This window comes from Cytobacillus firmus DS1 (genome assembly GCF_000565285.1).
Taxonomy (GTDB): domain Bacteria; phylum Bacillota; class Bacilli; order Bacillales; family Cytobacillaceae; genus Cytobacillus; species Cytobacillus firmus_A.
Map to the genome: position 1 here is coordinate 56,516 of NZ_APVL01000001.1, position 57,671 is coordinate 114,186.

General features: G+C 40.6%; 61 protein-coding genes, 4 pseudogenes, 2 riboswitches and 1 other annotated feature (1 of these 68 cut by a window edge). Of the genes and pseudogenes, 48 read left to right on the forward strand and 17 right to left on the reverse strand.

The genetic code is table 11. The annotated features are described in order from the left end of the window. Window positions 1–178: a binding site (T-box leader), on the forward strand; it begins 38 nt to the left of the window's first position. A gap of 55 nt (window positions 179–233) precedes the next feature. From proS to PBF_RS00355, 10 genes and pseudogenes are all read left to right on the forward strand, one after another. Continuing rightward, the gene (proS, locus tag PBF_RS00310) at window positions 234–1,670 is read left to right on the forward strand and encodes a proline--tRNA ligase (RefSeq protein WP_035325562.1); all 1,437 of its coding nucleotides are present in this window, start codon (window positions 234–236) and stop codon (window positions 1,668–1,670) included. A gap of 160 nt (window positions 1,671–1,830) precedes the next feature. Then, window positions 1,831–2,394, forward strand: coding sequence for a DUF6434 domain-containing protein (locus PBF_RS00315; RefSeq protein ID WP_035325564.1), 564 nt, complete (start codon window positions 1,831–1,833; stop codon window positions 2,392–2,394). 57 nt (window positions 2,395–2,451) lie between these two features. Further along, window positions 2,452–2,982 carry a GrpB family protein gene (locus PBF_RS00320; protein WP_035325566.1) on the forward strand — a complete coding sequence of 177 codons (531 nt, stop codon included), beginning with the start codon at window positions 2,452–2,454 and terminating at the stop codon, window positions 2,980–2,982. Between the two features lie 392 nt (window positions 2,983–3,374). Further along, window positions 3,375–3,823, forward strand: a pseudogene (locus PBF_RS00330) (NUDIX hydrolase). A 72-nt stretch (window positions 3,824–3,895) separates the two neighbouring features. Then, window positions 3,896–4,096, forward strand: coding sequence for a hypothetical protein (locus PBF_RS00335; protein WP_035325569.1), 201 nt, complete (start codon window positions 3,896–3,898; stop codon window positions 4,094–4,096). Between the two features lie 273 nt (window positions 4,097–4,369). Next, window positions 4,370–4,627, forward strand: coding sequence for a hypothetical protein (locus PBF_RS00340; RefSeq protein ID WP_035325571.1), 258 nt, complete (start codon window positions 4,370–4,372; stop codon window positions 4,625–4,627). Window positions 4,628–4,992: 365 nt separating this feature from the next. Then, window positions 4,993–5,166 carry a hypothetical protein gene (locus PBF_RS26340; RefSeq protein ID WP_200869987.1) on the forward strand — a complete coding sequence of 58 codons (174 nt, stop codon included), beginning with the start codon at window positions 4,993–4,995 and terminating at the stop codon, window positions 5,164–5,166. An 86-nt stretch (window positions 5,167–5,252) separates the two neighbouring features. Further along, window positions 5,253–5,486 (forward strand): hypothetical protein, encoded by a 234-nt coding sequence (locus tag PBF_RS00345; RefSeq protein ID WP_035325572.1) that lies wholly within the window; start codon window positions 5,253–5,255, stop codon window positions 5,484–5,486. Window positions 5,487–5,674: 188 nt separating this feature from the next. After that, a complete protein-coding gene (locus PBF_RS00350; RefSeq protein ID WP_035325574.1) occupies window positions 5,675–6,229 on the forward strand; it encodes a sigma-70 family RNA polymerase sigma factor in 555 nt (184 codons plus the stop codon). Continuing rightward, entirely contained in the window at window positions 6,213–7,235 is a 1,023-nt protein-coding gene (locus PBF_RS00355) for a hypothetical protein (RefSeq protein WP_035325577.1), read from the forward strand. The genes PBF_RS00350 and PBF_RS00355 overlap by 17 nt, the downstream gene beginning before the upstream one ends. 65 nt (window positions 7,236–7,300) lie before the next feature. On the opposite strand, the gene PBF_RS00360 is transcribed toward PBF_RS00355, so the two are convergent. Beyond that, window positions 7,301–7,834: a GNAT family N-acetyltransferase gene (locus PBF_RS00360; RefSeq protein ID WP_035325579.1), complete on the reverse strand. Its 534-nt coding sequence runs from the start codon at window positions 7,832–7,834 to the stop codon at window positions 7,301–7,303. Window positions 7,835–8,315: 481 nt separating this feature from the next. Between PBF_RS00360 and PBF_RS00365 the strand changes: the two genes are divergently transcribed. From PBF_RS00365 to modB, 6 genes are all read left to right on the forward strand, one after another. Beyond that, the gene (locus tag PBF_RS00365) at window positions 8,316–9,269 is read left to right on the forward strand and encodes an NAD(P)H-dependent flavin oxidoreductase (RefSeq protein WP_035325580.1); all 954 of its coding nucleotides are present in this window, start codon (window positions 8,316–8,318) and stop codon (window positions 9,267–9,269) included. 305 nt (window positions 9,270–9,574) lie between these two features. Beyond that, a riboswitch (cyclic di-AMP (ydaO/yuaA leader) is annotated at window positions 9,575–9,725 on the forward strand. A 125-nt stretch (window positions 9,726–9,850) separates the two neighbouring features. Continuing rightward, a complete protein-coding gene (locus PBF_RS00370) occupies window positions 9,851–11,113 on the forward strand; it encodes a cation:dicarboxylate symporter family transporter (RefSeq protein WP_035326571.1) in 1,263 nt (420 codons plus the stop codon). A gap of 258 nt (window positions 11,114–11,371) precedes the next feature. Continuing rightward, complete coding sequence (locus tag PBF_RS00375; RefSeq protein ID WP_035325582.1) at window positions 11,372–11,938, forward strand: DUF4256 domain-containing protein; 567 nt, start codon at window positions 11,372–11,374, stop codon at window positions 11,936–11,938. Between the two features lie 274 nt (window positions 11,939–12,212). Then, window positions 12,213–13,217, forward strand: a complete 1,005-nt coding sequence (locus PBF_RS00380; RefSeq protein ID WP_035325585.1) for a DUF3231 family protein — start codon at window positions 12,213–12,215, stop codon at window positions 13,215–13,217. Between the two features lie 430 nt (window positions 13,218–13,647). Further along, window positions 13,648–14,457 (forward strand): molybdate ABC transporter substrate-binding protein, encoded by an 810-nt coding sequence (gene modA / locus PBF_RS00385; RefSeq protein ID WP_035325587.1) that lies wholly within the window; start codon window positions 13,648–13,650, stop codon window positions 14,455–14,457. A 4-nt stretch (window positions 14,458–14,461) separates the two neighbouring features. Beyond that, on the forward strand, window positions 14,462–15,118 hold the full coding sequence (gene modB / locus PBF_RS00390; RefSeq protein WP_035325588.1) for a molybdate ABC transporter permease subunit: 657 nt from the start codon (window positions 14,462–14,464) through the stop codon (window positions 15,116–15,118). A 160-nt stretch (window positions 15,119–15,278) separates the two neighbouring features. On the opposite strand, the gene PBF_RS00395 is transcribed toward modB, so the two are convergent. The 3 genes from PBF_RS00395 to PBF_RS00405 form a co-directional block, all read right to left on the reverse strand. Further along, entirely contained in the window at window positions 15,279–16,925 is a 1,647-nt protein-coding gene (locus PBF_RS00395) for a hypothetical protein (RefSeq protein ID WP_035325590.1), read from the reverse strand. Window positions 16,926–16,927: 2 nt separating this feature from the next. Then, window positions 16,928–17,707, reverse strand: a complete 780-nt coding sequence (locus tag PBF_RS00400) for an ABC transporter ATP-binding protein (protein ID WP_035325592.1) — start codon at window positions 17,705–17,707, stop codon at window positions 16,928–16,930. 530 nt (window positions 17,708–18,237) lie between these two features. Beyond that, a complete protein-coding gene (locus PBF_RS00405; protein WP_035325595.1) occupies window positions 18,238–18,648 on the reverse strand; it encodes a VOC family protein in 411 nt (136 codons plus the stop codon). Window positions 18,649–18,740: 92 nt separating this feature from the next. On the opposite strand from PBF_RS00405, the gene PBF_RS00410 reads away from it, so the two are divergent. The 3 genes from PBF_RS00410 to PBF_RS00420 all read left to right on the forward strand — a co-directional run bounded on the left by PBF_RS00410 (window position 18,741) and on the right by PBF_RS00420 (window position 21,763). Further along, window positions 18,741–19,400: an RNA polymerase sigma factor gene (locus PBF_RS00410; protein ID WP_035325597.1), complete on the forward strand. Its 660-nt coding sequence runs from the start codon at window positions 18,741–18,743 to the stop codon at window positions 19,398–19,400. Between the two features lie 110 nt (window positions 19,401–19,510). Next, window positions 19,511–19,990, forward strand: a complete 480-nt coding sequence (locus PBF_RS00415) for a GNAT family N-acetyltransferase (protein ID WP_035326572.1) — start codon at window positions 19,511–19,513, stop codon at window positions 19,988–19,990. A 153-nt stretch (window positions 19,991–20,143) separates the two neighbouring features. Next, a complete protein-coding gene (locus tag PBF_RS00420; protein WP_035325599.1) occupies window positions 20,144–21,763 on the forward strand; it encodes a metal ABC transporter solute-binding protein, Zn/Mn family in 1,620 nt (539 codons plus the stop codon). A 376-nt stretch (window positions 21,764–22,139) separates the two neighbouring features. Here PBF_RS00420 and PBF_RS00425 read toward each other — a convergent pair whose 3' ends face one another. Continuing rightward, complete coding sequence (locus tag PBF_RS00425) at window positions 22,140–23,144, reverse strand: DUF3231 family protein (protein WP_035325601.1); 1,005 nt, start codon at window positions 23,142–23,144, stop codon at window positions 22,140–22,142. 170 nt (window positions 23,145–23,314) lie between these two features. On the opposite strand from PBF_RS00425, the gene PBF_RS00430 reads away from it, so the two are divergent. The 5 genes from PBF_RS00430 to PBF_RS00450 all read left to right on the forward strand — a co-directional run bounded on the left by PBF_RS00430 (window position 23,315) and on the right by PBF_RS00450 (window position 26,992). Then, window positions 23,315–23,593: an ArsR/SmtB family transcription factor gene (locus tag PBF_RS00430; protein WP_035326573.1), complete on the forward strand. Its 279-nt coding sequence runs from the start codon at window positions 23,315–23,317 to the stop codon at window positions 23,591–23,593. 89 nt (window positions 23,594–23,682) lie between these two features. Next, window positions 23,683–24,066, forward strand: coding sequence for a VOC family protein (locus PBF_RS00435; RefSeq protein ID WP_035326574.1), 384 nt, complete (start codon window positions 23,683–23,685; stop codon window positions 24,064–24,066). 36 nt (window positions 24,067–24,102) lie between these two features. After that, window positions 24,103–24,648: a hypothetical protein gene (locus tag PBF_RS00440; protein ID WP_035325603.1), complete on the forward strand. Its 546-nt coding sequence runs from the start codon at window positions 24,103–24,105 to the stop codon at window positions 24,646–24,648. Window positions 24,649–24,844: 196 nt separating this feature from the next. Continuing rightward, on the forward strand, window positions 24,845–25,645 hold the full coding sequence (locus PBF_RS00445) for a peptidoglycan-binding protein (protein ID WP_035325605.1): 801 nt from the start codon (window positions 24,845–24,847) through the stop codon (window positions 25,643–25,645). 240 nt (window positions 25,646–25,885) lie between these two features. Continuing rightward, window positions 25,886–26,992: a beta-propeller fold lactonase family protein gene (locus PBF_RS00450; RefSeq protein WP_035325607.1), complete on the forward strand. Its 1,107-nt coding sequence runs from the start codon at window positions 25,886–25,888 to the stop codon at window positions 26,990–26,992. Between the two features lie 237 nt (window positions 26,993–27,229). Here the strand turns inward: PBF_RS00450 and PBF_RS00455 are convergent, their stop codons facing one another. From PBF_RS00455 to PBF_RS00480, 6 genes are all read right to left on the reverse strand, one after another. Continuing rightward, the gene (locus PBF_RS00455) at window positions 27,230–27,823 is read right to left on the reverse strand and encodes a TlpA disulfide reductase family protein (protein ID WP_051488770.1); all 594 of its coding nucleotides are present in this window, start codon (window positions 27,821–27,823) and stop codon (window positions 27,230–27,232) included. A 14-nt stretch (window positions 27,824–27,837) separates the two neighbouring features. After that, window positions 27,838–28,461, reverse strand: coding sequence for a hypothetical protein (locus tag PBF_RS00460; protein WP_051488771.1), 624 nt, complete (start codon window positions 28,459–28,461; stop codon window positions 27,838–27,840). Next, window positions 28,458–28,853, reverse strand: coding sequence for an OsmC family protein (locus PBF_RS00465; RefSeq protein WP_035325609.1), 396 nt, complete (start codon window positions 28,851–28,853; stop codon window positions 28,458–28,460). Before PBF_RS00465 ends, PBF_RS00460 begins: the two co-directional genes overlap by 4 nt. A gap of 64 nt (window positions 28,854–28,917) precedes the next feature. After that, window positions 28,918–29,991, reverse strand: coding sequence for a HAMP domain-containing sensor histidine kinase (locus PBF_RS00470; RefSeq protein WP_035325611.1), 1,074 nt, complete (start codon window positions 29,989–29,991; stop codon window positions 28,918–28,920). Further along, on the reverse strand, window positions 29,978–30,676 hold the full coding sequence (locus PBF_RS00475; protein WP_152539654.1) for a response regulator transcription factor: 699 nt from the start codon (window positions 30,674–30,676) through the stop codon (window positions 29,978–29,980). Before PBF_RS00475 ends, PBF_RS00470 begins: the two co-directional genes overlap by 14 nt. 27 nt (window positions 30,677–30,703) lie before the next feature. Further along, window positions 30,704–31,417: a cytochrome c biogenesis CcdA family protein gene (locus PBF_RS00480; protein ID WP_035325616.1), complete on the reverse strand. Its 714-nt coding sequence runs from the start codon at window positions 31,415–31,417 to the stop codon at window positions 30,704–30,706. A gap of 206 nt (window positions 31,418–31,623) precedes the next feature. On the opposite strand from PBF_RS00480, the gene PBF_RS00485 reads away from it, so the two are divergent. From PBF_RS00485 to PBF_RS00525, 8 genes are all read left to right on the forward strand, one after another. Continuing rightward, on the forward strand, window positions 31,624–32,196 hold the full coding sequence (locus PBF_RS00485; RefSeq protein WP_035326579.1) for a sulfurtransferase TusA family protein: 573 nt from the start codon (window positions 31,624–31,626) through the stop codon (window positions 32,194–32,196). Between the two features lie 12 nt (window positions 32,197–32,208). Then, window positions 32,209–32,598, forward strand: coding sequence for a DsrE/DsrF/DrsH-like family protein (locus tag PBF_RS00490; RefSeq protein WP_035325620.1), 390 nt, complete (start codon window positions 32,209–32,211; stop codon window positions 32,596–32,598). Between the two features lie 21 nt (window positions 32,599–32,619). Next, entirely contained in the window at window positions 32,620–33,753 is a 1,134-nt protein-coding gene (locus PBF_RS00495; protein WP_035325624.1) for an MBL fold metallo-hydrolase, read from the forward strand. 227 nt (window positions 33,754–33,980) lie between these two features. Then, the gene (locus PBF_RS00500; protein WP_035325628.1) at window positions 33,981–35,060 is read left to right on the forward strand and encodes a Fe(3+) ABC transporter substrate-binding protein; all 1,080 of its coding nucleotides are present in this window, start codon (window positions 33,981–33,983) and stop codon (window positions 35,058–35,060) included. Window positions 35,061–35,062: 2 nt separating this feature from the next. Next, a complete protein-coding gene (locus PBF_RS00505; protein WP_035325630.1) occupies window positions 35,063–36,709 on the forward strand; it encodes an ABC transporter permease in 1,647 nt (548 codons plus the stop codon). Continuing rightward, the gene (locus PBF_RS00510) at window positions 36,706–37,404 is read left to right on the forward strand and encodes an ABC transporter ATP-binding protein (protein WP_035325634.1); all 699 of its coding nucleotides are present in this window, start codon (window positions 36,706–36,708) and stop codon (window positions 37,402–37,404) included. Before PBF_RS00505 ends, PBF_RS00510 begins: the two co-directional genes overlap by 4 nt. Window positions 37,405–37,548: 144 nt before the next feature. Beyond that, window positions 37,549–38,076 carry a CueP family metal-binding protein gene (locus PBF_RS26345; RefSeq protein ID WP_200869994.1) on the forward strand — a complete coding sequence of 176 codons (528 nt, stop codon included), beginning with the start codon at window positions 37,549–37,551 and terminating at the stop codon, window positions 38,074–38,076. 139 nt (window positions 38,077–38,215) lie between these two features. Beyond that, the gene (locus PBF_RS00525) at window positions 38,216–39,280 is read left to right on the forward strand and encodes a flavin-containing monooxygenase (RefSeq protein WP_035325644.1); all 1,065 of its coding nucleotides are present in this window, start codon (window positions 38,216–38,218) and stop codon (window positions 39,278–39,280) included. 60 nt (window positions 39,281–39,340) lie between these two features. Here PBF_RS00525 and PBF_RS00530 read toward each other — a convergent pair whose 3' ends face one another. Beyond that, window positions 39,341–39,790 carry a DUF305 domain-containing protein gene (locus tag PBF_RS00530; RefSeq protein WP_200869988.1) on the reverse strand — a complete coding sequence of 150 codons (450 nt, stop codon included), beginning with the start codon at window positions 39,788–39,790 and terminating at the stop codon, window positions 39,341–39,343. Window positions 39,791–40,171: 381 nt separating this feature from the next. On the opposite strand from PBF_RS00530, the gene PBF_RS00535 reads away from it, so the two are divergent. Beyond that, entirely contained in the window at window positions 40,172–40,591 is a 420-nt protein-coding gene (locus PBF_RS00535) for an NUDIX domain-containing protein (RefSeq protein ID WP_051488786.1), read from the forward strand. 216 nt (window positions 40,592–40,807) lie between these two features. Here PBF_RS00535 and PBF_RS00540 read toward each other — a convergent pair whose 3' ends face one another. Continuing rightward, on the reverse strand, window positions 40,808–41,380 hold the full coding sequence (locus tag PBF_RS00540) for a hypothetical protein (protein ID WP_035325647.1): 573 nt from the start codon (window positions 41,378–41,380) through the stop codon (window positions 40,808–40,810). Window positions 41,381–41,724: 344 nt separating this feature from the next. After that, window positions 41,725–41,828, forward strand: a riboswitch (SAM riboswitch). Between the two features lie 109 nt (window positions 41,829–41,937). On the opposite strand from PBF_RS00540, the gene PBF_RS00545 reads away from it, so the two are divergent. The 7 genes from PBF_RS00545 to PBF_RS00575 all read left to right on the forward strand — a co-directional run bounded on the left by PBF_RS00545 (window position 41,938) and on the right by PBF_RS00575 (window position 47,634). Continuing rightward, the gene (locus tag PBF_RS00545) at window positions 41,938–42,987 is read left to right on the forward strand and encodes an LLM class flavin-dependent oxidoreductase (protein WP_035325650.1); all 1,050 of its coding nucleotides are present in this window, start codon (window positions 41,938–41,940) and stop codon (window positions 42,985–42,987) included. Window positions 42,988–43,002: 15 nt separating this feature from the next. Continuing rightward, a complete protein-coding gene (locus tag PBF_RS00550) occupies window positions 43,003–43,962 on the forward strand; it encodes an ATP-grasp domain-containing protein (protein ID WP_035325653.1) in 960 nt (319 codons plus the stop codon). Window positions 43,963–44,176: 214 nt separating this feature from the next. Continuing rightward, on the forward strand, window positions 44,177–44,467 hold the full coding sequence (locus tag PBF_RS00555) for an RNA polymerase alpha subunit C-terminal domain-containing protein (RefSeq protein ID WP_035325657.1): 291 nt from the start codon (window positions 44,177–44,179) through the stop codon (window positions 44,465–44,467). A gap of 238 nt (window positions 44,468–44,705) precedes the next feature. After that, the gene (locus PBF_RS00560; protein WP_035325660.1) at window positions 44,706–45,428 is read left to right on the forward strand and encodes an alpha/beta fold hydrolase; all 723 of its coding nucleotides are present in this window, start codon (window positions 44,706–44,708) and stop codon (window positions 45,426–45,428) included. Between the two features lie 53 nt (window positions 45,429–45,481). After that, window positions 45,482–46,471, forward strand: coding sequence for a hypothetical protein (locus PBF_RS00565; protein ID WP_235192170.1), 990 nt, complete (start codon window positions 45,482–45,484; stop codon window positions 46,469–46,471). Window positions 46,472–46,521: 50 nt separating this feature from the next. Continuing rightward, window positions 46,522–47,091 carry a nucleotidyltransferase domain-containing protein gene (locus PBF_RS00570; RefSeq protein WP_035325663.1) on the forward strand — a complete coding sequence of 190 codons (570 nt, stop codon included), beginning with the start codon at window positions 46,522–46,524 and terminating at the stop codon, window positions 47,089–47,091. A 114-nt stretch (window positions 47,092–47,205) separates the two neighbouring features. After that, complete coding sequence (locus PBF_RS00575) at window positions 47,206–47,634, forward strand: NUDIX hydrolase (protein ID WP_035325666.1); 429 nt, start codon at window positions 47,206–47,208, stop codon at window positions 47,632–47,634. A gap of 2 nt (window positions 47,635–47,636) precedes the next feature. On the opposite strand, the pseudogene PBF_RS25720 reads toward PBF_RS00575, so the two are convergent. Next, window positions 47,637–47,768, reverse strand: a pseudogene (locus PBF_RS25720) (alpha/beta hydrolase); the annotation flags it as partial. A 450-nt stretch (window positions 47,769–48,218) separates the two neighbouring features. On the opposite strand from PBF_RS25720, the gene helD reads away from it, so the two are divergent. Both helD and PBF_RS00585 read left to right on the forward strand, forming a co-directional pair. After that, window positions 48,219–50,555, forward strand: a complete 2,337-nt coding sequence (helD, locus tag PBF_RS00580) for an RNA polymerase recycling motor HelD (protein ID WP_035325669.1) — start codon at window positions 48,219–48,221, stop codon at window positions 50,553–50,555. 60 nt (window positions 50,556–50,615) lie between these two features. Then, window positions 50,616–52,136, forward strand: a complete 1,521-nt coding sequence (locus tag PBF_RS00585) for a DHA2 family efflux MFS transporter permease subunit (protein WP_035325672.1) — start codon at window positions 50,616–50,618, stop codon at window positions 52,134–52,136. A gap of 61 nt (window positions 52,137–52,197) precedes the next feature. Here PBF_RS00585 and PBF_RS00590 read toward each other — a convergent pair whose 3' ends face one another. Then, window positions 52,198–53,973, reverse strand: coding sequence for a dihydroorotate dehydrogenase (locus PBF_RS00590; RefSeq protein WP_035325674.1), 1,776 nt, complete (start codon window positions 53,971–53,973; stop codon window positions 52,198–52,200). Between the two features lie 251 nt (window positions 53,974–54,224). Here PBF_RS00590 and PBF_RS00595 point away from each other — a divergent pair, with 251 nt between their 5' ends. The 5 genes and pseudogenes from PBF_RS00595 (at window position 54,225) to PBF_RS00610 (ending at window position 56,146) form a co-directional block, all read left to right on the forward strand. Then, window positions 54,225–54,650 carry a MarR family winged helix-turn-helix transcriptional regulator gene (locus PBF_RS00595; RefSeq protein WP_035325676.1) on the forward strand — a complete coding sequence of 142 codons (426 nt, stop codon included), beginning with the start codon at window positions 54,225–54,227 and terminating at the stop codon, window positions 54,648–54,650. Window positions 54,651–54,662: 12 nt separating this feature from the next. Next, entirely contained in the window at window positions 54,663–55,181 is a 519-nt protein-coding gene (locus PBF_RS00600) for a GNAT family N-acetyltransferase (protein ID WP_035325678.1), read from the forward strand. A gap of 20 nt (window positions 55,182–55,201) precedes the next feature. After that, window positions 55,202–55,474, forward strand: a pseudogene (locus PBF_RS26635) (hypothetical protein); the annotation flags it as partial. Window positions 55,475–55,559: 85 nt separating this feature from the next. After that, window positions 55,560–55,850: a hypothetical protein gene (locus PBF_RS00605; protein WP_035325680.1), complete on the forward strand. Its 291-nt coding sequence runs from the start codon at window positions 55,560–55,562 to the stop codon at window positions 55,848–55,850. Between the two features lie 167 nt (window positions 55,851–56,017). After that, the gene (locus PBF_RS00610; RefSeq protein WP_235192171.1) at window positions 56,018–56,146 is read left to right on the forward strand and encodes a serine kinase; all 129 of its coding nucleotides are present in this window, start codon (window positions 56,018–56,020) and stop codon (window positions 56,144–56,146) included. A 78-nt stretch (window positions 56,147–56,224) separates the two neighbouring features. Here PBF_RS00610 and PBF_RS00615 read toward each other — a convergent pair whose 3' ends face one another. Continuing rightward, complete coding sequence (locus tag PBF_RS00615) at window positions 56,225–56,695, reverse strand: tRNA (cytidine(34)-2'-O)-methyltransferase (RefSeq protein ID WP_035325686.1); 471 nt, start codon at window positions 56,693–56,695, stop codon at window positions 56,225–56,227. 185 nt (window positions 56,696–56,880) lie between these two features. Then, window positions 56,881–57,077, reverse strand: a pseudogene (locus PBF_RS26640) (citrate transporter); the annotation flags it as partial. A 304-nt stretch (window positions 57,078–57,381) separates the two neighbouring features. On the opposite strand from PBF_RS26640, the gene PBF_RS00620 reads away from it, so the two are divergent. After that, the gene (locus PBF_RS00620) at window positions 57,382–57,669 is read left to right on the forward strand and encodes a hypothetical protein (protein WP_343299384.1); all 288 of its coding nucleotides are present in this window, start codon (window positions 57,382–57,384) and stop codon (window positions 57,667–57,669) included. Window positions 57,670–57,671: the final 2 nt, after the last annotated feature.

Here is a 57,671-nt window from a genome sequence, read left to right on the forward strand (position 1 = left end):
AAACAGAAAATATAGCCTGGGCTGAGAGCTATATCACCCCTCCTTATTGAAACCTGCCACGGAGATGTTAGGAAAAAGCTAACCGGGTCGTTTCGTTATTAACGATTAGAGGGCTTTAGATTTTGTAAAAGCCGAACTAAGGTGGTACCGCGTCTATTAGCATAAAGACGTCCTTTTCAAGGACTCTTTATGCTTTTTTTATTCTTAAAAAGTATTTTCAGGAGGAAAAGAAGATGTCTCAAAACACAAACAACTTTTCAAAATGGTATCTGGATACGATACAAAAAGCAGATTTATTTGATTACACCCCTGTTCGCGGGTGTATTGCCTTTAAGCCTGATGGCTATGAAATTTGGGAGCATATTCAGGCAGAGATGGATAAGCGTTTTAAGGAAACGGGCCACCGCAATGCCTATTTTCCGATGCTGATTCCGGAGAATTTTTTTCAAAAGGAAAAGGATCACATTGAAGGATTTTCGCCGGAGCTTCCGTGGATCACCGAAGCGGCAGGAGAGAAGCTTGAGGAGCGTCTGGCACTGCGCCCAACTTCTGAAACGATGATTGGACATTTGTATTCCGATTGGATTAAAAGCTACCGGGATCTGCCGGTCTTAATCAATCAATGGGCGAATGTGTTCCGCTGGGAGAAGAAAACACTTCCTTTCATCCGCACATCAGAATTTTTATGGCAGGAAGGCCATACGGCTCATGTGGACGAAGAAGAAGCGCGCCAGGAAACGATGCAGATGCTCGAGATTTATAAAGAAGTGGTAGAAGGCTTGCTTGCCATTCCTGTGTATGATGGGCAAAAAACACCATCCGAGCGCTTTGCAGGTGCGGTTGATACGTTCTCCATTGAAGCGATGATGAAGGATGGAAAAGCGGTACAGGCAGGTACTTCCCATTACTTGGGCACGAAGTTTGCGGAAGCCTTTGATATCAAATATTTGAACAAAGAAAATAAACATACTTTTGTCCATACAACATCATGGGGTACATCCACACGGTTAATCGGCTCTGTCATCATGGTTCATGGTGATGAACAAGGCCTTGTGCTCCCTCCAAGAGTAGCACCGACTCAAGTCGTGCTGATTCCAGTCGGACCATGGAAAAAGAACCCTGCGATTATGGAGAAATTAGATGAAGTGTTTGCTGCATTAAAGGCAGAAGGAATCCGCGTACGCCTTGATGATTCCGATCAATCACCAGGCTATAAATTTAATGAGTGGGAGCTAAAAGGCGTACCTGTCCGCATAGAGCTTGGCCCTCGTGATTTAGACCAAAATCAATGCTTAATGAAGGCGCGTGATCTTGGGGATAAAGTGGCCGTACCGCTTGATTCGATTATTGAAAGCATCAAAAAAGAGCTTGAAACGATGCAGACTCGTTTATTAGAAAAAGCTAAAGCATTCCGTGAGGAGCATTCGCACACACATATCGATACAATCGAGCAATTAGAACAGCACATTGCACAATCTGAACAAAATGATGCCATCCCAGGCTGGATCTTAGCCGGATGGTGCGGTGATGACGCCTGTGAAGAAAGTGTAAAAGAAAAAACGAAATTCACCACACGGAACATTCCGTTCAACCCGCCCGCAACGAAAGATACTTGCATTCATTGTGGAAAAGAAGCGAAGCATACGGTTTGGTTTGCCCGGGCTTACTAAACTGGGAATGTGAAATATTGCGTGATCTTAGGCCGCCTCACTTAGGCGGCCTATTTCTTATGGTTTTAAAATTGGAAGGATAGGGGAGTTTTTTTGGAAAATTTCACAATTGCAAACATGCGTTTTATAATATCTTTATCAGAACGGGGAGGTAGAATACTTGAGGCCTGAACTAAAAAGGGATTTGGATGTGCAAGCTTTCCACAGCTATTATTGGTTGAAAAAAGAGCTGCAAATTTTTTGCAGAGAGAACGGAATGAGTGCTGCTGGATCTAAAAAGGAAATTACGGATCGAATAGCAGCATTTCTTCAAACAGGAGAAATAAAAAAACCGGTAAAGAAAAAAAAGTCTCCTGCTAAAGAAGTAATATTATCAGAATTAACTTTAGATACCGTGATCACAGAAAACCACCGTTGCAGTCAGAATGTTAGAGCTTTCTTCAAATCGGTTATCCCTAAATTTCATTTCTCGACTTATATTCAAAATTATTTTAAAGAAAATACCGGAAAAACATATCGTGATGTTGTTCATGCATGGCACGAAGAGGAAGAAAGAAAAAAAGATCCTTCGTATACGAAACAAATAGGTTCTCAATTTGAATATAATCAGTTCATCAGAGATTACTTTGCAGATCCAAAAAACAAAGGCAATGATCGAGAAAAAGCCATTAAAGCCTGGAATGAATTAAAAAAACTGCCGGGCAGCAATAGATACAGAGGGTAGCTAGATTAGGCAACACTAATTGTGAAAGAATGTAAGTTTCATAACGGAGGTCTCCAAATGAAGATTCGGCTTACGGAATTTAGCGACAATTGGGCTCTCATGTATCAAAATGAGGTTCAGTTTTTAAATTCCATCTTTGAAGATGAAATCATTAAATGCGAACATTTTGGGAGTACCGCAGTCCAGGGGATGAAGGCAAAGCCTGTAATCGATATGATGTGTATTGTGAGAAACATCGAGAAGATAGCTGAATTTAATGAACAGATGAAGAAGCTTGGATATGACTCTGCCGGGGAATGGGGCATTACAGGAAGAAGGTTATTTCGTAAAGGCGGGGAAAATCGAACTCATCATATACATGTTTATCAATTTGATAACCCCCAAATAGAACGGCATCTTATTTTTAGAGATTATCTGCGGACCCATCCTGCTGAAGCAGAAAGGTATACGAAGTTTAAGGAAGAATTGGCTCAAAGGTTTGATGACACGGCTGATTATAGCCAGGCGAAAAAGGTGTTTGTGAAAGAGATGGAGCAGAAGGCGCTTGGCTGGTATGCAGGTGTAAGAGACTTCAATCCCAAGGAATAGCGGTTTGCTTTCATTCCTATACCATTAAGGCATGGATTAAAAGGAATCTTTAATTATAGCCTGTGTGTTTTAGAAACTTTTGATATGCTTTTGCAGTAATCAGAGATATCAAATAAATGCTTATAAACGAAGCAACAGACACGAAGAGTAAATAAATTGCTGTATAAGAGGTATCCACATTAAAAAAGGCAAATATAGTTATTAACAAAGAAAGCCCAATTGATTTTGTGATGTGTTTATTATTGGGGATCATAAAAATCCTCCTTTCGTTTAATGCAATAACTGCCTGTTAGTTATTTATATTTTAACATAAAATTCCATATTGTTTAAAGGAATTCCTTTCTACGTAGCGAATAAAGTTAGGAAAGTCTTATATATTATAGGAGATTATTATGGGTTATGTAATGGATTTAAGAAAAATAGTTGGAAGCCGTCCTCTTGTTATTCCCTGGCAAGTGTTATCGTTTTGGATAAGAATAACAGGCTGTTGCTGCAGTTAAGAATGGATAATAACTGTTGGGCATTGGCGGGAGGTTCTCTGGAGCCTGGAGAGACATTGGAAGAGGTGGCTAAGAGAGAGCTGTTTGAAGAAACAGGGTTAACAGCAAATGATCTGCAGTTGTTTAATATTTATTCAGGAGAAGAATTTTACTATAAATACCCTCACGGTGATGAAGTATATAATGTCATCACCGCTTATATCTGCACCAAGTATGATGGAGAAATTACAATGGATAGCGAAGAGGTTAAAGATTTACGTTTTTTTCATGTCCATGCGATTCCCTCGAATATAAGTCCTCCAGATCGCAGAGTGATTAAGGATTTTATTAATTCCATTTAGAAAGGAGTTCCGGAGTGGAGCTCCTTTTTTTTCTGGAACTAAAGGAATGTCTGTAATTGGGATAATTTTCTATTGGGAAATAGTAAGATTAACTTGGAAGAAGTGAACACAGAAATTTTAGAAGACACAGATCATCTTAAAATGCTCGATGATACTGAAGGCTCTGTTCAAAAAATGAAATCTAATAAGAAGGTTTTGGCGGTACTGCTAACAGTAACATTTTCGGGTATAATGGCTGCTTGTGCAGACGCTGAATATATTTTAAAAGAGTAAAGGATTTGCAGATCATGCAGGGATGGCAGATCTTTTTTTCTTCTGCAGATGTGGCAGATTTGTATACATGGAAAAAATAATAAATATGTTTAATAGATAATTACACAAGCAAAAAAAATAAGGTTGAATAAATTTATAGTAATCTATCAGGAAAGGAGGGGATTATGTTGAGTTCATCTTGGTATTCTGAAGGAAGAACAATTTACAATAGTGATTATAGATATAATCAGAATGACTACTATCATCAAGATGGTTATATGCAGGAACAGTACAATGATCATGCTAACCAGTATGATCAATATAGACAGGATAAGTGCAACCCACATGATTTCCAGTATGATTGCAGAAATAAACAGAACAGATGCCATCATCATGTTTGCCAACATAATTGTAGATGCAGGCATGACAAGTGTAAACATCACACTTGCCATCATCATTGCGTCTGTAAAAAGAAAGAATGTTTTGAGAAGCAATGCAAACTCATTTGCCAGTATAAGCATAATGAACACTGCAAAGATGGCTACCGAATAGTTTTGCGTAAGGAAGAAAAATGCTGTAACGATGGACGCAAGGTTGTTTGGCATAAGGAGAAAATACCATGTAAAGATGACTGTCGAGTAGTATGCTGGCATAAGCCAATAAAATGTTGAACCATCATACCTAGGTGTGTGTTGACAATAACTTGATCATTTGCAGGATCAAGTTTTTTTTCAGAGTGCACTGAATCTGACCTGTTACATAGATTTTATCATTTTGCAAAATGTATATGAAGTCCTTGATGTAAAAGATGGTGTAAGAGTAAAAATTGAAACATTTTTAATTTTCAACCGTATTGTTAATAAACAAATAAGAGTTTATCCGTAAAAACAGCCTTTTACTAATGAGGGGTGGATTCTATGTGGTGGTTATTGATTTTTATTGCTGGAATTATACTATTTTCTTTGCTTATTGATTGGAGACGCAAGAAAAACAATAATAACTCTCATATCTCAATAAATCCTAACGGAAAACCAGGAGAAAGTTCAAATTATTTGATGGGAGATAATAAGGACACAGGAGGATTTCAATAATTTCATGAAATAGTTATTTGTTGGAACCATGTAACTGTAATTTTAATAAATATTTATGTAAAGGAAACAAATTTGGGGGGAATGTAATGGAGAAAATTATAGTGAAAACAGGGATATATTCATTTATTGTCTCCTTTTTCTTATTAGTGGCATTTATGAAGCGGATAGAATGCACAACTGATTTTGAAGGAATGACTTCAAGTGTTTTAACACCTTTCCCTGAGTTCTTTTTTACTATTTTCCGATATTCTGTAATCACTTCTATCATTGCAGTTCTCATTGCAATTGCTTATTTGTTTTCAATGAAGAAAAATGAATAACATAGGAATGAAAGAAGTGTATAGATGAAGACTGAATATATTCGGGCAATTGTTTTCATAGAAAGGGACGGAACAGGCACTTATCCGCAAAAGGGTAAGTGCCTTTATTCTAAAAAAATATATGAAAAATGAAACCTATATCCAGCTCATTCGTCTTAGCATTAAAGTGAAAATGGGGTGGGGAGTGTGTGAGAAAAATCAGGGATGATGATTCAATAGAAGATCGTGAAGTTTGGCTTGAGATGATTATGGATGAGTACGGTGAACGGCTCACGAAGCTTGCTTATAACTATGTGAAGGATTGGAAGCTGGCGGAGGATATTGTTCAAGATGTATTCATAACAAGTTACCAAAATCATGAAAAAATCGATGAAGTGATCTTCTTTAAATCATGGATTTACCGATTGGCAATTAATAGATCAAAGGATGTCTTGAAGAGTCATGCGTTTCGGAAAGTGGTGCTGAATTCGAGCCTGTTTTCTTTATTTTCATCGAAGGAATTGCCGCCGGAAAAGGAGCTGCTGAAGCGCAGCGAGGAGGAATTTCTTTCCTTGTGTGTATTGTCTTTGCCTGTGAAGTATCGGGAAGTTGTTACTCTCTATTATTATGAAGAATGTTCGATTGAAGAGATCCAGGAACTAATAGGAGTAAACCAAAATACGATCAAAACGAGATTGAGCAGAGGCAGGATGAAGCTGAAAAAAATGATGGAGAGGCGGGGGTATAATGGAGAGCAAGCTTAGGGAGCTGCGGCGGGCAATGGATTCGACGACTCACAAGGGTGAGCACTTTACGGAATTTCAAAAAATGAATATTAGAAAAGCTCTCCATTCCGATAGAAGAGAGAAGCCAAAAAGGCCTCATAAATTCGTTATGTTCGCCATATCCACTTTTGCCATCTGCCTCTTAGCTTTCTTTGTTTCAACTGAGTTTTTGGTCAGGCAGGATCAAGGGCAGATACATGGCGGTACGGCTGGTGAATGGAACATCCGGCATGAATATAAGGTGAATCAAGAGATAAAATTCACCATATTACCTGATCCTTATCTGAAAGCAGGAAAGCCTTATGGATATATCTTTAGTTTCCAGGAGCCTTTTAACACGTATAAAGGAAAAGAGCTTTCCATTTCTGCCTTTCATAAAGAAACTGGCGAAAGAATACAAGTCTTACCTCAGCAAAAAATAATAGATCCTTCTCCCGGATACTCAAGTTTGCAGCGGTTTACGGCGACATTCCCCCTTCCTTACGAAGGCCTGTGGAAGTTTGGCGTGTACCTGGATGGCAAATCCTATGGGGATGTAGTGGTCAGTGTGGCAGAAAAAGCAAAAGATGACCCTATTACGCTACCTGAGGATATACCGGATTTTGTTCAAGAGAGCGATTTTGACACTATTGACTGGGAGAGAAAAGCTGTGGAGTTCGGCGACAGGGGCATAATCGGAAATGAAAACAAGTCCGGTGTGATTGGCGCTGGCATGCCCAGTTTAAACGGCCAAAAGTGGATGTGGCATTTATGGGGCGTTGAAGATGTTGACTTGACAATCGTTGGCTTTCATAAAGAATCGCAAACAGTTCATCCCATTTTAACAAATGGCATGGGCTGGACCATTCGCGCTTATGGTCCAAACAACGGGGCGGATGCTCATACACCATCATCTGTTAAAATTCCTAAAAAAGGAGAATGGGCCATTTTGCTTTATGTGGATGGGGAATTTTTTGATGTATTGATTTTTGATATAAAGGAATGAAGAAGCAAATACGAAAGCTATCTCTATATAATGGTAGAGATAGCTTTTGTTTGAATTCCGGCCTCTTACTCTGAAAAAGCTTTTGAATACTGGACTTCACCAGCTGTATTTTCAAGAGCATTCTCCGTCAATTCCAGAGCCATGAATACTTCGTCAGGCACTTCAAACGGGGCATGAATATTCCAAAGACTGGCTGGCTTAAAGCCGAACTTTGGATAGTAATCTTTATGGCCCAGAACGATTACGGAATGATTACCGGCTTCTTTTGCCTTGTTAAGTGCAGTGCGAATTAATTGGCTCCCTATGCCCTTCCCTTGATAACCGGGACGAACTGAAACGGGGGCAAGTGCAAGAGAATCTGCCGCTTTTTCACCATCCAAAATTTTTATTTTAGATAAAAGAATATGACCCACAACCTCTTTAGCCGGATTCAGCGCGACCAAAGATAGCTCCGGAATGAAAGCATCTGAATTTCTGAGCCTCTTGACAAGAAAATGTTCTTTTTTGTTGCTGTATTCTTCATTTGAAAAAGCTGCTTTTACCATTTCTTCAGTCGAATCATAGTCTGCAGGGAGTTCTTGCCGAATTAAGATATCCATTTATAGTCTCCTGTTCTTTATGTGATGATAAAGTTTCAATATAAAGTGAAACTTCTAATCAGTGGGGGTTTTCCTGCCCGTTAGACTGCGATAAATGGCACTTTCTCATGCAGGAAGTCATGAAGAAAGTGTTACTCCTCCAGCTCTAAACATAAGTTCAACAAACAAAAACTTCCAATTTGGGATGTTTTCATTTTATTAAGTAATGCTGCAGCGGTCAACTGTATCAGGACCTTGTGAATAGTCAGGAATATTGTTTAAGTATCAGTTCTATTACTGCTCATGAAAAGAATCAGTGGTGATGATTCCTGGTGTATCAGATATAAAAAGTCTCTACTTTGAAAATTCTTGAACATTCTGTGAATATTACGAAAATACCACCTGATTTTAGTACCAGGTATTATACTTGTCACTATTCAATTAACCCCATTCGCACAATAATGAAGAAGAAAAAAATTGGCGATGAAATGGGGTAGTTCTTTTGAAATTTCCACAATTAAAAATCGGTCATATGACGCCTGAGTTTCCCATTATGCAAGGTGGAATGGGGGTAGGGATTTCATTAAGCGGCCTGGCATCAGCTGTTGCGAATGCCGGGGGGATTGGAATTATTTCAGGAACAGGGATTAGCATAGAAGAGTTAAGGCAGCATATACGAAAGGCCAGGGCATCCATCAAGGGTGAGGGCTATATTGGGGTGAATGTTTTATTTGCCATGAATGATTTTGCTGAAAAAATGAAGACTGCCATTGAGGAAAAGGTGGATTTCATTATTTCAGGTGCAGGAATATCAAGGGATATGTACAATTGGGGCAAAGAATCCGGCACACCGGTCATTTCGATTGTGTCATCTGCAAGGCTGGCTAAAATGTCCGAACGGCTGGGTGCTTCTGCCGTTGTCGTTGAGGGCAATGAGGCAGGAGGACATTTAGGGACCGAAAGACCATTATTCGATATTTTACCGGAAGTTGTGGAAGCTGTTAAGATTCCTGTCATAGCTGCCGGGGGAATCCTGACAGGAGGAGATATCGCGCATGCCATTCGCGTCGGTGCTTCCGGTGTTCAGATGGGAACCAGATTTGTCGCAAGTCATGAATGTGATGCACCCCTATCCTTCAAAGAAAAGTATGTACATGCCACACAGGAAGATATCGTTATGGTGAAAACCACCGTAGGTTTGGAAGGCCGTGCCATTAAGAATAACTTTACTGAACAAATATCTGACAATAAAAAGGTGAAAATCAAGAAATGCATCGATTGCCTGAAAAACTGCTCCTACCGCTTTTGCACATTGGATTCCCTGGTCACATCCATGGAGGGGGACTGTGAGAATGGTCTCGTATTTGCGGGGGCAAGAGTCCATGAAATTAACGAGATTCTGCCTGTTCAGACGATCATTCATAACATTAAAAGGGAATTCAAAGCTTGTGTTTAATACTAAAAGGCAGATGATTACACGGGATTCATGATTCAGGAGCTGCAACCAAACGGTTTTTAAATATTTGCATGATTACAGTTGGTCAACGAGGCAGTGTTAACTTTTAAAAAAAGTTTACAAGCCCCTTCGATATTCTTAATACAAAGATGCTAATTTAGATTTAGCGGGGATAGCATGTGTGGCTATCATGGCATTTGGCGCAGGTGGAGCCAAGTGCTTTTTTTGTTTAGAAAGTAATAAACTTAGTCCAACCGGGAAAACTTAACTATTTACAAAAATTATTTTGAAATAATATAATGTTTTAGTGATCTATGCTAAATCTTATTTTAAGAACGGGGGACCCAATATTTACAGCGGAGTTTCCGCTTGGGGTGAATCCTGCCTATGGAAGGGCTTACTGTTTCCGCAGTCCTAACCCGAAAGCTAACCTCGTCAGCGTTTAAGGAAACATAAGAGAATATGAAATTGTGTGAATTGACAAAATCCGCATTTTGTCGATTTTCTTTTTTTATCAGGATCATCTTTGTTTCCCTTGCCTGCGCATCACATATAAACTAAACAAGAAGGTAGGGTAATTGATGAAAAAATTTAAATTAAGTTTAGCCACTCAAATATTCATCGGTCTTATTTTAGGGATCGCTGTTGGCGGTATTTTCTATGGAAGTGAAACGGCCCAAAGTGTCCTGCAGCCGTTTGGCGATCTTTTTATCCGCTTAATTAAAATGATTGTTGTTCCCATTGTACTATCGACCATTATTGTTGCCATCGCGGGTGTTGGAGATATAAAGTCCGTTGGTAAGCTTGGCGGGAAATCATTGGCTTATTTTATCGGAATGACCATGGTTGCCATTGTGGTTGGTCTGATTGCAGGTAATGTGATTCAGCCTGGTGCAGGCCTGAATATGGATAGCCTGCAGCAAAGTGACATTTCAAGTTATGTTGAAACCAATGAAGAGCAGGAAGGCAAGTCGATAGCGGATACATTTTTGCATATTGTGCCTACTAATCCAGTACAAGCCATGGTTGAAGGCGATATGCTGGCAATTATCTTCTTTGCCGTAGTCTTTGGCCTTGGAATTGCAGCAATTGGGGATAAGGGAAAGCCAGTCCTTAGATTTTTCGAAGGTACGGCCAAGGCGATGTTCTATGTGACAAACCTATTTATGAAGTATGCACCAATCGGGGTATTTGCCTTAATTGGTGTAACGATCTCCAAGTACGGCTTTGCCTCACTGATTCCATTGGGCAAGCTGGCGCTTACTGTATATGGATCCATGATTTTCTTTGTTCTTGTTGTTCTGGGAGTGATGGCTAAAGTTGTCGGGTTCGGCATCTTTAAATTACTGAAGATGATTAAAGAAGAATTAATTTTGGCCTTTTCAACTGCAAGTTCTGAAACAGTGCTTCCAAGAATTATGGACAAAATGGAGAAAGCGGGAAGCCCGAAACATATTTCTTCATTCGTTATCCCGACAGGCTACTCTTTTAATCTGGACGGATCTGTTTTATATCAGGCGATTGCCTCTTTATTTATTGCCCAGATGTTTGGGATCGAATTGAGCATAGGACAGCAAATTACGCTAATGCTAGTGCTGATGGTTACATCGAAAGGAATGGCGGGTGTACCGGGCGTATCCTTTGTTGTGCTGCTGGCGACATTCAGCACCATTGGGTTGCCTGCAGAAGGGCTTGCCTTTATTGCAGGCATCGACCGTATCCTTGATATGGGCCGAACAGCTGTTAACGTGGTGGGGAACTCACTGGCAGCGATTGTTATTGCGAAGTGGGAAGGTCAATTTAACCCTCCAGCTGAAGAAAGATTTGAGCAGCAAGCTTCATAATAGATTGGAAAACACTAACAAATGGTATCCGTTTGTTAGTGTTTTTTTGTGGAGCGAGATAGTTCCGGTTCGGACACAGGAAGGGGAAAATGCCGGTGCAGAGTCCGAATTCAGAGCAGCTTTAAACAGAAAAAGGGGAAACCAACGAAACAGAGTGCAAAGGGCGGTTATATGAAAAGTTAAGGCGGCTCCAGCTTTTATCAACTAGCCCTTCAGGGTCATAATTATATTATAATGGAGAAAAAAGGAGGAACTCATATGACAAAGGGAAGTAAAGCGCTGTCACCAGAACAGCGGGAAGAATTGCTGCAAACATTGAAAGCCCGTTTTGAGAAGAATATGCACAGGCATGAAGAGATAGAATGGGCGGATGTACAAGCTAAGCTTGAGGCTAATCCTGAGAAATTATGGTCGCTGAATGAAATGGAAGAAACGGGCGGCGAGCCGGATGTTGCCGGGTATGATGAAAAGACGGGTGAATACATATTTTATGATTGTGCAGCAGAAAGTCCTAAAGGCCGCAGAAGTTTTTGCTACGATCGTGAAGCATTGGAGGCAAGGAAAAAGCATAAGCCGGAAAACAGCGTGATGGATATGGCAGCTGCCATGGGCGTGGAGCTTTTAACGGAAGAGCAATACCGGGAGCTCCAGGAGCTTGAAGCTTTTGATAAGAAAACATCGAGCTGGGTACAGACACCCGCTCATATCAGAAAGCTTGGCGGAGCTCTCTTCTGTGACCGACGCTACGACACGGTCTTTGTGTATCACAATGGAGCTGATTCCTACTATGCCGCAAGGGGATTCCGCGGCTCGCTGAGAGTTTAGGTTCAGTGAAACTCGGATTGTACGGCGGGTAAGATAGAACTCGGCGGGTTTTTTGCTTAAACATATTCTAAAAGGTATACCAGCAGGCGCGTTTGTAAATGAACGCGTCTCTTTTTATTTACTAAAAGATTGTCTGGTGGCCGTATATTGATGAAATAACCTACACTTCATTTATCAGGAATAATATCTCCAATCCAGGTTAATTTATGAATGAGAATTTATTAATCAATTCGGGACATAGTCAAAATGGGGATTATGGAAGGAGGTTGTTTACTTGATATTAACCAATCCGCTAAGTGTTTCAGAAATAGGGACTCTATGGCAGACCTACCAGGAAAAAACTTTAATTATGAGATTTTTGGAGTACTTTATCGAAAAGTCAGATGAACAGGAGGCAAGGAATATATTAGGTGGATTGTGGCAGGAACTGAACTTTTATGTGAAAGAGATGGAAGAACTTTTCTCCGATCAGGGGATGGTCAAGCCTGTTGGATTTACTTCGGCTGATGTTAATTTAGAAGCCCCCAAATTATACGATAATGGTTTTGATATCATGTTTCTTCGGATATTAAAGGAAGTTAGCATGGGGCTTTACACCCTGAATATGAATATGACCTACAATAAGAAGGTTTTATCGATTTATGAGGGGCTTACAACTATAACACAGAAAATCTATAAGCTTTCAACCTTTTATCTGCTGGAAAAAGGGATTCTATCGCTGCCCCCAAAAGTGACTATGCCAAAAAATTTAGAATATATAAAGTCAAAAAAGTATATGGACGGTTTTAAGCTGACAGGCGATAAAAGGGCTTTAAATGACCTTGAAATCGGAATACTCCACCATAATTTGGAGGCAAACAATATTGGGATGCAGCTTATTACAGGTTTTGCGCAATGTGCACAAAACAAAGAGGCCAAAAAATACTTTTTAAAAGGAAAAGAACTTGCCAAGAAACAAATAAAAATGATGGAAGAAATCCTTTTAGAGGGTGATGTTCAATTTTCCGCGACCTCCGGGGCAACCGTAACCGCCTCGACAGTCCCTCCCTTTTCCGACAAACTTATGATGCATTGCATATACATCCTCAATGGGTTTAGCCTTGTGGGATCTGGCACAGGTGCATTCTTCAGCCTGAGAAATGATATAGCGATGAAATCGATGCTGCTTGCGAAGGATATATATTTCTACGCACAGGAGGGAGTTAAAATTAAAATTAAAAACGGATGGTTTGAGGAGCCACCGCAAATGGAGGACCGTCCCAGCATTATAAAAGAATAAAAAATCCTGTCCAGCTTAACACTAACAGTAGTGTTACAAACACTAAATTTCAATGTGGGGGGTTATTTGAACATGCTCTTCAACTTATTTTCTGCTTTACTAACGCTGTTCATTAAAGTGTCATTTTTCATCGGAAAGATGGGTGCCAGATTTGAAATGCTGATCAGGACACCATCTTTTTTAAAAGTATAAGTTGCTGGCAGGCAGATACTTTTCCACATAATTAATATAGGTAAGCACACACCAATAGTGCTTGCCTTTTTGTATGTTTCATATATGGTTTCTCCTGTCAGTGAAATATCATAATCCCCTAATGACTTCACTTCTGACTGGAATTGCGGGGCTGAAAAAGATTATATTCGCCAGTGTCCCTATAAGTAGTTATAATTAGGTATTACTAGAGATAACTATTTAGAGAAGGAGATACATAATGAAAAAGAAATCCCTGATATTTTTTTCATCAATGGTCCTTTTTTTATCATTGGCTGGATGCTCAAACAGTGACCAGTCTAAAAATACAGGAGAAGAGAAGCAGGATACAGCCGGAGAGAAAGTGGAAATAACTATTTCAGCAGCAGCAAGCCTGCAGGATGCCTTAACTGAAATCGAAGCAAGCTTCGAAAAGGAACATCCAAATGTGCTTGTAAACTTTAACTTTGGAGCTTCAGGCTCTCTTCAGCAGCAAATTTCACAGGGAGCACCCGCTGATCTTTTCTTTTCAGCTGCAGAGGATAAATTTGATAAACTGGTGCATGACGGACTGATTGATGAAGAGAATGGAATTGACTTAGTTGGGAATGAGCTTGTTTTAGTGGTGCCAAACGATTCAGCATTGAAAATCAAATCGTTTCATGATCTGTCTGAAGCAGATAAATTGTCCATCGGCACACCGGAGTCTGTTCCTGCCGGGAAATATGCAAAGGAATTATTAGAGAAAATGGATATCTGGAACCATATAGAAGAAAAAGTGGTGCCCGCCAAAGATGTCCGGCAGGTTCTTACATATGTAGAGACAAATAACGTGGATGCAGGAATTGTTTATAAAACGGATGCGTTAATATCTGAAAAGGTGGATATTGTGGACACGGCAGATGAAAATACTCACGACCCTATCATTTATCCTTTGGGTGTGATTAAGGATACAAGTCATCCAGAGGAAGTTAAGCTTTTCTATGATTATCTTCAAAACGAGAAATCAATGAGTATTTTTGAAGATTATGGATTTAAAGGGCTGAAATAATTATATGGCTACTGATTTTTGGTCACCAGTCCTATTATCTGCTGAAGTTGCAGCTGTCTCAGGAGTATTGGCAATTATTCTTGGCGTTATCATAGGGAAGGGTATGGCAAATAAAAGGTTTAAAGGAAAAGCCATTGCAGAGACTGCTTTCCTTTTGCCATTAGTATTACCTCCATCTGTTGTAGGGTTTTTGCTGATTGTCATTTTTGGAAGAAATAGTTTTGCAGGCCAATTCATTGAGTTTATATTTAAGCAGCCGGTTATGTTTACATGGTGGGCGGCTGTTATCGCTTCGACGGTTGTCGCATTTCCTCTTATGTATCAGTCTGCCAAGACAGGCTTTGAAGCAATTGATCGTGACATTGAAAATGCGGCCAGGGTAGATGGGGCGAATGAAATTCAATTATTTATGAATATCACGATCCCACTTTCCTATAAGGCCATTATTTCAGGCGGCATCCTGAGCTTTGCAAGAGCGCTGGGGGAGTTTGGAGCCACTTTAATGTTTGCCGGCAATATTCCGGGAAAAACACAAACCATTCCAACAGCTATTTATGTAGCCATTGATTCAGGCAATATGGAGATGGCCTGGTTATGGGTAGCGTGTATGATCGGGATAGCATTTATCATGTTAGTTTTTGTTCAGCTGATTAAAACATAAGAAGACATCCTTTCGCGGGATGTCTGTTTTTATTGCATAAAGGCTTGAAATCGTACAGACCTGCAAATGACAGGTAAAAAAAAAGCCCCCAATAGCGGCAGCTTAATTTTTGTTCCAGTGATGCTAAATTCTTCAGGGAAAAAGAATAACCCTCTAAGGGTCACCCTTTGATAATCTGCTCCCATGAAACATTGAAAGCCAGCCTCCAAATAGTCATGAGACAAACGATGCCAATCCCCAAATACAGATAGATCCCAAATGGCAAGAATGTGCTGGCGAAATGCATGCCGGCAAATAAGGCTACAAACAGCATCAAGCCAAAGATGATGGCACTATTGCCGTTTTGGCTGTACTCATCAAAAGACTCCGAAAAGGGCAGGGCTTTCTTTAATACCATAAAACAAATGACTGCGTATAGGCAGGCATTAATAAATACGGCGATAAGGTCCGGCAGAATTCTTGCACCGAACAGAAAAAGGAATAGTGCACTCAGAAGCAAGTAGACCGGCAAATATAATTTAAAAATAAATGCCTTGATGGTACCGCTGAAAACAGGATTCAGCTGTTTGAGCGGGGCAACCCGGTAAATAAAGGCTCCCTTATATTTTCCTGAATACTTTAGAAGAATCATGATGGTCGGTATGATGATCAAGCTAAAGTAAATCGTTATATAGGACTTGCTGTCAGATAGTTGTCCAAAGTCTTCCTGAAGAGTGTTCATAATAAAAATAAACGGAATCACAATGGAAAAGCCCAGTGATGGATAGGCTTTCAGTTTAAAGTCCCGTTCATTTTTCATCATGCTGCCGGCAAATCTGAAAATGGCTCTTTCTTCAGGCGAGCGGCAAATGATGTTAAGAAGGATCTGCCCTGTTTTACTCCGCTTAGCTTCTTTGGCTTTTCCGTGATAAGTAAGTTTTTGGAGGTTTTGCTCAAAGGTGCCTGTAAATTTCATATAAATCCAGATGGACAGGATAGGAGTAATGAGCGCTAATGCTGAAAGTAGGAGATAAAACGGCTCGAAGGCACCCTTCATCAGCATTTCGATATTTGCCCCATACCACATTGGAAAGATGAATACCTGCCACCACTCTGTCTGAAGCGAAACCGTTAAGTCAATGAACTCAAAGGAGCGAATAAGCAATTGATAGCCAACCATGATCATCAGGGACAGCCCAATTTGGACATAGTTGATGATATCTTTTAATTTTTCCCCATCAAAGAATCGCAAAATCGATAAATAGATCAGTGCGGTTAAACCAACAACCAATAGGTCAATCAGGATGATGTTTACGGCAGCAAGAAGAAAAAATAATAGCCCATTTTTGACAAGTCCCACAATCAAAGGGATTCCTGCAAGTGCAATGGTAAGGAAAGAAAGATAAATCGTGACATGAACCATTTTTGCCGTGCTGACCGTTTTTCGGTCGACCGGCTTTGGAAACAGGATGTTGCGGTCCCGGATATCCAGTAAAACCGAAGAGAAATCAGAAATCATTGAGGTCATAACGAAAAAGGTGAAAATCCCATAAAATAGGCTCATCTGGAAAAGGTAATTGTCCCCCATAAGCACAAATGGAATCAAAAACAGCCCAAACAATACGTATACCCATAAAGATTTTATGTACTGATTGTTCTTTTCTTTGTTGTCTTTTTTTGCATTCTGCGAGAAAATGGTGGGCACACGCCGTCCATCCATCGTCAGCTTTACCTGCAGAAGTCTCCTCATAACCTTGTAATCAATGCCAAAGCTATTAAAAACTCGCTCAAAACGATCTAATAGTTTAAGAGTACGATAGTCCTTCATTCCTACATCTCCCTTACAGCAGAAACAAACCGGGCACCAAGTTCCTTATGTTCGCTGAATCCCGTAAGCTGGTTGAAGATCTGTTCGAGTGAACCTTCCGTATTTTGCTGCTTTAGCTCTTCAAAGGTGCCGTCTGCTGCGATTCTGCCGTCATGCAGGAGAATAATGCGGCTGCTTATTTTTTCGACCACATCCATGATATGAGATGAATAAAAAATCGTTTTTCCCTGTTCGGCAAGCTGCGCCATAATTTCTTTGAATATCATGACACTATTTGCATCCAGACCATTGATGGGTTCATCAAAAAACAGAAGTTCCGGATCATGCAGCAGGCTCGAGATAATGAGGAGCTTTTGGCGCATTCCTTTTGAATAAGAAGCGATCCGTGAATGATAGACTTCCCCTATGCCGAATAGCTCCATCAGGCTTTTTGCCTTATTACTGGCAAGGTCGGAATCAAGACCATACAATTCGCCAATAAAGGTCAAGTATTCCTTGCCGGTTAAATTATCATACACTTCGGCAATTTCCGGTACATATCCGATTTTTCTTTTATATTCAATATTTCCATCCGAAATATCCTGGCCAAAGATTTTGACTTGTCCTGAATAGTCATCTTCAATGCCAAGCATAATTTTGACAGTGGTGCTCTTCCCAGCACCGTTCGGACCGATATACCCGATGATTTCCCCGCGTTTCACTTTAAAAGATACACCATTCAGCACAGACTTCGGACCATAGGTTTTTCTCAAATTACTAATCTCTAAGATAAAATCCTCCATTACCTAAACCTCTTTTCAAAATTATTCCATTAATTCTAGTGTAACATTAGATTTGTTGTTTGCTAAAGGGGATATGGGAATTCCTTTTTTAAAAGGTAAGAAAGTATAAAACTTTGAACGTCGATAACTGTCTGGCGCAAGCAGCCTACCCCCTCGAGGTCACAAGCTTGTCTTGTTGCGGCTCCTAGGGACGCGGGGTCATAAGCCGTTTCCTTTCAGAAGGAAGAACGCCTTCTTACAGGAACCGTCTTATGCCTGAGGCCCGCAGGACAAGGAAGGCTTCGTCAGCATAATCATCGCACGACCAAAAGCGGAAGCTTTTGGGAGGATGCGGGTCATGCAGACGTTGCCACAGGACGTGGCGCTCTTAGTCTGCGTTCATTCGTGGGCAAGGCGCTTGCGCTTTTCTTATTAATTGCGATGTAAAGCTGAGGGGATAAGAATTCAAGGTTAATGGAGCAGGGAGTATCCTCACAGGCTAAAAGCCAGGGTAGTGGAAGCATATCGTTGGCTGCTTCCACTATTTACGTTTACAAATTGTCTTTATGGTACGGCGAATTCAGTTCTTCACTTACTGCACTGAAGGCATTCCCATCAAGGTCAAAGAAATCAAACCCTTTCATCATTCCATAATCGTGAATGCCTGTAGTTTCCACTCCATTTTGTTTCAGCCGTTCGTATGCTTGCTGGATGTCGTCTACTTCGAAATTATAATAGACATTTTTATTTTTTCCTTTGACGGTAAACTCTGTTGGCTGAGGCTTTTCTACCTTTATTAAAGCAAGACCTGTGGTATCATTCTTAAAAACATAGCCCACACCATGATCAGCCCCATTCTCCTGCCACTCATCCACTTTCGTTAGACAAAGGTTTACTTCATACCATTTTTTTGACCTTTCCAAATCCGTAACCGGAATAAAAATACTGCCGACCTTAAACATGCAAGATCACACTCCTTATTTTTTGTTCCTATACAAACGATTATAATAAAAGAAAAGTTACAAAATAATGAAAATATTTTATTGGAGGAAAAATGATTACTGAATCTTTAACTGTTGAGGAAATTTCTTTGAGGCTATATAAATATTGTTTATCCTTAACATCCTCAGAATGGCTGGCCGAGGATCTAACCCAGGAGACAATGATTAAATGGATCAGAATAAGAGAAAAAGAGCCAGACCGGGTGATGAACATAACTTATTTGTACACCATTGCCCGAAATATTTATATTGATGAAAAACGCAAAAAAAGTGAAATTTTGACGGATCCTCACGAGTTATATGCAAAGTGCCGGGACTTTACGGAGTGGGACAGTTTAGTAGAAATCTTATATAGTTCACTTCCACTCCGTCAGGCAATGCTAATAACGTTAAAAGATGTGTTCCAATATACCTCTGAAGAAATCGCCGCAATGCTGAGAGTCAGTAATGAATCCATTAAAACAGCCCTTCACCGGGCAAGAACTTCATTAAAGAAAAATATTTCTCTAAAGACTAATAAACAGCCATACAATGACAATATGATAAATGAGTTTTCATTAGCAGTAAAAAACCAGCAGCCGTTTAAGATATTTTACTATTATCGACTGCTGCAGACAGAACATTTCAATGTAATTGCCAATAGGGAGAAGGGGTTACATGCCATTTTTATATCAGATCCAGATGGGAATATTCTTCAGGTATTTTCAAGATAATGTATAGCTATAAAAATTGGCTTTACATAGGAGAAGAAACCTTGCCAGTCAGGTGGACTAATCAATTTACAAAGATGAAGAAGAGTTATATAACATTTGAGGTGGCTTTGATGAATACTTACGCAGTTGAAGATTTATCGAAAAGTAAAATAATAGAATTTTTTAAGCTGCACTGGGGGAGCCCGGAAATGGTTATTTCCAGTGGGATTTATGATTGCAGTGCATTAGATGGGTTTGCTGTTCTAAATGAAGAAGAAAAAATCATTGGCTTAATTACTTACCTAATCAAAGATAATGAATGTGAAATTATATCCTTAGATAGTATGGAAGAAGGTAAGGGGATAGGTACATCGTTAGTACAAGAAGTCGAAAATCTTGCTATAAAGAAAAATTGTAAAATCGTAAAACTTATAACAACAAATGATAATTTATCAGCATTAAAATTTTATCAGAAACGAGGATTCATCCTTTCCAAAATTATTCATAATGCTGTCAAGGAAGCAAGAAAGGTAAAACCCGAGATACCCTTAATTGGAAATGATGGTATTCCGATCAGAGATGAAATTGAAATGATAAAGGTATTGAACTGACGGGTGCTTATAATTCGAAAAGCTGCTATATAGCAGCTTTTGTCTATTTTAAACCAAGGAGTTGAACGGGAATACCGCGAAAATCGTAATGATTACTATTTACAAATCGTAATCATTACGATAAAATGTTCCCTAAGTAAAGGGGGAGTTACATTGTTAAAAAAATATGCAGGTTTACTAAGTATATTTATAGTCATCTTCACACTGGCTGGGTGTGGAGGAAAAGCTGCAAACAGCAGTGAAAGTGAAAAGGAACCAAAAGGATCCAGCAAAGAGTTAAAGATTTATACAACTGTATATCCGCTTCAGTTTTTTGCTGAACAAATTGCAGGAGATCAAGCTTCCGTGGAATCTATTTTGCCATCGGGATCAGACTCACATACATATGAGCCAACCACCGGCGATATGATAAAAATATCTGAATCTGATGCTTTTATTTATAATGGGGCAGGTTTGGAATCATATGCAAACAAAATCTCGGAAACCATTCAATCTGATGGCGTCATGATACTTGAAGCATCAAAAGGAATTAACTTGGAAAAACATGTGCATAACCATGAAGGAGAGGATGGCGGCCATGAGCATGAAGAAGAAGGCAGTCATGAGGATGAACATGCTGGACATAATCATGGGGACCAAAATCCTCATGTTTGGCTGGATCCGATTCGTTCTATTCAGATGGCAGAGCATATAAAAGATTTATTAGTTGAGTTGAAACCAGAGGAAGAAGAAATTTTTAACAAGAACTTTGTGGAGCTGAAAGGAAAGCTCGAAAACTTAGACCAGGATTTCCGTTCTCAGCTTGAAAATTTACCTGAAAATAAAATTATTGTATCTCATGCTGCTTATGGCTATTGGGAGAAAACCTATGGGATCGAGCAAATCGCAGTATCCGGCTTGAGCCCTGCTAACGAGCCCTCACATAAAGAGGTACAAAACATCATTAAAACTGCTGAAAAACATGGTTTGAAGCATGTATTCTTTGAACAGAATATAACTCCTAAAGTGGCAGACATAGTCAGGAAGGAAATTGATGCAGAGGCTTTACGCATACACAATTTATCGGTTTTAACAGAAGAAGATATAAAGAATAATGAGGACTACTTTACGCTCATGCAGCACAACTTAGAGGAACTGACAAAAGCATTATCGGAACCTTCATCCGAGGGAGATTCTGAGACAAATGAGCATGGTGAACACGATCATGGCCATACTCATTCACATAATGAAGAAACAGCAAAAATTTATGAAGGGTATTTTGAAGACAGTCAAGTGAAGGATCGAGCCTTATCCGACTGGGAAGGAGATTGGCAATCTGTATACCCTTATCTTCAGGATGGCACCCTTGACGAAGTATTTGCTCATAAAGCAGAGCATGGGGGTGAGATGACAGCGAAAGAATATAAGGAATATTATAATAAAGGCTACCAAACAAATGTTGGACGAATTCTAATACAAGGCAACAAGGTAACGTTTTTCAAAAACGGAAAAGAACATTCTGGGGAGTATATCTACGATGGGTATGAAATCTTAACATATGATGCGGGTAATAGAGGGGTTAGATATGTATTTAAACTAGAACCAAAAGCTGAAGGTCTTCCTAAATATATTCAGTTTAGTGATCATAGCATCTATCCGACAGAAGCTAGTCACTATCACCTGTATTGGGGTGATGACCGGGAAAAATTGCTGGATGAAGTTACCCATTGGCCTACGTACTATCCATCTGACATGGATGGCCATGACATTGCCCATGAAATGATGGAGCACTAAACTATCACTCTTCATCATAGCCCCAATCTAAAGAAGTCGCCTGAACCTGATTTGCGCGGGTTTTTTGATTGGGTGTATGGTGAGCTCTTTTTCATAAAAAAGAAAAAATCAGCAAAACTATAACGCAATGCTGGTTCCTTTTTTATCTGTATCGTATTTTCATTATGATGATTTTTCCAGTTACATGAAAATCAGCAGCAAGATTTCCTCAAGCTGTACAAGCTGCGGGTCTGGCAGCTCCTGCAGCTCTTGCACAGGCTGTGGCGGGGGCGGAGATTAATAAAAAAGAGAGCCTCGCTGGTTGTAAAGGCAGCGAGGCTCATTAGCCGGTAAGACATTGACTGGGGAACACCCCTCACACAAATGAGGGAGAAAATTATTTATCCTGTGCAAGTTCTTTTCTATTGGGAGCAAGCGGCGGCTGTTCTAACCACTTGTTCTTCACCATAATACCGAACCATTTTCTGGTGATTCCCAATGATTTCAGGATTGCTTTTTCATAAGCTAAGGCCAGATCTGTACGCATGGATCCGGCCAGGCCAGTCCCGTAATATACTTGTGCAGTTTGAGCCAGAAAACCCATATGATACAACATTAATTTATCGGAGAATGGAGAGTCCTTTGACGCTGTAATCTCTGATTCCCACGACATTGGGACTGGCAAGTTATCTTTGTGCAATATTTCTGAAAGGTTCTGCAGGCTTTCATCGGCGGCTTTCTCCAGCTCCTCAAAAAACTTTCTAATATCTTTCGATTCTGTGACTTGACTGAATCCGATGGAAAGAGCTTTTGCCATAACCCCCTTTTTAATGTTAAGAGAAATACTGATTAGTTCTGTAGAAGATAAAACTCGGCCTTTACCGAAGAATCCATCCATAAAATCTGTTGATGTAATAATTTCAGGGGTCTCGTTAGGATAAAAATAGGGATCTCTTTGGAAAACGCCTTTTTTCAGCAGCAGTTCAATGGTTAAATCGTACATATTTTTTGCATCATCCACACATGAATTGTAAAACTCCCTTAAGTCCTTTCTGATCGAAACACTTAAAGCGGTTGTATGTCCCACTAAACCATGTATAGTCATAATATGTAAGTAATTTAAGCAGAATGTGTCAGAAAACAATCTCTCTGCATTTTTATTGAGGTCGGACTCTGTAAATCCAATAGGCACTGGAAAACCATCCTTCTCAATGAAGGAAACAAGCTGCTTCTTTTGCTTTTCCCATGTCTTAATGGCTATTTCAAAAATTTGTTTTGTTTCGCCGTCTTCTATAATAGAAATCATATGCTTATTTACGATTTCGGTCATTGTTCCGTTTACATACTCCCCCCATAGTGTTCCTATTTCGGAAGATGTAAGCTTTATATTATCATTTTCCAATTGTTCTCACCTCTTCAGTATTTTTTACTAATACAGAATGATGTATGCAGTTTTTTTGCTATACCACTTGTTCTTGGTGCTTACTTCCAAGATTGATATGGCTCATTTGTTGGGCAACTTTAAAGTTGCTCGTGTTTACAAGTAACTGTACGGTTGCTTATAATCAAAATATGAATTGGGACAAAGACGCTATATTTAAAGCACTTGGTGATTCGACTCGGCGGCTTATATTGGACGAACTGTCCGAACGCAAAGAGATGACGCTGTATGAACTGACGGCTCGTCTCATTATGAAGCACGGCCTGTCCATTTCGCGGCAGGCAATAGCTAAGCATCTTTCTGTATTGGAAGATGCACAGCTCATTAAATCCGAACGAAAGGGAAAATATCGGGTAATTATTTTTAATAACCAGCCACTAAAAAATCTGCTGAAAGGATGGCTAGAGTAATTTACTAAAAGCGGAATAGGGATTCTAACAGAGGTATGTGCCGGCTTTGCTGGCAGTCCGCTGTAAATATCAAAGGAGGAAAAAATATGTTGAAAGTTATTGTAACCAGTATCTTCGTCCAGGACCAGGATAAGGCATTAAAATTTTATACAGAAACACTGGGGTTTGTTAAAAAGCATGACATACCAGTCGGGGAGCACAGGTGGATCGCCCTTGTTTCACCTGAAGATCAAGGCGGTACGGAGCTATTGCTGGAACCTAATGTACATCCGGCTGCTAAAGAATATCAAAGGAAGATTTTTGCAGACGGAATTCCGGCCACAATGTTTGGCGTTGCTGATGTTCACGAAGAATATAACCGATTATTAACCCACGGAGTGAAGTTTACTATTGAGCCGACAGTAATGGGTGATGTCACATTGGCTGTCTTCGATGATACATGCGGCAATCTTATTCAAATAGCGCAGAAATAGCTTTATAAAGTAAAAGAAATTTTAGGGCGGTGAAGAATGGATAGTCAGCTGAAATTGGAATTTCAAAAATCAAAATCAGGCGATAAAGATGAGCGTTATGAAGCATATCAGCACATTTTAAAGGCTACTGACCAAGAAGTTGATTGGGCATATGAAGTATGGGATCAGCTACTAGAGGACTTAACTCATAAGGATAACCATCAACGCTCCCGTGCAGTGCAATACTTAGCTAACCTGGCTAAAAGCGACCCGGAGATGAGAATAATGAGGGACTTCCCTAAGCTGTGGGAGGTAACCAAAGATGAAAAGTTTGTTACAGCCAGACATAGCCTTCAATCTATATGGAAAGTCGGGATTTCCGGTACACCCCAAAAAGAAATGGTCATGGAAGTAATGGCTGAACGTTTTAATAATGGAACAGATGAAAAAAATTACACGTTAATCCGTAATGACATCCTTCAAAATATGAAAAATTTATATGATCATCTGAATGATGAGGCTATCAAACAAACAGCTTTAGATTTGATAGATAGTGTTGAGGACAAAAAATACAAGAAAAAGTACATGGATATATGGAAATAGCTCAAATTGCTGAAGATTAAGGTCTTCAGCTTCTTCTCATGATGTTGGGTAATAAATACTCAGACAGAATAGAACACATTATTGCAAGATAATGGATGATTGAGGGACGAACGTTGTGATTCTGATTTCAACACACGAATAATGTCATTTCCTCCCGAATTCTTTTATGTAAAAAGAGATTGGGGAGGATTTTTTAATGTTAAAGAGATCTAGAAACATGCTGATGGCCCTCGTGGCTGTGGTTCTCATGCTGGCTGCTCCTTCGTTTACAGAAGCGGCGCTCGGGGATCGGACACTTGCCAATGGATCATCAGGGTCAGATGTCGCCGAATTGCAGGATTACCTGATGACAAAAGGGGTATTCCCATACCATACATCGACAGGATACTATGGTTCTATCACAGTGGAAGCAGTTAAGGATTTTCAGCGTAAGCGCAATCTGAAGGTTGATGGAATTGCAGGGCCGCAGACAAGCCACGCACTAAAAGTGCTTAGATACGGGGACATTGGGAAGCAAGTCATCCAAGTTCAATATCAGTTGAAGCAAACAGGTCACTACAAATCTAATTTAGATGGTATTTATGGAAATGGTACAGTGAGCGCCGTCAAAAGCTTTCAAAACCAGCAGGGACTGACGGCAGACGGCATTGCCGGACCAATGACGAGAGCAGCGCTCGATCGAAAGGCGAAGCGCGGCACAGCGGCAGGTAAAACATTGACTGTGGAAAGCACAGCATATACCGCGAGTTGTGATGGCTGTTCAGGGGTAACCAGGATGGGACTTGATTTAAAGAAATATCCTGATGCAAAAGTGATTGCGGTTGATCCCAGTGTCATTCCGCTTGGCTCCATCGTTAAAGTGGAAGGCTATGGAACTGCAATAGCAGCAGACATAGGCGGCGGCATCAATGGCAATTCAATCGATGTGTTCATTCCTAGCCAGGGCGATGCCCTTGAGTGGGGGAGAAAAAGCGTACGTGTGGAAGTGATCGAATAGGTATGGGCTGGCCTGCACTAATATTAGTGCAGGCCAGCTTTTATTGTTTTAGAAAACTCTAAGCAATGGGCCTGGTTAAGAGGAAATTCTTTATCATACCTATTAAATTTGCAGAGTTTATGGATTTCAATAGATTGTTATACTTTTTGTAAGTTTATTTGGTTAAGTGAAGTTCATCACTTTTGTATATTCTTGCTGTTATTATGCTCTCTATATATACGAAAAGGGGAGGAACATTCCATGATTAAGTTTAAAGTGATATTTAATGTATTTTTATTGTTAGGCGTGATACTGGCTGGATGCAGCTCGGGAAGTAATGCTGTTGATGACAAAGAAAGTGAACCGAAATCTGTTTCCGGTGATGTTCAGCAAACGGAAGGCAATAAAGAAGAGGCTGAAGGAAAAACGGAGGTCCAATATTATTACACCGCTAACGAAGAAGGCAGCATCTCAAAAATTGATGCAGCTGACAATTCAATTGTAACGACAATAGAGGTAGAAGGTTCCGCTCACAATGTGCAGGTTTCACCAGATGGAAAATTAATCGGGGCTACGGTTGTGCCGGGTATGGAAGGACATGGGGGAGGCCATGGCGGCCACGGAGAAGTGAGTGCAAAAGCAGTTTTTTACAGTGTTGAAAGCGATGAACTGATTCAGAAGGTCGAAGTTGGCAATCATCCTGCCCACATTGTTTTTACGGAGGATGGGAAGTACGCTGTTGTAACAAACAACGAAGACAATACTGCATCTGTCATTGATATGGATAGCTTCAATGTGACAGATACAGTTGAGACAGGCAAAGGGCCGCATGGATTCAGGATTTCATCAGATAGCAAAAGAGCTTACATTGCCAACATGGGTGAAGATACAGTCAGTGTTATTAATCTTGAAACCATGAAGGAAGAAAAGCGGATCAAAGTGGGAATAGCTCCTGTCACTACGGGTGTTACTTCTGATGGAAAAACACTTGTCGCTTCATTAAATGGAGAAAATGCGCTCGCTGTGGTTGATCTGGCTACTGATAGGGTTGAAAAAATTCCAGTGGGGACTGGTCCTGCACAAGTATATATCGATGAGAAAGATCAGTTTGCCTATGTAGCCAACCAGGGAACAGAAGAAGCTCCATCAAGCAGTGTTACCGTTATAGATCTTGCTTTAAAGAAAGCGATAGCTGAAATTGAAACCGGAAAAGGCTCGCATGGCGTGGTAACAAGTCCGGACAACAAGAGGGTATATGTAACGAATATGTTTGAGAATACGGTCAGTATCATCGATAAAGAACAGAATAAGGTCATTGATACAATTGAAGTAAAAGGAGTGCCGAATGGAATAAGCATTACAGATTAGATTGATATCAATGAAGAAAACCGCTTGAGGATTACAGGAATCTCGATTCGGAAGGTACACACCCATTCGTTTTCAGTGCTTGCCCCAATAAATAGACTAAGGGGGCAGGCACCTGATTTTATTTTCTTTGAAGGTGCCTTTGGTCAATTTTGAGATATTTCATCGTATGTACCTTCATTTATGCGATGAGAGATGATATTAAAGTGCAGCGGCAGACACCTTTTTGTCTGCCTAACCTTATTCAATGTCCTTCGTCAAGCTTTCCATTATGCCTTCATCCATCGGGCCGACAATTTTCTTTGTGATGACGCCCTTTGTATCGAGGATATAGCTTGTTGGAATAGTAAATGCTTGATATTGCGGGCCGATCATGCCATCTTCATCGAGGGGGATAGAAAAGGTAAGTCCGTAATCCTTAACGAATTTTTCGATATCTTTCCGGCCGTTGTCAATATTTGTGAGATTGACTGCTACCACTTCAATGCCATCTCCTTTATGCTTTTCGTAGAAATTTTGCATATGTGGCATTTCGGCCTTGCAGGGCGGACACCAGGTTGCCCAGAAGTTGAGGATGACCTTCTTCCCTTGAAGATCTGATAGTTTCATTGTTTTGCCATCGAGAGTAGTTAGTTCAAAATCTGGAGCAGGCTTTCCTTCCTCAACCTGAGTAAGGTCTGACCCAGGTATATTCTCGGTTTCGATCGACTCCTCTTTGTTTTCCACAGCAGCATTGCTTATGCTTTCTTTATCCGCAGATGGTTTCCATAGATTGACGAATACAATCGCCAGGGCCAATAGAATTATGGCTATCGATAACAAATTTTTATTCAACCTTTTACACCGCCTTAAGTAGTTAGTTTGCAGCTAAGATTTCTGCGATCCCGGATAGACAGGATGTATACGATAAATGCCAGCCAGCCGAATGTCAGTATCTCAAGGGACAGGATCGGCTGAAAGAAACTGATAATAAGCAGCTCGAAAAGGAAAACGATGGTGAATGCCTGGATTGAGAAGCTTTCGTTTTTCTTTTTAAGAAAAGAAGCATAGCTGATCAGCAGAAGCATACTTGCTGTGGCAGCAATCAGGTTTATTTCCAGTGCATATTTGGTGCTTTCAAAACTAATGAAAAAAAGAGGAAATACCTTAAAAGCATCGCGATAGACTGTCTGGTGCGTCTTTCCTGCAATATAAATCAGATAAACGGAAAGCGATATAAGAGCAAGGAGATGCCCTTTTGAGCTTCCGTTAAAATAAACAATAGACAGCGGCATCTCTATGGCCATCTTAAAGTGAAACAGAATATAGCTTAGCTTCCACACCAGAAAGTAAAGAAAAAAGCTGTTCCAGTACCAATCCTGAAGCTTTCTTCCCGAGACGAATCTGTACAAAAGTGATGTCATAAAAAGGGACAGCAGAACAGCCAGCCAAACAGCGGGAATCGTCAGGCTCCCGATATTAAAATAACTCAATCAGAATCACCCGTGAATGTAACCTCATAGCTTATGTCGATAGAGCCGATCACAGATTGGATCATTCCGCAATTTTTCACAGTGAGCTCTGCCACTTTTGCGGCCTGTACTTTGGAAAGAGCTTGGTCTGCATGAACCTCAGCTAAAATGGTAAGCGTATTTATCCGATTGGCTTCTTCAGGATTTCTGGAGACAGAAACTTCCGCTTCAATCTTCTTAACTCCCAGCCTCTTCTTTTGAAGGATATTCCAAAGAACTGTGCCGCTGCATCCAGCCAAGGATGACACAAAGAGTTCCATTGGGCGATAGCCAGCCTTGTCATTTGGAGAAACAGGCAGCTTTCCGTAGCCTAATTCACCTGTAATGTTTTTATCATTTATTGTAAATTTCATTTCTTCACCCCTTTTCTGTCATTAGTATGAAAGGGTTTTATTAAGATTTGATTAAGAAAAGCAGCTAATTTTTAGAAGCCGCCCTATCTGCCGGAAGGCTAATGTTAAAAGTATGGCGGATTCCATCTGTCTGCAAAGAAATCCGCCCCTTATGTGCTGCCACAATACTTTTGGAAATGGCTAATCCTAATCCAGCTCCGGTTACTTTTGTACTCCTTGATTCCTCAAGTCGATAAAACCTTTCAAAAATCAGGTCTTTTTTTTGAGGATCAATGTACTGCCCTGTGTGGGAAATAGTAATGGAATAGAAATGATCGGAGAGGGCGGCATTTATAGCCAGTTCGGTCCCTGCATTGTAATCAAGTGCATTTTGAAGAATATTAGTAAAAACCTGTTTAAGGCCGTCTTTATTTCCCATTACCATTGAAGGCTCAATCCGGACCTCCTGGAGATCAAACGTTTCGTCCAGTTTTAACCGAAAGGCACTAAGTGATTCTTTTAAAATCGTGTCAATGGATAAAGGCTCGAATGGTTTTTCTGTGAAATATGTGCCGCTGCTCCATGTGTTGAGCTCTGTTATTAGTTCCACGATGCCGGTGATCCGCCGGGACTCCTCAAGCAGTGAGCTGAATAATTCAGGATCACCCTCGATGACTCCGGATTGAAGGGCTTCAAGATAGCCATTGATATTGGTTAAGGGAGTGCGGAGCTCGTGGGCGATATCACGGAGCATTTCTTCCCGTTTTTCCTGAAAAGATACAAGGGAGGCCGTCATGGCATTAAAGTTTTCGGTCAGTTCCTTTAATTCTCCCGAAGAAGGCACGGCCAGTTCTTCAGGAGCCTTGCCTTCCATCACTTCCTTGGCAGCCCGGGACAGATTCTTAATGGGATGGACCAATTTACGGGCAGTAAAATAGTGGAATAAGCCGGCGATGGCAAATGCAGCAATACTAACCCTCCAGAGAAATCCGTTCAAGGTAACAACCAGATCCTGTCCGGTGACATCTTCTGAGTTGACAAGGAAGCATGCGTAATCCTTTACTGAAAAACCAGCCAGGAGGATCACAAGAAAAATGACCAGGCTATTCAGGGCAACGAGGCGCGATAACAGATTGGAAAATTTTTTATAGACCCACAAATTTATACCCCATTCCCCTTACCGTCTGAATATAGTCTTTTGGTGTTTTTTGCTTGATTTTTTCCCGGAGATGCTTGATATGCACATCGATTGTCCGTTCAGACACTGCCTTCTGGTTATGTTCATAAATGCAATTTAGAATTTGTTCTCTCGATAAAACTTGACCCGGGTGCTGCATAAACATATGCAGCAGTTTAAATTCAAATTGTGTCAGCTCAAGAGGGTCTCCATTAATGAGGGCTTCTCCTTTTGCCGGTTTGAGAGTAAATCCGGTAAAGCTTAATTTCCCGCACCTGCTTGAGGTTCTTCTTAGGACTGCTTCGATGCGCACCATCAGTTCAGCGGGGCTGAAAGGTTTGACGACATAATCGTCTGCACCCAGTTTGAAGCCCTGAATGCGGTTTTTTTCAGATGCTTTGGCAGTAAGCATAATGATTGGCATCATGCTTTTCAGATCTTCCCGCACCCAGCGGCAAATTTCCTCACCGCTGACTTTAGGAAGCATCAGATCCAGAATTAAAATGCAGGGATCAAATAGATCAATTTTCTTCATGGCTTCACGGCCATCCGCCGCTTCCATTACTTCATAACCTTCTTTTTGCAGGTAGATATTCACGAGGTTGCGGATTTTGGCATCATCCTCTACCACCAATACTGTTTTTCCAATAAGGTGCTGATCTGGCAAAATAATCATCCTTTATTATTTATCGCTTTAGAATTGAAATAGGCTATACGCGGAAAGCCATGCACTAATTTTTTGCATTTGCCCGCTTAAGACGAGCATTCCCAGTGCAACCATAATCATGCCATTAACAAATGCGAGCCTGGATAAGTACTTATTAATTTTGCGCATGGTTTTTAATGAATAAGAAATGATCACTGAAATAATGAAAAATGGAATGGCCATTCCAAGAGAATAAGCCATTAATAAGAAGATACCCTGGCTTAGAGTATCGGAAGAGCCCGCCAGTAATAGTATGGATGAAAGCGCAAGTCCAACACAAGGCGACCAGCCGCTTGCAAAGGCCATTCCAAGTAAAACTGAGCCAAACATGCCCTTTGATTTCTTTTCTGTATGGAATCGCTTTTCTTTCATTAAAAATTTGAATTTAAGCAAGCCGGCCATCTGCAGTCCGAAAATAATAATTAACAAACCGGCAGCCTGCATAATGATCATCCGATAATTCATTAAAATTTTCCCTACAAAGCTGGCGGATGCCCCAAGAGCTATAAAAATCATGCTAAACCCAATTATAAATCCAAACGAACGCAAATAAAGCTTCTTCCGGTCCACCTGCATTTTAGCGTTCTCGATTCGTCCTCCAGTCAGATGGGTCACATACGCCGGAAGCAGTGGAAACACGCAGGGAGAAAAGAAAGACAGCATTCCGGCCGCGAGGGCAAAAAACATTCCAACATCATTCATGTAAGTCACTCCTTTATCCTTCATTTTGATGGGCTATTGTTAAGGCTTTATTAAGAAATGGATTTGAAGCCCAAGAGTAAATTGAAGAAAAAGGTTTAGTTTGTTTTTATACGGATAGAGGTATAGAAAGTCTGTTGTCAAAAATTTGGAAGGACCCGCCGGGCATTGAAAGCAGGATCAAAAAGATACTAATAGGGAAGGGAGGGATGAACATGAATGTGAATAAAATGTTGGATGCTAAAGGACTTTCCTGTCCGATGCCAATTGTTAAAACCAAAAAGGAGATGACCGCACTTGAGCCAGGGCAGGTAATGGAGGTCCAGGCGACGGATAAAGGGTCTACAGCCGATATTAAAGCATGGGCCAAGAGCACCGGCAACCATTACTTGGGAACAGTAGAAGACGGTGATACCTTAAAACATTATCTGCGCAAAGCAACTGCGGAGGAAGAAAAAGCGGAGACCAAACACCCTCATGTAACAAACCTTGGCGATCTCCAGGAAAGAATGGAAGGTAATGAGAATATTACCATCCTTGATGTAAGGGAGCCTGCAGAATTTGCCTTTGGCCATATCCCAGGTGCCGTCAACATCCCTTTAGGGGAGCTTGAAGACCGATTTGAGGAATTGGATAAAAATGAAGAAGTGCACATTATATGCCGGACAGGCAACCGCAGTGATCTGGCTGCCCAAAAACTGACTGAAAAAGGATATGCAAATGTCAAAAATGTAGTTCCTGGCATGAAAGAATGGAAGGGCAAATTAAATCAGAACCATTAAGGAGGTAAAAGAATGAAGGTAGCCATTATTGCAGCCAACGGCAGCATGTTTGATGCTTATAAAGTGTTTAACATTGCGACAGCAGCTGCAGCAACAGATGCAGAAGTAGGAATCTTTTTCACTTTTGAAGGGTTAAATTTAATCCATAAAGAGGGACATAAGAATCTTCCCCTTCCTCCGGGAGGCGAGCATTATCAGGAAGGATTTAAAAAAGCCAATGTTCCGCCAGTGGATGAACTGGTAAACATGGCGAGTGAAATGGGCGTAAAAATGATTGCCTGCCAGATGACCATGGACGTAATGAGCCTTGAAAAGGAGCAATTTGTGGAGGGCATTGACGTTGGCGGAGCCGTGACGTTTTTAACCTTTGCCAAGGATGCCGATGTAACACTTACTTTTTAATCCCGCAAAGAGGTGAAAAAAATGGCTGAGAATCATGTTAAGACAATCACCGTAAAGGAATTAACCAGAAAAATTCTGGACCATGAAGAAACATTCATTTTGGATGTGCGAAATACGGATGACTTTGACGATTGGAAGATTGAAGGGAAAAACGTCCATATCATTAACACACCGTATTTTGATTTACTTGAGGGAGTTGAGTCCATCCGGGATCAGCTGCCTCAGGGTCAGGAAATTTTTGTCGTATGCGCCAAGGGAGGCTCATCGGAATTTGTTGCCGGACAGGTAGCGGAAGCAGGCTTTCCAAATGTATATTCCATTGAGGGCGGAATGAAAGCATGGAGTGAACATCTGGAGCCCATTAAGGTTGGGGATTTGAAAAATGGCGGTTCCATTTATCAATTTGTCCGGATTGGAAAGGGCTGTTTATCATATCTGATTGAGTCCAATGGGAAAGGAGCATTGATTGATGCGAACCGGATGTCAGGTCCGTATGAGGATTTTATCAGGCAAAAAGAGGTGACCATTACCCATGTCCTTGACACCCATTTGCATGCAGACCATGTTTCAGGCGGAAGAAAGCTTGCTGAAAAGTTTGGAGCCGGTTATTACCTGCCGCCAAAGGATGCGGAAGAGGTCCAATTCGAGTACAATCGCATTCATGACGGCGATGAGTATCAGGTAGGAGATACAGTTATAAAGGCAGTATATTCGCCGGGCCATACCATCGGCAGTACTTCATTTGTGGTCGATGGCCAATATTTGCTCACGGGCGATATTCTGTTCATTGATTCGATTGGCCGCCCCGATCTGGCTGGAAAAGCTGGAGATTGGGTAAAGGACCTGCGGACAACCCTGTATAAAAGATATAAAGAGCTGACCGATGACCTGCTTGTGCTCCCAGCCCATTTTATGATTTCAGATGAAATGAATGAGGATGGAAGCATTTCGGAAAAGCTTGGGGTGCTGTACCAGCAGAATCACGGCTTAAAGATCGACAGCGAGGAGGAGTTCCGCAGAACCGTTACGGAAAATCTTCCGCCGCAGCCGAATTCCTATCAGCAAATCCGGGAAATGAATATGGGCAAAATCTCACCAGAGGAAGAAGCACAGCGTGAAATGGAAGTTGGTCCGAACCGATGTGCGATCAGGTAGAAAATAGAGGTTCCGGGAGGTCCTTAGCAACAAGATTCTGATGCACATCAGGATCTTGTTGTTTTTTACATAGATTTATATGCTTAATCTGAATAAAAACATTTCATTTGACAAATTTATTATTTTCATAGCAAAAGAATGTTGACGAAATGAATATTAATATATAGAATTAACTAAGTGATAATAATTATCATTTTCAAATACATATATAAAGGTGGAAAGATAACATGAACTTATCAAAATTACTAAAGCCTTTTATTGCAACAACAGCTTTAACTCTGGCTCTTGCCGGGTGCGGAGGAGAAGGCGCATCTGAGGGAGAAAAAGAAAAAGACACCGCTTCCAAAAAGGAAGAGCAGGTGGTCAATGTGTATACTGCCAGACATTATGAAGCAGATGAGCAAGTCTACAAAGACTTCACAGAAGAAACCGGCATTAAGGTCAATGTCGTTAAAGGGGAAGCGGAGGAGCTGATTGAGCGCCTAAAGCGTGAAGGCGAAAGCACGGAAGCGGATTTATTTATTACAGTAGATGGCGGTGTCCTTGCGCACGCAAAAGATAATGATATTCTTCAGACAGTTGAATCCGATGTGATCAGTGAAAATGTCCCTGAGAACCTGCGCGATAAAGAAAACAAGTGGGTTGGAATGGCGACCAGAGCACGTGTCATCGTGTATTCGAAGGATAGAGTTTCACCTGATCAATTATCAACTTATGAAGATCTAACAAGTGATAAGTGGAAGGGCAAAGTGCTTGCGCGATCTTCAACAAGCCTTTACAACCAGTCTTTGCTTGCTTCTTTCATTGAGTTGAATGGTGAAAAAGCGGCCGAAGAATGGTCAGAAGGCATTGTGAAAAACTTCGCGCGCCAGCCGGATGGCGGTGACCGCGATCAGGCGAAGGCTATTGCAGCCGGCACTGGTGATGTAGGGATTATGAATACGTACTATGTGGGATTGCTTGCCAATTCATCAGACCCTGAAGAAGTGAAAGTGGCAGAAGGTCTGGGTGTATTCTTCCCTAACCAGGAAACAAACGGCACACACGTGAATATCAGTGGAATTGGTTTAACGAAGCACAGCAAAAACCCTGAAAATGCAACGAAACTAATCGAATACATGACTGGAAAAGAAGCACAGGAATATCTATCAGCGAACAACTATGAGTTCCCGGTTAACCCTGACGCGGAAAAGCCTGAAATCCTGAAGTCATGGGGCGAATTTAAAATGCAGGAGCTTGACTTTGATACTTTAGGGAAGCATAACCAAAAAGCCATTGAGATCTTCAATAAAACAGGCTGGAAATAATAATGAATACGGAATCTGTTAAACATTTTTTTCGAAAAGATTTTAACGGATGGTGGCTGGTAAGCTTGATTGGGGCGGCAATAATTTTGCTGCCCATCTTGTTTATCTTTTTTTCTATTTTCCAGGAACCGAATGAAAACTGGTTTCAGATTAGGGAATATCTATTAAAGAATTATGCTGCCAATTCGATTATTCTCGTTGTGCTGACAGGGCTATTTACAGCCATATTAGGGGTGAGCCTGGCCTGGCTCGTTGCCGCATACGATTTCCCGCTGAGACGCTTTTTTAGCTGGGGGCTTATTCTCCCGCTGGCCATTCCTCCCTATATCGCTGCTTACACATATCGGACGATGTTAAGCTACACAGGGGTCGTACAGGTTACTTTAAGGAACAAGTTCGATTATCAGATCAATCCGGAATGGCTGTCAATCTCCTCACTGAGAGGGGCCGTATTTATATTTACGATCTTTCTTTTTCCGTATGTGTACATTATCTGCAGAGCGTTTCTTGAAAATCAGAGCTCTTCTTTCCTTGAAAATGCAAGGCTGCTGGGAAGAAAGCCTTTTTCAATTTTTGTAAGAATTGTCCTGCCGCTCTCCAGGCCGGCAATCGTGGCCGGCGCTGTGCTTGTCATTTATGAAGTCTTAAGTGATTATGGGGTAACAAGCTATTTTGGCATCCATACGATTACAACGGCCATCTTCCAGACATGGTTTGGCATGTATGATGCAGATTCAGCCATGAGGCTGGCGGCATGGCTGATGGTCGTTATCGTTGGATTATTTTTTATAGAAAAATTGCTCAGGCAGGGGAGACGCTATAATATCAGCAGCAAATCAAGACCCCTGGTCCGTAAAAAGATAAAGGGGCTTCAGGCAGCAGCGGTGTTCAGCTATTGTTCAGCGATCTTTCTTCTCGGCTTTTTTATACCGGTGGTACAGCTGCTGGCATGGACCAGGCTGACTTTCGCAAAGGTATGGAACGATACGTTCTTTACGCTATTAAAGCAGACTGTTTTTGTTGGGATGATATCCACGTTGCTGATCCTTTTATTTGCTGTGATTATTGCCAATGTAACGAGGTCACATTCGAACGGGGCCTATATTTTATCCAAGCTCGCAACAGCCGGCTACTCGATTCCCGGGGCGATCATCGCAATTGGAATCCTTGCGTTATTTATAGAACTTGATTCTTTGCTTGCGCCATTTTATGCTTATATGGGATGGGGGAAAGCTCCCCTTATCTTAAGTTTATCTCTGGGCATGCTGGTGATTGGCTATACCATCCGTTTTATGGCAACAGGCTATAATGCTGTTGAAATCGGCTTTGAGAAAATCGGGCCTAAATATACAGAAGCATCCAGGATGCTGGGATTCGGCGTCACCAAAACCTTTTTCAAGGTGGACTTGCCGCTGATCAAAGGCGCCTTATTCAGCGGGTTTATTTTAACATTTGTAGAGATTATTAAGGAACTGCCTTTGGCTTTGCTGCTCAGGCCGTTTAACTTTGATACCCTTGCCACGAAGACCTATCAATACGCAAAAGATGAGATGATACATGAAGCAGCCATCCCTTCTCTCATGATTATCCTCATAAGTGTTTTATCTGTTGCGGTGTTCCAAATGATTGATAAGAAGGTGAAGAAATGAACATCCTTACCATTCAAAACCTGACTTTTTCATTTCCAAAAGCCCGTGTTCCTGTAATTGAGAATTTTTCTTTTAAAGTGGACGAGGGTGAAATCGTGGGCATACTCGGACAGAGCGGAAGCGGTAAAAGCACGCTGCTCAGATTGATTTCAGGTCTTGAAATTCCGAGGTCGGGAAGAATTGAAATCGCAGGCACAGAAGCAGCCGGAGAGAAGACGTTTGTACAGCCGGAAGACCGCGGGGTGGGCATGGTATTCCAGGATTATGCCCTTTTCCCTCATATGTCAGTAAAGGATAATCTTTTATTCGGTTTGTCGCGCCTGCCGCGGAAAGAAAGATATCCGCGTGTCAGGGAGATGCTTGAGCTTGTTCAGATGACAGATTATGAGAAAAGATATCCGCATGAGCTAAGCGGCGGCCAGCAGCAGCGGATTGCTCTGGCAAGGGCTCTGGCACCCAAGCCGAAGCTGCTGCTGATGGATGAGCCATTCAGCAATTTGGATGCGAACTTAAAAGGATCGATCAGGGATGAGCTTCTGATGATACTGAAAAAGGCAAACATGACCTGTATCATGGTGACGCATGATAAAGAAGATGTGGAAGCCATCTGCGGCAGAAGCAATGTATTTGGGAAAGCGGAAGGAACAGCATGTGAAACTCCTGGAAAGGAAAGTAAACTTACCTTTGTGAGGTAGCTCTTTAAGGCTTGCTATAGAAGCGAGCCTTTTTGATATTCTGTCAGATACTCTATTTTAGAAGCTTTCATAATTTGTTCATATTTATTTGCTATAGTACTTTGATATAGTAAGAGATGAAGACAGAATAAGGATGTGAAAATGATGAAGATCAAATTGGTTCTTGCTGCTTCACTGATTTCTATGGCATTAGCTGGCTGTGGACAAGCAGATTCCAAGGATGATGCTGCTTCTGAGACTGAAGACATCAAAGCATTAGTGAAGGATTACAGCGTTGGAAACATAAAGACTGGATCTGCCTCCATTACTTCAGAGCAGCTGATCGTTAAAGAATCGGACGGAGAAGAATTATCCTATGATCTGCCGGAAGAAGAATTTTTCGTATCGATTGCCCCTTATGCTAATGAAACCCATCCTTGAACGAATCATAGCTTGACAGGTTGTCAAGGTGAACTGGCTGAAAAAGAGTTTGATGTTTATATTGAGGATTCGGAAGGCAATGTGATTTTGGATGATACGATCAAAACTCAGGCTAATGGGTTTTTCGATTTATGGCTTCCAAGAGACAAAACCTATCAAATAAAGATTAAGCATGATGGAAAAGCATCAGAATCCGAGATTTCTACTTTTGAGGATGACGCTACTTGCATTACCACGATGCAATTAACATAAAAGGATCTGCTGCAGGCGAATACCTGCTATCGGGCTGCCATTGGGCGGCTCTTTTTTTAGAAGTTGTATTCCTTTTTCTGGTTATTATGTATAATAATATTCAAATATATATTTGAATGTTACGCGGGGAGCGATGGCCATGAAAAAGTATGAAGCTGTCATTATTGGCGGTGGTCAAGCCGGGTTAGCGATGGGATATTTTTTGAAAAAAGAGAAGCTATCCTTTGTGATAATAGAAAAAAACGGCCACGTGGGGGATTCCTGGAGACAAAGATACAATTCCCTTGTTTTATTTACTACGCGCCAATACAGCAGTCTGCCCGGACTGCAAATGAGAGGTCCATCAGAGGGTTTTCCGGCGAAGGACGACATGGCAGATTATCTGAATGACTATGTGAAGCATTTTGATCTTCCCGTCATGCTGAATACGAACGTCATTCAGTTAAATAAGCTGCCAGATGGTCCGTTTATTATAGAGACTAACAGCGGTATCGTTAAAGCTCAACAAGTTATCATCGCAGCTGGTGCCTTTCAAAAGCCTTATATACCTCCTCTTATTAAAGATGGAACAGATGCATTCCAGCTCCACTCTTCAGAATATCGTTCACCGGAAGAAGTACCAGGTGGTGAGGTATTGATTGTGGGCGGCGGCAATTCGGGTGCGCAGCTTGCTGTGGAGTTAGCCAAAGATCGGAAAGTCACAATAGCTGCCCGCCATCGCATGAAATTTTTGCCCTTAACAATTCTGGGGAAAAGCATTTTTTATTGGCTGGAAAAACTCGGCCTGCTGTTTGCGGGGACAGATACGATTAAAGGCAGCTGGTTTCAGAAACAGAAGGACCCGATTTTTGGAAAAGAGCTGAAAACACTCATTCAGAATAAAAAGGTTGATGTAAAGCCAAAAGTTTTACAGGTCAGTGGTACAGAAGTACTCTTTGGAGATGGTATTCAGAGGAATTTCGAAAGTATTATCTGGTCTACTGGTTTTGTTCCTTCATACGAATGGATTCATATAGAGGGTGTGGTCTCTGCTGAAGGAAAACCGATACATAAAAGGGGAATTACTGAAATTAAGGGGCTTTATTTTATTGGTTTACCTTGGCAATATCAGAGAGGATCCGCTTTGATTTGTGGAGTGGGAAGGGATGCAGAGTATTTGGCTTCCATAGTTCTTTCTGGCAAGTTCCAACAGTTAAGGAAGTAACTCAAAAAACCAAAAAGCTCAGATATTCCGAGCTTTTTGGACATATTCTAATTGATATGGCTATTCTTCTTTAAGGTCATTGATTAGTTTTTTCATTTCCGAAATTTCTTTTTTTTGTGTTTCAATAATGGTGTCGGCTAAGCTGCGGACTCTCGGGTCTGATATCTGAGCCCGTTCACTGGTTAAAATGGCAATGGAGTGGTGCGGAATCATCGCTTCCATATAGTCAACATCATTTACTGTGGTCTGGCTTCGCAATAAAAATAAGGATGCGATGAAAACGAAAAGGCTTCCGGCGGCAATTCCTGCATTCAATTTACGATTTTTTAACATATTGCGCATAAATGCCAGCATAATGATAGCCATCGTGGCCCCCATCAACAGAGCCATATAAGCCCTTGTTTCACTGAAGAAGACATGATCCAATTTATATGTGCTGAAATATTTAAAAATAAACATGACAATCGTAGAGACTATTACCATTCCTGCAAATTTTACATAAGCTTTCACTCTATTTCCCCCTCTTGGCTAGAATTTATAAGATGTGCTTGTCTAAACTTAAGCAGGGTTTTAATCAGGCACAAGCCATTGTACAAGGGCCGGGAAGAACGCATATGAAACTCCCTTTAAATGGCGTCTTTATTATTTTCTACCACGTCTAAAATAAAATAAACTGCACAGAAAATGCACATATAGCTTTCTGCCGCGTTCCTGGCTAAATGTTTCGTCATTAGTTAAACAAAGCGAAGTATAGTAGAGAGCTAGAAAGGGGCCGGGATATGAATAATTGGTTTCCCTGCCTTTTAAAGAAAGGGGCGGTCATTGAAAAAAGGATTAGCTGCTAAAATAGATGAATATTTAATGAAAAGTAAGCGATCAGAGGGTGTTTCTATGAAAAAATGGCTTGGCTCAGCAGGAGTTTGTATTAGAGGACATAAGGTCCTAATGGTGTTGCAGGGAACAGCAGATGAACCAAAACGCTGGTCTGTTCCTTCCGGCGGATTGGAAGAAGGAGAAACGTTTGAAGAGTGCTGTATCAGGGAGATAAGGGAAGAAACGGGGTTTGAGGTAAGAGTGATACGGCCTATTTATAAAAAAGAGAGCAGTGGCGGAGAAGTCAGATATTATGAAGTTGAGATTATTGGAGGTAAAGCAACAATTCAGGATCCTGACCAATTAATTTATGACATTGACTGGAAGAGTCTCGAGGAATTAAGAACCTTAGAGTTATGCTTTCCCGAAGATCGAAATTTTTTAATTACTCAAATTTCTTTTACTTATTGTGGAGAAGATTATGGAGTGGAATTATAAAGGTGCCAGAAATTATGAAATATAAGAAAGATGTAAATCCAGTTATTAAAAAGCAGGTAATTTGACTCTAAAAAAAATACAATTGCAGCGTTCAGTCTGGCAGTTATTAATATAAAGATTCACAAACCCAGAAACAGCTGCTTAACCAGGCAGCTTCTTCTTTAAAACTCAAAGGCCAGGTTGGTTAAAAAGGAAAAAGGATAAATGTAAATCCATTTATCCTTTTTTGTATTTAGCCTCTGTCCACAAAAATACACTCGTGATAAATTTAGCTATCGTAATGACAATTAAATAACCAGCAAATAGATAGATATAATTTGTGTTTCCATAAAGCCTTATGAGCCCTATTGCGACTAGAACCGGCTTAAAGATAAATGCCATAACCGCAGAGGTAATGATCATATACAGATAGTAATTCTTTTCCCTGTTAATCGTCCATTGGTAAACAAGCATAAAAGTAACAGGAACAAAACTCGAATCAAGGGTTAATCCTGGCAGCATTGGGATCAGTGGGAAAGGATAATTTAGATATCCTGAATTTTTTGAGAACAAATCGATATATCCGAATATTACATGAATACTGTAACCATAGAAACCAAAGAAAAATATTTTGTTTTTATCAATTTTAAAAAACAGGTAGATAAGAGGGCCTATAAGAAGAGATGCCATTAACCAGTATTCAAATGAAGTATAAAGCTCAAAATCTAACCAATGCTTATTTAAAGCTTTCTGCCCTTCTTTCCCCATTCTCACTATATGATCAAATTGCTCAAGTCGCTTATCCGGCATTTACCGAGTCACCCTTATAAAGTATATTTAAGGATATTTTAGCTCCATAATAGGAAAATATTCACAAGAATTCATAATGTCGGAAGACTCTTGAGTATATAATGTATTTTGATACTTTATTTCACCAAATTTTATTTTCGAACTAAAAAAGTGATGTCCCAACGTAAAACACAAGATTGAAATACACTTAAAGTAAGGGTGTTTTACTTTAAAAACTTTGCAGCAGGTGTTGCGGGAAAATCAATCGTATTGAAAATATTTAGAGCTTAGAAATATTTAATTGACAATTTGATCTATTTAAATTATTATCACTTTAAATAATTAAAAAGCTGAATAGTTTTTTCTTCTTATCCAGAGAGGTGGAGGGACTGGCCCTTTGAAACCTCGGCAGCAGGTTCTGATGAATACTGTGCCAATTCCAGCAAGCGCATCGCTTGAAAGATGAGAAGAGAGTATAAAAAACTCTCTTCTTAGGAGGAGAGTTTTTTCGTTGTTGGTAATTCCTACTTAAATTATATGAAAAGTAGATATTTAAAAAGATAGAGGAGAGAATAAAAATGAAGTATGGTTTCTGGCTGCCGATTTTTGGAGGATGGCTGCGTAATGTGGAAGATGAAAATATGCCGCCAACCTTTGAGTATGCTAAAAAAGTCATTCAGTCGGCTGAAAAATGGGGATACACGACTACGTTAATCGCTGAATTATATTTAAATGATATTAAAGGACCGGACCATGATTCTCTTGAAGCCTGGTCCACGGCTGCTGCGCTTGCCGCAGTGACAGAAAAAATTGAAATTATGACCGCAATTCGTCCCGGTTTTCATAATCCGGCAGTAGCAGCAAAAATGGCAGCGAATATTGATCAAATCAGCAATGGCCGTTTTACACTTAATGTTGTTTCTGCCTGGTGGGCTGAAGAAGCGCGCCAGTATGGCGGTGTTTTTACAGAACATGATGAGCGTTACGCCCGCACCGAGGAGTTCATTGATGTGTTAAAAGGGTTATGGACAGAAGATACCTTCAATTATTCCGGCCAATTTTACGACTTAAACGATACGAAGCTTTTTCCTAAGCCTGTCCAGCGGCCTAACCCGATTCTGTATGCAGGCGGTGAAAGTGAAAAAGGGAAACAGACCATTGCAGAAAAATGTGATGCTTATGTTATGCACGGCGGAACGGTTGAAGAGATTGACCGGAAAATTGTTGAAATGAAGACGCGGCGTGAACAAACGGGGAATGTGCCATTCAGCTCCTTCGGAATGGCTGCGTATGTTATTTGCCGTGAGACAGAAGAAGAGGCTCTCGCTGAGCTTGAAAAAATCACGACTGTGAAGGATTCCAGCGGTTATGCCGGCTTTAAGGACTTCACGACAAAGTCACAGCTAGAGCAGCAGATTCAGCTGCAGGATTACTCTGTTTCCAATAGAGGTCTGCGTCCAAATTTAGTAGGAACACCAGAGCAAATTGCTGATCGGATACTGCAATATGAAGAAGCTGGTCTGGATCTGCTGTTACTACAATTTTCACCTCAGCTTGAGGAAATGGAACGCTTCGCAAAGACGGTTATGCCATTAGTGGAACAAAAACGCAGTTTAATAAAGAGCTAGAAAGGGGCCTGAGTAATGAGCAAGGTTTATGTAATACATGAAAATAGTGAGTGGACAGTCCATTTGACAAAAAGATTGGAGGAATTGGGTGTTCCTTATGAAGAATGGCATTTAGACGAAGGGACGCTGGATTTATCGGCAGAACCGCCGGAAGGAATCTTCTATAGCCGGATGAGTGCTTCTTCTCATACACGTGATCATCGTTTTGCGGCTGAATTTTCCGGACAAGTATTGGCCTGGCTTGAAGCGCATGGCCGTACGGTGATTAATGGAACGAGCGCTTTAAAGCTGGAAGTGAGTAAGGTTTTACAATACCTGGAGTTAAATAAATCTGGTGTGAGGACTCCAAAAACAATTGCAGCGGTTGGAAAACAAAATATCCTAAAGGCAGCCGAAGCATTTGCCGGCCACCCGTTTATCACAAAGCATAATCGTGCCGGCAAAGGTCTGGGCGTTCAATTATTCCATAGTATTGAAGCTTTAAAATCTTATGTGGAAGGCCCTTCCTTCGAAGAACCGGTCGATGGCATTACTCTTATTCAGGAATATATTCAATCTCCTGAAAGCTATATCACGCGCTGTGAATTTGTTGGGGGCAGCTTTGTTTATGCTGTCAGGGTCGATACTTCCGAAGGATTCGAACTTTGTCCAGCAGACGCCTGCCAGATTGGCGACTTATTCTGCCCGGTAGGAGAAGAGGTTGAAGAGAAGCCTAAGTTCCAGATCATTGAAGGTTTTGAGGACGAAATTTTAGAAAAATATAAAGACGTTCTGGCCAGGAATGATATTCAAGTTGCAGGAATTGAATTTATCAGAAATGCTGAAGGTGACATTTACACTTATGATATTAATACAAACACAAACTATAATTCGGACGCGGAAGCAAAAGCAGGAAAATATGGAATGCTTGAATTAGCTGCCTTCCTAAAGAAGATATTAGAAGAGAAATACGCTGCAGCAGCATCAACCGTATAAATGGCGGGGCCTGCCTCAGCAGACTGTTTTTGGATTATAAATTAAATTTCAAGGATCGGCTGTCCATTACAGCCGATCCTTTTTTAACCAGTCGGTAAGCTTAAATGAAAAGGGCAGTCATGAATGGGGTGGCGGTAAATACGAATAGTTTATAAAATTAATATACGATTCATAATAGATAATACAGGATTAGACTAGGATTGGAGGAATTATCTTGGCAGCAGGTAAAAGTTTAAGGGTTTGTGAAAAGGGACATAAATTTTACAAAACTAGTGAGTGTAAAAGCTGCCCTGCCTGTGATAAAGAGAATAAACCCAACAGCGGCTTCCTTTCAAAACTCAGTGCTCCTGCAAGGAATGCATTGGTATTCGAAGGAATAGACACTTTGGAAAAACTATCAAATTACACAGAAAAAGAAATATTAAAACTTCATGGTATTGGACCAGCTTCCCTGCCTATTATGAGAACCTCCCTAGAAAAAGAAGGGCTATCATTTAAAAAATAAATCGCAGGCTCTTATTTTTTGTTTTTTGTACGTTACTTTTAGGTGTTGCCCTTCAGTTTCGAAATTTATGGGTTCTCAATGTTTCTGGGGTGTGAAGAAAGCAATTAAACTAGCGCTCAAGATTAGCTGGCTAAAATGGCGGCTCTTTTATTAAATAAAAGTGATGTTGGTTGAATGAGAGTTTCAATATTGCTAAATTTTAACTAACGTTAGTTGGCAAAATGAGAGGAATGAACCGATGGATAAGGAAATGTTTATACCTATTAGTAAATGTAAACTATACGCTAGATTAGTGGGGGAAAATACCTTAAAACCAACAGTTATAATGGATGCTGGATATGGAGACTATTCTAAGGCCTGGAATTCAGTATTAAGGGAGATTTCAATGCTGTCTAGTGTACTAATTTATGACAGAGCTGGACTTGGAAAAAGTGAATCAAGCTCTAATCCCAGAACCAGCCGTGAAATGGTAAAAGAACTAAAGGAACTGCTTAGTGAGGCCAAGATTAAACCTCCCTACATATTAGTTGGTCATTCATTTGGTGGGGTTAATATGCGGATGTTTGCTGCAGAATACCAAAATGAAGTTTGTGGACTAGTCTTGATTGACTCTACCCCTGAAGATTACAGAGAACGATTTCTCCCTACGATGTCACAAGATTTTCAGCAAGCATATAATAAGCAATTCGTTTACGAAGGAAATTATGTTGAATTTATGGAAAGTTTAAAGCAGTTAAAAGACACTAGACAAAGATTAAATGTACCATTAATTGTTCTTTCAGCGGGTAAGAAAGCTCATTATTCTGTGGAATCCCAAAAATTATGGAATGAGATGCAGAGAGAGATCCTTGAAATATCCTCAGATGGAGAATTGGTCATTGCTGAAAACAGTTCCCACTATATACAAAATGACGAACCGGAACTGGTGGTCTGTGCGATAAAAAAGTTAATAGAGAAGTAGTTCTTGGTAAGCTGCTAATCAGGCAGCTTTTTCTTTTTTTAAACAACGGAGGTTTGTTAAATAAGAGTTGTGAATTAAATTTAATTTTTCATATAAAAATGAAACTTTCGGATTTAAAATTCGTAAAATTGGAAAATACTGATTTTTCCGGAGGTAAAATGCTTAGATTTAGGGTCTTCTGTCTCATATCAATATTTTTATTAACAGCATGCACTCGAGATGCAGCTGTTCCTGAAGAAAAAGTAAAAAAAGAAAAAAATGAAGAAAATATTGTCGTTACAGAGGATGGTAAAATAACCTTTAAGATTTTTAATACAATAAAGGTTCCACAAGAAAAAGTAGAATCTATAAAAGAAGAACTCCTTGATGCATATGATGATATTCAGAACTCAATTCATACTGACTATGCTTCATCCGAGCGAATAAATGTATTTCTTAATGAAGGAAACCAAGCATCATGGGGGTTAAGAACGGAACTCAAACTTTATTCCGTTAAGGAAAATCAATATCCCCTTGTCCATGAACTGACCCATTCCTTACTTGGTTATGGGAATAACTTTGATTCAGAGATGGGCTATTTGACTCAAGAGGGTTTTGCTACTTATATGGAAGATAAGTACGGGAAACAAAAATCAAATTCTCATAAGATTATGAAGTACTTTTTCGACATCAATAAATCAATTCCAATTAGTAGATTGATAGATCTAAACCAAGATGATGCCTACTTTCGTCCCCCTCTTACAAACCAAGAAGAGTACACACTTCAATGGATGAGCTATATACATTCAGCTTCTTTTATAACATATTTAATCGATACTTATGGATTGGACAAGTTTGAGGAAATTTACAACAAAGAAGACGTAGCTTATAAAGTAGAAGAAGTATACGGAAAGAATATTAGTGAGATTGAAAATGATTGGATAGTTTATATAAAACAAAGTCAAACAGAACTAACATATGGAGACAAGCTCGAAATGGGGTATTTTTATAATGCTGCTTCTGTTATTGACCAAATTGATCCTAAGTTTTTTACAAAGGAATAATCTGTGTCTAATTTGAAGGATAGACATCTTTTTATTACGGGGGGTATTATATGCCGTTTGAACAATGTCAGAGTGTTGCTTCTTTAATGTCAGGATTCAATAAATCATGGGGCATTGCTGGTGGATGGGCAATTGACCTTTTTATCGGCAAAGAAACAAGAGAACATAAAGATATAGAGATTGCTATATTTCGAAAAGATCAGCTATATTTTAAAAATTTTCTTATAGGTTGGGAATACAAAAAGGTTGTTAAAGGAGAATTTCATACTTGGGAAAATGAGATTCTGGAGTTGCCAGTCCACGAAATCCACGCATTAAATAAGGATAACGGAAGTGAAGTAGAAATCCTTCTAAATGAAACAAAAGGAGATTATTGGGTATTTAGAAGAGATACCAGGATATCCTGCCCGCTGAATTTAGTTTGGAGCTATTCTCAAACAGGAATTCCTTATTTAAATCCAGAAATTGTCCTTTTATATAAGGCGAAAAATACAAGGGAAAAAGACCATCAAGACTTTCTAGCTACAAAAGACACACTTGAAAATGAAAAGAGAAAGTGGCTTCTAAAGGCATTAGAAATACACGAACCAAAGCATAAATGGATACAACTTTTGTGCTAATTATTATTCATTCAGGCTTATTATGCCGGCTAGAGTGGCTGAAAAGCAATCGGACCTGTTAGTAGAAATCTAAAGAAGTCTTTAAATAAAACCAATATGAGTGGGAGGCTTAAAATGTTTATTGTAAATGTAGAAGGAGCTATAAGGAAAAATGACAAGTGGCTCATTGTTGAAAGAAGTAAAAAAGAAGAGCATGCAGGTGGTTTGCTTTCCCTTGTTGGAGGAAAGGTGGATTTAGAAGGAAACTCATCAAATATTTTAGAGAGAACTGTAAAGCGTGAAATTTTAGAGGAAGTCGGTGTAAAAGTAAAAGACCGTTTAACTTATGTACACAGTACTTCTTTCGTAACTGATACTAATCATAATGTAGTAGATATTGTTTTTCTGTGCGAATATGAATCTGGTGATGCATTCCCTTTATGTTCCGATGAGGTCGAAGAGGTGTTATGGCTAACAACTGAAGAGATCTTACATCACCCGAAAGCGCCTGTTTACTTAAAAGAAAGTATTAAATATGCTGAAGCAATGATTCCAATCCATTAGTAGCAGGGTCCTTCATCCCGCCAGTCCAGTGAAGACATTTTCCCTATGATCAAAAGAATTGCTGGATCCTTGGAGTTTCCAAAGCTCTCTGTACATATATCCACATTATTTATTTTCATTATTTGTTCACTCATATTTTACCTCCGTATAATCGTATATATCGCAGATCAGATTGTTTTCGGAGCATTTAGGCCTGCCCCAGTTCATTATCTGTGCCGAATCCACTTGATAATCATGACGAGGCCTCCTTAAATTTATTAGCAGGGGACTCATCCCTATATGTATTACCCTAACATATCTCTAAGCACTTTAAAGCCAAAATTTCCGGTGGTTTCTTCTTTAGACTGAATGAGGAGATGTGGGTATCTGGATTAAAAAAGAAATAAAAAGAGCCGTATTTACGCTAAAACTGTAAATACGGCTCTTTTTTTAAATTATCCATTGAAATAAATGAATTCCTGTGGTAAATTTATATAGATGTGCATTATGTAAATAAAGTTAAGTGTATTATCCCTATCTTAATTATATAATGCAATCGATTCGTTTGTCAACCTTTTTATAAATATTTTTAAGGAGTGTTTGCTATGAATTCAAAACTTCAGCAGGAGCAAAAACGATTGGATGGTGTAATGGAGACGATTACGGAGGAAGTCCGCAGATTGGAAGAAGAAACCTCCAGGCGTAAAAACGAAGTGGTTCATATCCGCAAACACTTTTGGGATGAAGTGAAGGTGAACACAGATACCTTTGATGATTATTTGGAGACTATTATCGGTTTGAGGCAGGAGGCACAGGCTCTGTCTGTCAGCCAGAGTACCCATCGGCATGCTTCCAAGCGCTTGTCTGCCTTGCGCCGGATGGAGGAGGTGCCCTATTTCGGCCGGATCGATTTTACGGAAGAAGGCTCTTCCGAACAGGAGCCTGTTTATATTGGTATTTCTACGCTAAGGGATCAGGGCGGCGAGAATTTTCTTATTTACGACTGGAGGGCGCCGGTTTCGAGTGTGTACTATGATTACCAGCCCGGCCCAGCTAAGTATGAAACACCCGGAGGCACAATTGAGGGCACATTGGAGAAAAAGTGGCAATATTTGATCCGCCGCGGTGAACTTCAATCCATGTTCGATACGAGTCTGACCATTGGGGATGAGATTCTGCAGCAGGTTCTCGGCAAGGGAACGGATAAGCATATGCACAATATTGTCGCGACTATTCAACAGGATCAAAACCGGATCATCCGCCATGATCAGGGAAGGCTGCTTATTGTTCACGGTGCGGCCGGAAGCGGCAAGACGTCAGCTGCCCTGCAGCGGATTGCTTATCTGCTTTACAAGTACCGGGAAAATCTGAATGCTGATCAAATCATTCTGTTTTCACCTAATAGGATGTTTAACAGCTATGTATCCAATGTGCTGCCGGAGCTGGGGGAAGAAAACATGCAGCAGGTTACCTTCCAGGAGTATTTGGATCATCGGCTGGGTAATGAGTTCGCCGTAGAAAATCCATATGAGCAATTGGAGTATGTTTTAACTGCTGTGAAAACCTCTGAGTACAGATCGAGGGTTGCCGGCATTAAATTTAAAGCATCTGCCCGTTTTTTTGAGGCCATTAATGCCTACTTGAAGTCGCTTGAATTGTCGGGAATGTTATTTAAGGAAATAACTTTTAGAGGAAAGCCAATTGTTGCTGCTCAGCAAATGGCAGATCAATTCTACAGCAGCGGCACTTCACTCCGTTTTCATAACAGACTTGAGAAGCTGGCGGATTGGCTTATTAAGCGTATCAATGAAGCTGAAAAAGCCGAACGGTCTAAGGAGTGGGTACAGGAGGAAATTGAACTGCTCAGCAATGAGGAATACCATAAGGCGCATGCCTACCTGGCGAAAAAACGCGGCTTTACAGGGGATTCGATTCATGATTATGAAATCGAGCCTGAAGCATTAGCCCGCCTGATTGTCCGGAAAAAATTCAAGCCGCTGCGAAAACATATCCGGGCCATGCGTTTCATTGATTTTAAGGCGATATACAAGCAGCTTTTTGCTGATCCTCTGAAGATGCGAGAGTGGATGGAGGAGGAGATGCCGGCAGAATGGGCGGCTATCTGTCAGTCGACACAGGAAATGCTCGGTGAAGGCAGATTATGTTATGAAGATGCTACTCCATTTTTATATTTGAAGGAGCAGATTCAAGGCTTTCAGACGAATAGTTCGATTAAACATATTGTGGTGGATGAGGCGCAGGATTACTCTCCGTTTCAATTTGAGTTCTTAAAGCGTTTGTTTCCTTCTTCCAAGATGACGGTGCTCGGTGATTTTAACCAGGCGATCTTCGCCCATGCCAGCGAAACAGCCGATTTTCACACACTCACCAGCCTGTATGGACCGGATCAGACAGAACTGATTAATTTAGCGAGGAGCTACCGGTCGACTAAACCGATCATCGAATTTACACGAAGACTGGTTCCTAACGGGAAAGAGATCATCCCATTTGACCGTGATGGCAAGCTGCCTGAGCTGAAGCAATTATCCGATCAAACCGAACTGCGCAGCTTCATTGCCTCCAAGGTTGCAGACTGGAGAAGTCAGGGGCTTAACAGCATGGCCATTATCTGTAAGTCTGCAGAAGAAAGTGCACAGGCCTATGAAGCCCTGTCCGGTATCGAGGGAATAAAACTCCTGAAAAGCAACTCGACCGAATATGAAGAGGGAGTCGTTGTCGTACCTTCGTATTTATCCAAGGGCATTGAATTTGATGCCGTTATTATTTATGATGCATCGGAAAGTGTATATGGTGATGAGAGCCTGCGCAGAGTGTTTTATACCGCCTGCACGAGAGCGATGCATGATTTGCAGATCTGCAGCGTGGGTGAACAGAGTCCGTTCTTGCAGGATGTTTTGCGGGAAGGTCTCATTCAGGTTTGATCAGGTCAGGTGTATCCTATAATCAAATCTATATTTAACATAGAAAGAAGGATTGATTTAATGTCGCAGCAAACCAATACGGATCAAAATAAACCGCCATATGGCATGATCGCCATTTTATTTATCGGGGCTTTTGTAGCGATATTGAATGAAACATTGCTGAACGTTGCTCTCCCATCCATTATGGAAGAATTTGATGTGAATGCAACTGCCGTACAATGGCTGTCTACAGGCTATATGCTTATTAACGGGATTTTAATCCCGGCGAGTGCATTCTTCATTCAGCGATTTTCCGATAAGAAATTATTCATTACAGCCATGTCACTGTTTACTTTGGGAACATTCCTGGCCAGCATTGCGCCTGCATTTGGTGTGTTATTAGGGGCTCGGATGATTCAGGCTTCAGGATCCGCGATAATGATGCCCCTATTAATGAATGTCATGCTTACCGCATTTCCGGTCGAAAAAAGAGGGGCGGCAATGGGGATGTTTGGTCTTGTCATGATTACAGCTCCAGCAATTGGGCCGACTCTTTCCGGATGGCTGATTGAACATTACAGCTGGAGAATGTTATTTGACCTTGTTCTGCCAATTGCCCTTTTAACCTTAGTTTTGGCAGTCTTTAAATTAAAAGATATCACACCCCAGAGAGCGATTAAGCTTGATTTCATCTCGCTGGTTTTATCAAGCATCGGGTTTGGCGGCTTGCTTTATGGCTTTAGTTCAGCAGGGGAAAAAGGATGGGATAGTCCCCTCGTGTACGGCACAATTGTGATTGGGGCACTTGCTTTACTTACCTTTGTACTCCGTCAGCTTCGGATGGATGATCCTATGCTTGAATTTCGCATCTACAAATATCCGATGTTTGCCCTGTCATCAGCCATTTCGATCGTGATCGCCGTTGCCATGTTTTCAGCGATGATTTTGATGCCCATCTATGTACAGACCATCCGGGGAATTTCACCGATGGATTCGGGTCTATTGATGCTTCCGGGAGCGATTGTAATGGGAATCATGTCTCCCATTACAGGGAAACTCTTTGATAAGTATGGGGCAAGAGTTTTGGCGGTGATTGGGCTGACTATTACCGTTGTAACATCTTATTACTTCAGCAGAATTGGCATGAATACGGCCTATTCAACGCTTGTTCTGCTGTATACCTTTCGGATGTTCGGGATGTCAATGGTTATGATGCCTGTCATGACAAATGGATTGAATCAGCTGCCGCCGATCAACAATCCGCACGGAACCGCCATGAATAATACACTGCAGCAGGTATCCGGCGCCATTGGCTCCGCGCTGCTGATTACCGTCATGAATAACCGTACAAAAGAAAAAGAAGAGGAGCTGGCTGCTGACACACTGGCCAATATGAGTGCAAGTGCAGCTCAGCCATCTGCACAGGCCGCAGCTGACATGCAGCAGCAAATCATGAATGAAGCGATGCTGCATGGCATTAATTTCACTTTCTTCCTTTCTGCATTGATTGCAGTGATTGCACTTATACTTGCTTTCTTTATTAAGAGAGTGAAACCTCATCATGAGAATCAAACAGATGAAGAAGCGGCAGTTAAAGGTTGATCAAAAGGCAGAAAACCGGGCGGTATCCAGTTTTGATACCGCCCGTTTTTTTATTTACCCGCTATTTTTTAAATAAAAAAGGGGCGGTTGCAATTACACCAATCACATACAAAAGCAAAGCGAAGTAAGCAGGAAGGAGGTGGATGAAATTTATATAGTTTATAAAAAAGTGAGTTAAAATCCCGGCGGCAAATGCCGGAATCGCCCCAATGGTGAAGGTCCACCACACCCATCTTTCCCCCTCGCGGATTCCCCATAAAGCAAGCGTCAGGACGAGCAATCCGACACTTAAAAGTGCGCTCCCAAATCCTGCACGGTCATGTGCGATCACAGGAATTAACCGATCGTTAAACTCGTTAAGCGCTTCAGGAGTCAGACAAAGATAAGCAAGATCTGTTGGTACAAACACATGTGAAGCTCCTATGGCGGAAATGACAATCCCGCCAATAGCTAATGAAAAGCCCAGTATTACAAAACAAAGCTGGCCGAATAAGCTCAGCTTCCATTGCGCACTGTTTGAAAGGTTTGAACTGGCGGGGGATGCACTTGCGTTTTTTGATTTTGCATATCCCATTATAAACAAGGGCAGTAAAATAAGCCAAAACAGCCCATGAAGCCAATCGAAATAACCGTAGCCAATAAACAGGACAATCCCCAGGAAGCCGATGGTTCCTGCTATATTTACTGCTTTTCTTGCCCAGTGGAGGCCGTGTCTTATACCATGCCTGGCAAGCTGCATATAGATAATTCCACCTGAAATCATCGTTCCTGAAAGCGTCATTCTGTCATGTGCCATAAAATATAAAATGGCAGGGTTAAAATAAAGAATATCTTTCCTGAAGATCCCAAGAAATCGCTCATCATAGGGAAGAATGACCGAGGTCATGCTGAAAAACAGGGCAATGAACCCTCCAATGGCAATAGCCAAGCCAAACAGCCAATACCAGCGCCATCCTTCCACTTTAACAGGCTCCTTCTGGAATGTGCTGGTATAGGCCTCATTTATCCTCTTCGGCAATCCGGGTCCAGTAAAAATATACTCATCGCCTAACATGATTAAAGAAGCTCCGCTTTCCAGCAGTTTAATAGCATCTGAAGGCTCTTTAACACAACCTGAAGTGATGATCGGCAAATCTTCGCTGAACAGCTTCCTGAGGGCTGCCAGCTTATGAAGGAGATCTTCCACTGAATCATTGCCTGTAAGAAGAATTCCGTCCGGGCTATAGTCCAGGCTGAGAGAATCATTCTTTGAAAAAGAAAGGATGATAGGTTTATTTAATTCGTATTTCAATTGATTAAATTGGCTCGCTGATTGAAAAGTATGGCTGTCCAAAATAAATCCGTCACTAAAAGGCAGCAATTCTTTACAAATTTGCATGGCTTCCTGATAAGTTCCCTCCACATTAATGAGGAAAGGGATTTTCTTTTTCTTTAGAGAAAGCAGCTGTTTCTTGGCAGCTGTTAACTCGATAGAAGCGTCAGTTAATCTATGTATCTTCTCTTGTTTCGGATCCATATATAGTTCTTCTGCTGCCCCTTGAATGGAAACAGGCCCGATTTCAATAAATCCAAACCCCAGATTCTGAAAAGCCTTCGTCCCCGTTAAGTGAGGATCAATCCTGCCGCTTAGTCCGACTGGAGTGGGAAAATGAACGCCAAATGCATTTTTCGCAAGCTTTCTGGAGGGTTCCATATGACCAAGAAATTCGATTAATCTTTCCCCTATACGGCTGGATGAAATCATGCTCATTCCGCGATGGATAAACTCCCGGCTGAAGGAAGGCGGAAGCTTCTGGAGTATGGGCTTGAAAATAGGATGATACGACCAATCCGGCAAATAAACACCTCCCATTTTTATCTATTTTAGCATATGCGTTTGGATGGATAGGTTTTTTATTGTAGTGGAAGAGTGCTCTTTCTTTTTTATAATTGGACCCATGAATCTTTATTAAAAAGGCAAAGTATATCTTTTTTTATTGCAAATGCAGCAAAAATAAGTTAGATTGAATATATTACAGCATTGTTGTATTTACAACAAAAATTCGTGTTAAGGAGCTGACTACGCTGGAAATTCTCCGTGAAATTGGCATGATTGCGAGGGCGCTGGATTCCATAAGCAATATCGAATTTAAAGAGCTTGACCTTACAAAAGGGCAGTATCTGTATCTTGTGCGAATATGTGAAAAGCCAGGCATTATTCAGGAAAAGTTAGCTGAGATGATAAAAGTAGATCGGACAACAGCGGCCCGTGCGATTAAAAAGCTTGAACTGAACGGTTTTATAGAAAAGAGGAGTGATGAACAGAACAAGAAAATCAGGAAGCTCTTCCCAACAGAAAAAGGGAAAAAAGCTTTTCCTTTCATAAAACGGGAACATGACTATTCCAATGCGATTGCCTTAGAGGGATTCACCGAAAAAGAAGCAGAAATCATTTTCAGTCTGCTCCAAAAAGTTAGGAAAAATGTAGAGAAAGACTGGGAATATGTGAAAAAGGGGAACAAGAGAAATTATTGAAGGAGAGTCATAATGACTATTAATATAAAAAAATGTACGCTTGAGGATTTAAAAAGACTACAGGAAATTAGCTATGAAACCTTTAATGAGACGTTTAAGGATCAAAATTCACCCGATAATATGGAGGCCTATTTGGAAAAGGCATTTAACCTAAAGCAATTAGAGACTGAACTTTCCCACCCTTCGTCACAGTTCTATTTTGTTGAATTTGAGGGCGAGACAGCCGGGTATTTAAAGGTCAATACTGATGAGGCTCAGACTGAAGAAATGGGCGACGAAGCACTTGAAATCGAGAGGATTTATATCAGAAGCCCATTTCAGAAACAAGGGCTTGGTAAGTATCTGTTCCATAAAGCCCTTGAAAGTGCGATGGAGCTTAATAAGAAGAAAATTTGGCTGGGTGTATGGGAAAAAAATGAAAAGGCAATTGCCTTTTATAAGAAAATGGGGTTTGTCCAAACGGGAGCCCATTCTTTTTATATGGGTGATGAAGAACAAACGGATTTTATAATGGCCAAGACTCTCAACTGATTTTTACGAAGGGCGGATGGTTATGGGATAAGCTTTCTCCAGAGCTTGTAGAACAGCGGCTAAAAGGAATTGTTGGATTCAAGATTAAAGTACAGGAAATTCAAGCTGCCGATAAACTATGCCAGAACCGTAATGAAAGAGACTATCAAAACATCATTCATAAACTCTATGAAGAGAATGATTTTAAACTAAGCAAATGGAAGAGAAGTTTAAAAAGTGATTATAGGTTTATAGGAAAAACAGAGGAACCCAGGTGGGCTCTCTGTTTTTTAGTATTTGGAATATTATGTTAGTATAGGGGGGATCGAACTAATTTTATATGAAACGAATGAATATCAATCTCATACATTAGTTATAAAAGGGAGGTGAAACCTCAGTATGAAAATCATTTTATTTTTGGCGATACTCGGTTTATGCCTGATTGGTTTTAATTGGCTTATGGGATATAGAAAAAATCATATCACCATTGATCTGGATGAGAGGTATGTGGATTTTAAAGAGTATGTCGAAGCAATCCAGAGTGAACTTGTCAATCAGGGGAGAGAGGTCAGTTATATAGGGAATCGAAAATTCATTATTGATGGACAGACCTATATTTTCATAGAACGCAATGTTTCGATGGGAGGTGTTCCCCTGCAGAGAACCATTCTGAAACCGGAGAAAGACTGATCTGAAGGCGATTAAGGGCGATAGCATGATCCTGGGCTGTCATTAGGGCAGCTTTTTCTTATTGAGATAATGGAGGATTTCAACAACAGAAGTTTAATAGGGCTAGGGGGACTGAAACAGACTTGAGATTATTTTGTGTTATTTTACTTATTCTTTTGGGAGGCTTTTTGATTGGCTTAACCATTGATGAACTTGGTAAGGCAGGAAACACCATAATGAATCTAATAGGGTCCGGGTTGAATTTTTTAGCTCTTCTTATTGCCGGGAATAAGAAAGAAAAACAGCATTCAGTCTAAAACAGATACATAATTTAAGAATTTGGATGTCATTTATAGGAGTGCAAAAACAAACCATCTTCCAGCGCAGAAGATGGTTTATTTCATATTCGGAAATCCCTGCTGGCGCAGAGCCTCGTATACCAATATCGCAGCTGTGCTCGAAAGGTTGAGCGATCGGACATTTCCATTCATAGGGATTCTTAAGAAATGATCTTTATTTTCCTCCAGCAAGTCTTTAGGCAGGCCTGTTGTTTCTTTTCCAAACATAAAATAGTGCTCCTTTGAGACATCGCTGAAATCAAAGGATGAATGGGCCTGTTCACCAAAGGTTTCAATATAGTAAAACTCGCCCTGGTTTTTTGAGAAAAATTCATCCATGGAATCATAATACGATATGTTCACAGATTCCCAGAAATCAAAGCCTGCCCGCTTGATCATTTCCGGATTTGTTGAAAAGCCAAGCGGCCGGATTAAATGCAGAGCTGTATCCGTTCCGGCACAAGTCAGGGCGATATTTCCGGTGTTGGCCGGAATATCCGGCTGATATAGTACGACATGTATGGCCAAGGGTTGTCACCTCAATGTTTTGATTTAGCCTTTAAATTATAGCATACGATCAAATGCGAGGTGAAAACACCAGTATTCGCTAGTCCGAACAAGATATCATTAAATCGAAATAACACCAAATGAAATGGCGGCAATAATCATTAATAGTGAAGAGGCAACTGCCCATTTTAGTGCAAAGCGCTGATTTCAAACAAGCCTGCATCAATCATAATACCGAAATAGAGGAAAGCAAACACAAGCATCACGCCTGTAGGAGCAACCTGCTTAATCCCTCAAGCATCATATCTCCAATCCCAGTATAAATATAAAACCTGCCAATTAAAGCAAATAGGATCGGCACAATAATTAATGCCAATAGGGCAGACATTCGTTTCGTCAAAATTTATGCCATAAAAACAGCAACCATGCAATATCCAAGCAATGCGAGTATAAAACCCCTCCTAATTATTTATAAGCGCCTCCTTTTGACTCACTTTATCAGGGATGCTCCTCAAAGGCTAGATTAGTTGTTTAATCACAGGATATGCTATTCAAAATTTGAGTATTGCCCGCTTGTGCTCTTTTTTCAGAATAGAGTAATTTTTGTAAAAATATGTTAAACTATTTGTTAGAAACTAAATGAAAAGGAGGGAAAAATCATACGGACTAAATATTTTATTATTTTGCTTCTGGCTTTTTTGGCTGAAGTGGGTGTAACGCTTTTCGTTGCTTCCACATTCTCTGTAAGGTTCATTGAGGTCATGTTTTTTACTGGCATGGCTTTTGCCGGCCTAAGCTTTTACTTTTCAAGCAGCGGAGGAGTCATTTCCGATTTCGGTTCCTCACAGGCAAGCGCGCAAACAGGCATCATACAAAAAAGGGAAGCGTTTGTGTTTAGGAGAGGGCCTGTCTTTACTTCCTCCATCATTTTTTTCTCCATTGGATTAGTGCTGTTTATTCTGCTTATTTCAGGGGTTATTCCGCCGGCAGGTTAAGT

Bases quoted from the DNA above. Each gene is read 5' to 3' on its own strand.
- proS (WP_035325562.1), top strand. From the start codon at position 234: ATGTCTCAAAACACAAACAACTTTTCAAAATGGTATCTGGATACGATA.
- PBF_RS00320 (WP_035325566.1), top strand. From the start codon at position 2,452: ATGAAGATTCGGCTTACGGAATTTAGCGACAATTGGGCTCTCATGTAT.
- PBF_RS00340 (WP_035325571.1), top strand. From the start codon at position 4,370: ATGATCATGCTAACCAGTATGATCAATATAGACAGGATAAGTGCAACC.
- PBF_RS26340 (WP_200869987.1), top strand. From the start codon at position 4,993: ATGTGGTGGTTATTGATTTTTATTGCTGGAATTATACTATTTTCTTTG.
- PBF_RS00345 (WP_035325572.1), top strand. From the start codon at position 5,253: ATGGAGAAAATTATAGTGAAAACAGGGATATATTCATTTATTGTCTCC.
- PBF_RS00355 (WP_035325577.1), top strand. From the start codon at position 6,213: ATGGAGAGCAAGCTTAGGGAGCTGCGGCGGGCAATGGATTCGACGACT.
- PBF_RS00360 (WP_035325579.1), bottom strand. From the start codon at position 7,834: ATGGATATCTTAATTCGGCAAGAACTCCCTGCAGACTATGATTCGACT.
- PBF_RS00370 (WP_035326571.1), top strand. From the start codon at position 9,851: ATGAAAAAATTTAAATTAAGTTTAGCCACTCAAATATTCATCGGTCTT.
- PBF_RS00375 (WP_035325582.1), top strand. From the start codon at position 11,372: ATGACAAAGGGAAGTAAAGCGCTGTCACCAGAACAGCGGGAAGAATTG.
- modA (WP_035325587.1), top strand. From the start codon at position 13,648: ATGAAAAAGAAATCCCTGATATTTTTTTCATCAATGGTCCTTTTTTTA.
- modB (WP_035325588.1), top strand. From the start codon at position 14,462: ATGGCTACTGATTTTTGGTCACCAGTCCTATTATCTGCTGAAGTTGCA.
- PBF_RS00395 (WP_035325590.1), bottom strand. From the start codon at position 16,925: ATGAAGGACTATCGTACTCTTAAACTATTAGATCGTTTTGAGCGAGTT.
- PBF_RS00400 (WP_035325592.1), bottom strand. From the start codon at position 17,707: ATGGAGGATTTTATCTTAGAGATTAGTAATTTGAGAAAAACCTATGGT.
- PBF_RS00405 (WP_035325595.1), bottom strand. From the start codon at position 18,648: ATGTTTAAGGTCGGCAGTATTTTTATTCCGGTTACGGATTTGGAAAGG.
- PBF_RS00410 (WP_035325597.1), top strand. From the start codon at position 18,741: ATGATTACTGAATCTTTAACTGTTGAGGAAATTTCTTTGAGGCTATAT.
- PBF_RS00415 (WP_035326572.1), top strand. From the start codon at position 19,511: ATGAATACTTACGCAGTTGAAGATTTATCGAAAAGTAAAATAATAGAA.
- PBF_RS00430 (WP_035326573.1), top strand. From the start codon at position 23,315: ATGAATTGGGACAAAGACGCTATATTTAAAGCACTTGGTGATTCGACT.
- PBF_RS00440 (WP_035325603.1), top strand. From the start codon at position 24,103: ATGGATAGTCAGCTGAAATTGGAATTTCAAAAATCAAAATCAGGCGAT.
- PBF_RS00445 (WP_035325605.1), top strand. From the start codon at position 24,845: ATGTTAAAGAGATCTAGAAACATGCTGATGGCCCTCGTGGCTGTGGTT.
- PBF_RS00450 (WP_035325607.1), top strand. From the start codon at position 25,886: ATGATTAAGTTTAAAGTGATATTTAATGTATTTTTATTGTTAGGCGTG.
- PBF_RS00465 (WP_035325609.1), bottom strand. From the start codon at position 28,853: ATGAAATTTACAATAAATGATAAAAACATTACAGGTGAATTAGGCTAC.
- PBF_RS00480 (WP_035325616.1), bottom strand. From the start codon at position 31,417: ATGAATGATGTTGGAATGTTTTTTGCCCTCGCGGCCGGAATGCTGTCT.
- PBF_RS00485 (WP_035326579.1), top strand. From the start codon at position 31,624: ATGAACATGAATGTGAATAAAATGTTGGATGCTAAAGGACTTTCCTGT.
- PBF_RS00490 (WP_035325620.1), top strand. From the start codon at position 32,209: ATGAAGGTAGCCATTATTGCAGCCAACGGCAGCATGTTTGATGCTTAT.
- PBF_RS00495 (WP_035325624.1), top strand. From the start codon at position 32,620: ATGGCTGAGAATCATGTTAAGACAATCACCGTAAAGGAATTAACCAGA.
- PBF_RS00500 (WP_035325628.1), top strand. From the start codon at position 33,981: ATGAACTTATCAAAATTACTAAAGCCTTTTATTGCAACAACAGCTTTA.
- PBF_RS00505 (WP_035325630.1), top strand. From the start codon at position 35,063: ATGAATACGGAATCTGTTAAACATTTTTTTCGAAAAGATTTTAACGGA.
- PBF_RS00510 (WP_035325634.1), top strand. From the start codon at position 36,706: ATGAACATCCTTACCATTCAAAACCTGACTTTTTCATTTCCAAAAGCC.
- PBF_RS00525 (WP_035325644.1), top strand. From the start codon at position 38,216: ATGAAAAAGTATGAAGCTGTCATTATTGGCGGTGGTCAAGCCGGGTTA.
- PBF_RS00535 (WP_051488786.1), top strand. From the start codon at position 40,172: ATGAAAAAATGGCTTGGCTCAGCAGGAGTTTGTATTAGAGGACATAAG.
- PBF_RS00540 (WP_035325647.1), bottom strand. From the start codon at position 41,380: ATGCCGGATAAGCGACTTGAGCAATTTGATCATATAGTGAGAATGGGG.
- PBF_RS00545 (WP_035325650.1), top strand. From the start codon at position 41,938: ATGAAGTATGGTTTCTGGCTGCCGATTTTTGGAGGATGGCTGCGTAAT.
- PBF_RS00550 (WP_035325653.1), top strand. From the start codon at position 43,003: ATGAGCAAGGTTTATGTAATACATGAAAATAGTGAGTGGACAGTCCAT.
- PBF_RS00560 (WP_035325660.1), top strand. From the start codon at position 44,706: ATGGATAAGGAAATGTTTATACCTATTAGTAAATGTAAACTATACGCT.
- PBF_RS00570 (WP_035325663.1), top strand. From the start codon at position 46,522: ATGCCGTTTGAACAATGTCAGAGTGTTGCTTCTTTAATGTCAGGATTC.
- PBF_RS00575 (WP_035325666.1), top strand. From the start codon at position 47,206: ATGTTTATTGTAAATGTAGAAGGAGCTATAAGGAAAAATGACAAGTGG.
- helD (WP_035325669.1), top strand. From the start codon at position 48,219: ATGAATTCAAAACTTCAGCAGGAGCAAAAACGATTGGATGGTGTAATG.
- PBF_RS00585 (WP_035325672.1), top strand. From the start codon at position 50,616: ATGTCGCAGCAAACCAATACGGATCAAAATAAACCGCCATATGGCATG.
- PBF_RS00595 (WP_035325676.1), top strand. From the start codon at position 54,225: ATGATTGCGAGGGCGCTGGATTCCATAAGCAATATCGAATTTAAAGAG.
- PBF_RS00600 (WP_035325678.1), top strand. From the start codon at position 54,663: ATGACTATTAATATAAAAAAATGTACGCTTGAGGATTTAAAAAGACTA.
- PBF_RS00605 (WP_035325680.1), top strand. From the start codon at position 55,560: ATGAAAATCATTTTATTTTTGGCGATACTCGGTTTATGCCTGATTGGT.